The organism is Streptomyces sp. NPDC088354, from assembly GCF_044753585.1.
Taxonomy (GTDB): domain Bacteria; phylum Actinomycetota; class Actinomycetes; order Streptomycetales; family Streptomycetaceae; genus Actinacidiphila.
Map to the genome: position 1 here is coordinate 1 of NZ_JBIVNJ010000016.1, position 56,293 is coordinate 56,293.

General features: G+C 71.6%; 53 protein-coding genes, 5 tRNA genes and 1 pseudogene. 37 read left to right on the forward strand and 22 right to left on the reverse strand.

All coding sequences use genetic code 11. The features are described 5' to 3' along the window. A pseudogene (locus tag ACIP98_RS22905) lies at positions 1-108 on the forward strand (ketol-acid reductoisomerase); the annotation flags it as partial. A 249-nt stretch (positions 109-357) separates the two neighbouring features. Next, positions 358-1,947 (forward strand): phosphoglycerate dehydrogenase, encoded by a 1,590-nt coding sequence (gene serA / locus ACIP98_RS22910; protein WP_319659803.1) that lies wholly within the window; start codon positions 358-360, stop codon positions 1,945-1,947. On the opposite strand, the gene ACIP98_RS22915 is transcribed toward serA, so the two are convergent. Together ACIP98_RS22915 and ACIP98_RS22920 are read right to left on the reverse strand one after the other, a co-directional pair. After that, entirely contained in the window at positions 1,931-3,241 is a 1,311-nt protein-coding gene (locus ACIP98_RS22915; RefSeq protein WP_319659801.1) for a glycosyltransferase 87 family protein, read from the reverse strand. The genes serA and ACIP98_RS22915 overlap by 17 nt on opposite strands. 130 nt (positions 3,242-3,371) lie before the next feature. Next, positions 3,372-4,571 (reverse strand): helix-turn-helix domain-containing protein, encoded by a 1,200-nt coding sequence (locus ACIP98_RS22920; RefSeq protein ID WP_319659800.1) that lies wholly within the window; start codon positions 4,569-4,571, stop codon positions 3,372-3,374. 125 nt (positions 4,572-4,696) lie between these two features. Here ACIP98_RS22920 and ACIP98_RS22925 point away from each other — a divergent pair, with 125 nt between their 5' ends. The 11 genes from ACIP98_RS22925 (at position 4,697) to ACIP98_RS22975 (ending at position 17,907) form a co-directional block, all read left to right on the forward strand. Then, the gene (locus ACIP98_RS22925) at positions 4,697-5,626 is read left to right on the forward strand and encodes a proline dehydrogenase family protein (protein ID WP_319659799.1); all 930 of its coding nucleotides are present in this window, start codon (positions 4,697-4,699) and stop codon (positions 5,624-5,626) included. A gap of 38 nt (positions 5,627-5,664) precedes the next feature. Further along, entirely contained in the window at positions 5,665-7,305 is a 1,641-nt protein-coding gene (gene pruA / locus ACIP98_RS22930; protein ID WP_401977701.1) for an L-glutamate gamma-semialdehyde dehydrogenase, read from the forward strand. Between the two features lie 602 nt (positions 7,306-7,907). Beyond that, positions 7,908-8,945 carry a 3-isopropylmalate dehydrogenase gene (locus ACIP98_RS22935; protein ID WP_401977703.1) on the forward strand — a complete coding sequence of 346 codons (1,038 nt, stop codon included), beginning with the start codon at positions 7,908-7,910 and terminating at the stop codon, positions 8,943-8,945. Positions 8,946-9,151: 206 nt separating this feature from the next. Next, on the forward strand, positions 9,152-10,243 hold the full coding sequence (locus ACIP98_RS22940; protein ID WP_319659796.1) for a branched-chain amino acid aminotransferase: 1,092 nt from the start codon (positions 9,152-9,154) through the stop codon (positions 10,241-10,243). 275 nt (positions 10,244-10,518) lie between these two features. Next, positions 10,519-11,202 (forward strand): urease subunit gamma, encoded by a 684-nt coding sequence (gene ureA / locus ACIP98_RS22945; RefSeq protein ID WP_401977705.1) that lies wholly within the window; start codon positions 10,519-10,521, stop codon positions 11,200-11,202. Beyond that, positions 11,199-12,887: an urease subunit alpha gene (locus ACIP98_RS22950; RefSeq protein WP_401977707.1), complete on the forward strand. Its 1,689-nt coding sequence runs from the start codon at positions 11,199-11,201 to the stop codon at positions 12,885-12,887. Before ureA ends, ACIP98_RS22950 begins: the two co-directional genes overlap by 4 nt. A 14-nt stretch (positions 12,888-12,901) precedes the next feature. Beyond that, the gene (locus ACIP98_RS22955; protein ID WP_319659793.1) at positions 12,902-13,936 is read left to right on the forward strand and encodes an agmatine deiminase family protein; all 1,035 of its coding nucleotides are present in this window, start codon (positions 12,902-12,904) and stop codon (positions 13,934-13,936) included. A gap of 25 nt (positions 13,937-13,961) precedes the next feature. Beyond that, positions 13,962-14,567 (forward strand): TetR/AcrR family transcriptional regulator, encoded by a 606-nt coding sequence (locus ACIP98_RS22960; protein ID WP_319659792.1) that lies wholly within the window; start codon positions 13,962-13,964, stop codon positions 14,565-14,567. A 285-nt stretch (positions 14,568-14,852) separates the two neighbouring features. Beyond that, positions 14,853-16,454: a citramalate synthase gene (gene cimA, locus ACIP98_RS22965; protein ID WP_319659791.1), complete on the forward strand. Its 1,602-nt coding sequence runs from the start codon at positions 14,853-14,855 to the stop codon at positions 16,452-16,454. A gap of 429 nt (positions 16,455-16,883) precedes the next feature. Next, positions 16,884-17,219 carry a hypothetical protein gene (locus tag ACIP98_RS22970; RefSeq protein ID WP_319659790.1) on the forward strand — a complete coding sequence of 112 codons (336 nt, stop codon included), beginning with the start codon at positions 16,884-16,886 and terminating at the stop codon, positions 17,217-17,219. A 181-nt stretch (positions 17,220-17,400) separates the two neighbouring features. Beyond that, positions 17,401-17,907, forward strand: coding sequence for a hypothetical protein (locus ACIP98_RS22975; RefSeq protein WP_319659789.1), 507 nt, complete (start codon positions 17,401-17,403; stop codon positions 17,905-17,907). A 37-nt stretch (positions 17,908-17,944) separates the two neighbouring features. On the opposite strand, the gene ACIP98_RS22980 is transcribed toward ACIP98_RS22975, so the two are convergent. Next, positions 17,945-18,778 carry an MOSC N-terminal beta barrel domain-containing protein gene (locus ACIP98_RS22980; protein WP_319659788.1) on the reverse strand — a complete coding sequence of 278 codons (834 nt, stop codon included), beginning with the start codon at positions 18,776-18,778 and terminating at the stop codon, positions 17,945-17,947. A 261-nt stretch (positions 18,779-19,039) separates the two neighbouring features. On the opposite strand from ACIP98_RS22980, the gene ACIP98_RS22985 reads away from it, so the two are divergent. The 4 genes from ACIP98_RS22985 (at position 19,040) to ACIP98_RS23000 (ending at position 23,002) form a co-directional block, all read left to right on the forward strand. Then, positions 19,040-20,110, forward strand: a complete 1,071-nt coding sequence (locus tag ACIP98_RS22985) for an HpcH/HpaI aldolase/citrate lyase family protein (protein WP_401977709.1) — start codon at positions 19,040-19,042, stop codon at positions 20,108-20,110. Continuing rightward, a complete protein-coding gene (locus ACIP98_RS22990) occupies positions 20,107-20,979 on the forward strand; it encodes a CoA ester lyase (protein WP_319659786.1) in 873 nt (290 codons plus the stop codon). Before ACIP98_RS22985 ends, ACIP98_RS22990 begins: the two co-directional genes overlap by 4 nt. A gap of 167 nt (positions 20,980-21,146) precedes the next feature. Then, a complete protein-coding gene (locus tag ACIP98_RS22995; protein ID WP_319659785.1) occupies positions 21,147-22,769 on the forward strand; it encodes an acyl-CoA carboxylase subunit beta in 1,623 nt (540 codons plus the stop codon). Between the two features lie 14 nt (positions 22,770-22,783). After that, entirely contained in the window at positions 22,784-23,002 is a 219-nt protein-coding gene (locus ACIP98_RS23000; RefSeq protein ID WP_319659784.1) for an acyl-CoA carboxylase epsilon subunit, read from the forward strand. 233 nt (positions 23,003-23,235) lie between these two features. Here the strand turns inward: ACIP98_RS23000 and ACIP98_RS23005 are convergent, their stop codons facing one another. From ACIP98_RS23005 to ACIP98_RS23060, 12 genes are all read right to left on the reverse strand, one after another. Continuing rightward, positions 23,236-24,894 (reverse strand): hypothetical protein, encoded by a 1,659-nt coding sequence (locus ACIP98_RS23005; protein WP_401977712.1) that lies wholly within the window; start codon positions 24,892-24,894, stop codon positions 23,236-23,238. After that, entirely contained in the window at positions 24,891-25,688 is a 798-nt protein-coding gene (locus ACIP98_RS23010) for a nucleic acid/nucleotide deaminase domain-containing protein (RefSeq protein ID WP_319659782.1), read from the reverse strand. The genes ACIP98_RS23005 and ACIP98_RS23010 overlap by 4 nt, the downstream gene beginning before the upstream one ends. Next, positions 25,685-26,263, reverse strand: coding sequence for an SUKH-4 family immunity protein (locus ACIP98_RS23015; protein WP_319659781.1), 579 nt, complete (start codon positions 26,261-26,263; stop codon positions 25,685-25,687). Before ACIP98_RS23015 ends, ACIP98_RS23010 begins: the two co-directional genes overlap by 4 nt. A 48-nt stretch (positions 26,264-26,311) precedes the next feature. After that, positions 26,312-28,036, reverse strand: coding sequence for a nucleic acid/nucleotide deaminase domain-containing protein (locus tag ACIP98_RS23020; protein WP_319659780.1), 1,725 nt, complete (start codon positions 28,034-28,036; stop codon positions 26,312-26,314). Positions 28,037-28,192: 156 nt separating this feature from the next. Next, positions 28,193-28,771, reverse strand: a complete 579-nt coding sequence (locus tag ACIP98_RS23025; protein ID WP_319659779.1) for an ATP/GTP-binding protein — start codon at positions 28,769-28,771, stop codon at positions 28,193-28,195. Beyond that, entirely contained in the window at positions 28,752-29,315 is a 564-nt protein-coding gene (locus ACIP98_RS23030; protein ID WP_319659778.1) for a DUF742 domain-containing protein, read from the reverse strand. Before ACIP98_RS23030 ends, ACIP98_RS23025 begins: the two co-directional genes overlap by 20 nt. A gap of 71 nt (positions 29,316-29,386) precedes the next feature. Continuing rightward, the gene (locus tag ACIP98_RS23035; RefSeq protein WP_018562059.1) at positions 29,387-29,800 is read right to left on the reverse strand and encodes a roadblock/LC7 domain-containing protein; all 414 of its coding nucleotides are present in this window, start codon (positions 29,798-29,800) and stop codon (positions 29,387-29,389) included. 9 nt (positions 29,801-29,809) lie between these two features. Then, positions 29,810-32,911 (reverse strand): nitrate- and nitrite sensing domain-containing protein, encoded by a 3,102-nt coding sequence (locus tag ACIP98_RS23040; protein ID WP_401977812.1) that lies wholly within the window; start codon positions 32,909-32,911, stop codon positions 29,810-29,812. Positions 32,912-33,367: 456 nt separating this feature from the next. Then, positions 33,368-33,976: an ATP/GTP-binding protein gene (locus ACIP98_RS23045; protein WP_319659776.1), complete on the reverse strand. Its 609-nt coding sequence runs from the start codon at positions 33,974-33,976 to the stop codon at positions 33,368-33,370. Then, entirely contained in the window at positions 33,957-34,364 is a 408-nt protein-coding gene (locus ACIP98_RS23050; RefSeq protein WP_319659775.1) for a DUF742 domain-containing protein, read from the reverse strand. Before ACIP98_RS23050 ends, ACIP98_RS23045 begins: the two co-directional genes overlap by 20 nt. A 70-nt stretch (positions 34,365-34,434) precedes the next feature. Next, a complete protein-coding gene (locus tag ACIP98_RS23055; RefSeq protein ID WP_319660047.1) occupies positions 34,435-34,848 on the reverse strand; it encodes a roadblock/LC7 domain-containing protein in 414 nt (137 codons plus the stop codon). A 9-nt stretch (positions 34,849-34,857) separates the two neighbouring features. Beyond that, positions 34,858-38,202, reverse strand: a complete 3,345-nt coding sequence (locus tag ACIP98_RS23060; RefSeq protein ID WP_401977714.1) for a nitrate- and nitrite sensing domain-containing protein — start codon at positions 38,200-38,202, stop codon at positions 34,858-34,860. Positions 38,203-38,944: 742 nt separating this feature from the next. Between ACIP98_RS23060 and ACIP98_RS23065 the strand changes: the two genes are divergently transcribed. From ACIP98_RS23065 to ACIP98_RS23110, 10 genes are all read left to right on the forward strand, one after another. Further along, on the forward strand, positions 38,945-39,145 hold the full coding sequence (locus ACIP98_RS23065) for a hypothetical protein (protein ID WP_319659773.1): 201 nt from the start codon (positions 38,945-38,947) through the stop codon (positions 39,143-39,145). Positions 39,146-39,230: 85 nt separating this feature from the next. Beyond that, positions 39,231-40,022, forward strand: coding sequence for a fumarylacetoacetate hydrolase family protein (locus ACIP98_RS23070; RefSeq protein ID WP_319659772.1), 792 nt, complete (start codon positions 39,231-39,233; stop codon positions 40,020-40,022). Beyond that, positions 40,015-41,499 carry a glutamate--tRNA ligase gene (gene gltX / locus ACIP98_RS23075; protein ID WP_401977716.1) on the forward strand — a complete coding sequence of 495 codons (1,485 nt, stop codon included), beginning with the start codon at positions 40,015-40,017 and terminating at the stop codon, positions 41,497-41,499. Before ACIP98_RS23070 ends, gltX begins: the two co-directional genes overlap by 8 nt. A 65-nt stretch (positions 41,500-41,564) precedes the next feature. Beyond that, positions 41,565-42,494: a pseudouridine synthase gene (locus tag ACIP98_RS23080; protein ID WP_401977718.1), complete on the forward strand. Its 930-nt coding sequence runs from the start codon at positions 41,565-41,567 to the stop codon at positions 42,492-42,494. A 23-nt stretch (positions 42,495-42,517) separates the two neighbouring features. After that, complete coding sequence (locus tag ACIP98_RS23085; protein WP_319659769.1) at positions 42,518-43,240, forward strand: HAD family hydrolase; 723 nt, start codon at positions 42,518-42,520, stop codon at positions 43,238-43,240. A gap of 85 nt (positions 43,241-43,325) precedes the next feature. Next, positions 43,326-43,397 (forward strand) — tRNA-Gln (locus ACIP98_RS23090). A gap of 17 nt (positions 43,398-43,414) precedes the next feature. Continuing rightward, a tRNA-Glu gene (locus ACIP98_RS23095) sits at positions 43,415-43,487 on the forward strand. Between the two features lie 27 nt (positions 43,488-43,514). Beyond that, positions 43,515-43,587 (forward strand) — tRNA-Glu (locus ACIP98_RS23100). 12 nt (positions 43,588-43,599) lie between these two features. After that, positions 43,600-43,671: transfer RNA gene (locus tag ACIP98_RS23105), tRNA-Gln, on the forward strand. Positions 43,672-43,687: 16 nt separating this feature from the next. Then, positions 43,688-43,760: transfer RNA gene (locus ACIP98_RS23110), tRNA-Glu, on the forward strand. A gap of 100 nt (positions 43,761-43,860) precedes the next feature. Here ACIP98_RS23110 and ACIP98_RS23115 read toward each other — a convergent pair. Beyond that, complete coding sequence (locus ACIP98_RS23115) at positions 43,861-44,505, reverse strand: MerR family transcriptional regulator (protein ID WP_319659768.1); 645 nt, start codon at positions 44,503-44,505, stop codon at positions 43,861-43,863. 132 nt (positions 44,506-44,637) lie between these two features. On the opposite strand from ACIP98_RS23115, the gene ACIP98_RS23120 reads away from it, so the two are divergent. After that, complete coding sequence (locus tag ACIP98_RS23120) at positions 44,638-45,129, forward strand: DUF4188 domain-containing protein (RefSeq protein WP_401977720.1); 492 nt, start codon at positions 44,638-44,640, stop codon at positions 45,127-45,129. 24 nt (positions 45,130-45,153) lie between these two features. On the opposite strand, the gene ndgR is transcribed toward ACIP98_RS23120, so the two are convergent. Beyond that, positions 45,154-45,870 carry an IclR family transcriptional regulator NdgR gene (ndgR, locus tag ACIP98_RS23125; protein WP_319659766.1) on the reverse strand — a complete coding sequence of 239 codons (717 nt, stop codon included), beginning with the start codon at positions 45,868-45,870 and terminating at the stop codon, positions 45,154-45,156. A 160-nt stretch (positions 45,871-46,030) separates the two neighbouring features. On the opposite strand from ndgR, the gene leuC reads away from it, so the two are divergent. From leuC to ACIP98_RS23145, 4 genes are all read left to right on the forward strand, one after another. Beyond that, positions 46,031-47,452 carry a 3-isopropylmalate dehydratase large subunit gene (leuC, locus tag ACIP98_RS23130; protein WP_401977722.1) on the forward strand — a complete coding sequence of 474 codons (1,422 nt, stop codon included), beginning with the start codon at positions 46,031-46,033 and terminating at the stop codon, positions 47,450-47,452. Between the two features lie 5 nt (positions 47,453-47,457). Next, positions 47,458-48,051: a 3-isopropylmalate dehydratase small subunit gene (leuD, locus tag ACIP98_RS23135; protein WP_319659764.1), complete on the forward strand. Its 594-nt coding sequence runs from the start codon at positions 47,458-47,460 to the stop codon at positions 48,049-48,051. Positions 48,052-48,161: 110 nt separating this feature from the next. Then, the gene (locus ACIP98_RS23140) at positions 48,162-48,395 is read left to right on the forward strand and encodes a hypothetical protein (RefSeq protein WP_319659763.1); all 234 of its coding nucleotides are present in this window, start codon (positions 48,162-48,164) and stop codon (positions 48,393-48,395) included. 123 nt (positions 48,396-48,518) lie between these two features. Then, the gene (locus ACIP98_RS23145) at positions 48,519-49,124 is read left to right on the forward strand and encodes an HU family DNA-binding protein (RefSeq protein WP_401977724.1); all 606 of its coding nucleotides are present in this window, start codon (positions 48,519-48,521) and stop codon (positions 49,122-49,124) included. A 103-nt stretch (positions 49,125-49,227) separates the two neighbouring features. On the opposite strand, the gene ACIP98_RS23150 is transcribed toward ACIP98_RS23145, so the two are convergent. Beyond that, positions 49,228-49,446, reverse strand: coding sequence for a hypothetical protein (locus tag ACIP98_RS23150; protein ID WP_319659761.1), 219 nt, complete (start codon positions 49,444-49,446; stop codon positions 49,228-49,230). Positions 49,447-49,494: 48 nt separating this feature from the next. Next, entirely contained in the window at positions 49,495-50,157 is a 663-nt protein-coding gene (cofC, locus tag ACIP98_RS23155) for a 2-phospho-L-lactate guanylyltransferase (protein ID WP_401977726.1), read from the reverse strand. Between the two features lie 176 nt (positions 50,158-50,333). Here cofC and ACIP98_RS23160 point away from each other — a divergent pair, with 176 nt between their 5' ends. From ACIP98_RS23160 to ACIP98_RS23170, 3 genes are read left to right on the forward strand one after another with little or no spacing between them, the layout of a single operon-like run. After that, positions 50,334-51,059, forward strand: a complete 726-nt coding sequence (locus tag ACIP98_RS23160; protein ID WP_319659759.1) for a lysophospholipid acyltransferase family protein — start codon at positions 50,334-50,336, stop codon at positions 51,057-51,059. After that, entirely contained in the window at positions 51,056-52,057 is a 1,002-nt protein-coding gene (locus ACIP98_RS23165; RefSeq protein ID WP_401977727.1) for an NAD(P)H-dependent glycerol-3-phosphate dehydrogenase, read from the forward strand. The genes ACIP98_RS23160 and ACIP98_RS23165 overlap by 4 nt, the downstream gene beginning before the upstream one ends. A 27-nt stretch (positions 52,058-52,084) precedes the next feature. Further along, positions 52,085-53,221 (forward strand): D-alanine--D-alanine ligase family protein, encoded by a 1,137-nt coding sequence (locus ACIP98_RS23170; protein WP_389245507.1) that lies wholly within the window; start codon positions 52,085-52,087, stop codon positions 53,219-53,221. Between the two features lie 19 nt (positions 53,222-53,240). Here the strand turns inward: ACIP98_RS23170 and ACIP98_RS23175 are convergent, their stop codons facing one another. Then, positions 53,241-53,705, reverse strand: a complete 465-nt coding sequence (locus ACIP98_RS23175; protein WP_319659756.1) for a DUF3515 domain-containing protein — start codon at positions 53,703-53,705, stop codon at positions 53,241-53,243. A gap of 53 nt (positions 53,706-53,758) precedes the next feature. Continuing rightward, positions 53,759-53,992 (reverse strand): Lrp/AsnC ligand binding domain-containing protein, encoded by a 234-nt coding sequence (locus ACIP98_RS23180; RefSeq protein ID WP_319659755.1) that lies wholly within the window; start codon positions 53,990-53,992, stop codon positions 53,759-53,761. A gap of 161 nt (positions 53,993-54,153) precedes the next feature. Here ACIP98_RS23180 and ACIP98_RS23185 point away from each other — a divergent pair, with 161 nt between their 5' ends. Both ACIP98_RS23185 and thiD read left to right on the forward strand, forming a co-directional pair. Then, a complete protein-coding gene (locus ACIP98_RS23185; protein WP_319659754.1) occupies positions 54,154-55,113 on the forward strand; it encodes a thiamine-phosphate kinase in 960 nt (319 codons plus the stop codon). Between the two features lie 22 nt (positions 55,114-55,135). After that, positions 55,136-55,927: a bifunctional hydroxymethylpyrimidine kinase/phosphomethylpyrimidine kinase gene (gene thiD, locus ACIP98_RS23190; protein ID WP_401977729.1), complete on the forward strand. Its 792-nt coding sequence runs from the start codon at positions 55,136-55,138 to the stop codon at positions 55,925-55,927. 98 nt (positions 55,928-56,025) lie between these two features. On the opposite strand, the gene rpmB is transcribed toward thiD, so the two are convergent. Then, positions 56,026-56,211 (reverse strand): 50S ribosomal protein L28, encoded by a 186-nt coding sequence (gene rpmB, locus ACIP98_RS23195; protein WP_014628431.1) that lies wholly within the window; start codon positions 56,209-56,211, stop codon positions 56,026-56,028. Positions 56,212-56,293: the final 82 nt, after the last annotated feature.

Consider the following 56,293-nt stretch of genomic DNA (forward strand, 5'->3'; position numbering starts at 1 on the left):
GGCCTGCCGAAGTACAACGAGTACAAGAAGGCCGACGAGAACCACCTGCTGGAGACCACCGGCAAGAAGCTGCGCAAGCTGATGAGCTGGGTGGACGAAGAGGCGTAATGCCTTCAGCGGTTTGTACGGTCCCGGAGGCTCCGCGCCCCCGGGACCGTCCGCTTTGGCCACCTCGTACACCCTCGTGCGGGTGATCCTTCCGCGATGGCGCAGGATGCGGCGCCCGCCGCCGATACACTCCCTTAACAAGCGCGTCAGGCTCACAGCGTCGTGCGTCTCCACGCGGCATGCCATCTCCCCTCCACCGCCTTCGGCCGTCGGGACGCGGCCGCCGGCCAGGGACTAGTGAGGACTCACGTGAGCAACCCCGTCGTACTCATCGCCGAAGAGCTCTCTCCCGCCACCGTCGAGGCCCTGGGGCCGGACTTCGAGATCCGGCACTGCAACGGCGCGGACCGAGCCGAGTTGTTGAGCGCGATCGCCGATGCCGACGCCATCCTGATCCGCAGTGCCACGAAGGTCGACGCCGAGGCCGTCGCCGCCGCCCCCAAGCTCAAGGTCGTGGCCCGCGCGGGCGTGGGCCTCGACAACGTCGACGTCTCCGCCGCGACCAAGGCCGGCGTCATGGTCGTCAACGCGCCCACCTCCAACATCGTCACCGCCGCCGAGCTCGCCTGCGGCCTGCTCATCTCCGTCGCGCGCAACATCGCCCCGGCCAACGCCGCGCTCAAGCAGGGCGAGTGGAAGCGCAACAAGTACACCGGCGTCGAGCTGGCCGAGAAGACCCTCGGCGTGGTCGGCCTCGGCCGCATCGGCGCGCTGGTCGCGCAGCGCATGTCGGCCTTCGGCATGAAGATCGTCGCCTACGACCCCTACATCCAGCCCGCGCGCGCCGCCCAGATGGGCGTGAAGATCCTCAGCCTCGACGAGCTGCTGGAGGTCTCCGACTTCATCACCGTGCACCTGCCCAAGACCCCCGAGACGGTCGGCCTGATCGGGGACGAGGCGCTGCGCAAGGTCAAGCCGCACGTCCGCATCGTCAACGCCGCGCGCGGCGGGATCGTGGACGAGGAGGCGCTGTTCGCGGCGCTCAAGGAGGGCCGGGTCGGCGGCGCGGGCCTGGACGTGTACGCCAAGGAGCCGTGCACCGACTCGCCGCTCTTCCAGTTCGACAACGTGGTGGCCACCCCGCACCTGGGCGCCTCGACCGACGAGGCCCAGGAGAAGGCGGGCATCTCCGTCGCCCGCTCGGTGCGCCTCGCGCTGGCCGGCGAGCTCGTGCCGGACGCGGTCAACGTCCAGGGCGGCGTCATCGCCGAGGACGTGCGCCCGGGCCTGCCGCTCGCCGAGAAGCTGGGCCGCATCTTCACCGCCCTGGCCGGGGAGGTCGCGGTGCGACTGGACGTCGAGGTGCGCGGCGAGATCACCCAGCACGACGTGAAGGTGCTGGAGCTGTCCGCGCTCAAGGGCGTCTTCGAGGACGTCGTCGACGAGACGGTGTCCTACGTCAACGCCCCGCTCTTCGCGCAGGAGCGCGGTGTCGAGGTGCGCCTGACCACCAGCAGCGAGTCCCCGGACCACCGCAACCTGGTCACCGTCCGCGGCACCCTGTCGGACGGCACCGAGGTCGCGGTGTCGGGCACGCTGGCCGGCCCCAAGCACATCCAGAAGATCGTGGCCGTCGGCGACGACGACGTGGACCTGGTCCTCGCCGACCACATGGCCTTCCTCCGCTACACCGACCGGCCCGGTGTCGTCGGCACCATCGGCCGCGTCCTGGGCGACGCGGGCGTCAACATCGCCGGCATGCAGGTGGCCCGTCACGAGGCCGGTGGCGAGGCCCTGGTGGCGCTGACGGTCGACACGGCCATCCCGGCGCCGGTGCTGGGCGACATCGCCGCGGAGATCGGCGCCACGTCGGCGCGCGCGGTCAATCTCGAGAACTGATCGCGGCTTCGTTCCGCGAGGGGCGGCCGGCCTGGGAGATCCGGGACGGCCGCCCCTGCCGCGTCGCGGCCGCGACGTCGGGGGAGGAGGGCCGGAAGCGGACGGCCACCGCCACCAGGAACAGCAGCCCCAGCACCGGGTACGGGGACGCGAACGGCTGCAGCCACCAGGCCAGGTGAAGGTCGAGGTCGCCGGCCTTCGGCACGATCCACAGGCTGCGGGCGAGGAACACCACGGCGGTCACCCGCAGCACCCAGCGCGGGGCGTCCGCGGCCAGCAGGATCAGCAGCGGCACGCACCACACCCAGTGGTGCGACCAGCTGATCGGCGTGATCAGCAGGGCCGTCACGGCGCAGCACACGACGCCCCAGTCCTCGCGGCCCAGCCGCCCCAGCCACACCGACAGCGCCGTCCCCGCGCAGGCCACGGCGAACGCCGACGCCGCCCAGACCATCCCCGGGTGCGGGGTGTGCAGGGCACGCGCCACCAGCCCCTGCAGCGACTGGTTGTCGACGATCCAGACCTTGCCGATCCGGCTGGTGTCGAAGATGGCGCGGGTCCAGTAGTCGACGGTCGCGCCGGGCAGGGCCAGCGCGCCCAGCAGCGCTGTACCGGCGAAGCTCGCCCCCGCCACGGCGGCCTCCTTGCGGCGGCCGGTCAGCAGCAGGTAGACGGCGAAGATCGCCGGGGTGAGCTTGATGCCGGCCGCGATGCCGATGGCGACGCCCTTGCCCCGGGCGCCGGCCGGCCGGCTGAGGTCCCACAGCACCAGGACCGCGAGCAGCAGGTTGATCTGGCCGTACAGCATGGTCTGGAACACCGGCTCCAGCCACAGTCCGAGGGCCATCGCCAGCACCACCACGGTCCAGCGCGAGCCGCGCGCCCGCGGCCAGTTGGCGGACCGGCACGACAGGTGGGCGAGCAGGCCGAGCAGCGCCAGGTTGCCGGCCATGAAGGCGAGCTTGAGCAGGAGGACCGGCAGCCAGGTCGTCGGGACGAACAGCATCGCGGCGAAGGGCGGGTAGGTCGCCGGCAGGTTCCACTCGGTGACCGTGAAGCCGTACAGGTCCGTGCCGTTCACGACGGCCGCGCCTTCGGCCCGGTACACCTGCATGTCGGCCATCGGCACGGACATCGACAGGCACAGGGCGGTGAAGGCCGCCAGGGACAGCGCCAGGAGCAGGAGGGAGAGCACCAGCCGGCGGTCCGGTCGTGACCAGGGGGCGGAGTCCTTCGCGGATGTGCCCGGCAGGGCCGTGTGCTCGCGCCCGAACGCCTCCGTGGAATGAGTCACCGGTTCCCGATCCCCTTGTCCCGCTGTCCGCCGCGCCTGGCGCCGGTTCCCCCCGCGTCCGCCGCGCGTTGATCGAACGTCCCTGGCCGCGCCACGTTACTTGTGCCCCCTTCGGTCGGCAACAGTCGGGTCAGTCGCCGAGGCGTGCCGTCTTGAGGGCCATGTGGAGCAGCAGGCGGTCCTCGCCGTCGTCCAGGTCCAGCCCGGTGAGCCGCTCGACGCGCGACAGCCGGTAGTACAGGGTCTGCCGGTGGATCCGCAGCTCAGCGGCGGCGCGCCCGGCCTGCCCCGCGCAGTCGAGGAACACCTCGGCGGTGCGCGCGAGTTCGGCGTGCGAGGGTTCCAGCAGCGGCCGTACGGCCGGGTCGAGGGCGCCGGCCGGCAGCGCGGCGAGCGTGCGGTACGGGCCGATCGCGCCCCATTCGGCGACCGGGCCGAGCCGCGGCTGGGCCCGGGCGGCCCGGGCGGCGGCCACCGCCTCGTGCCAGGCGCCGGGCAGCGCGTCCAGCCCCTGGCGCGGTGCGCTGACCCCGGCCCGGGCGGCCGTCGGCGCCTGTCCGGTGCCGTTTCCCTCCAGGAGCCGGCCGGCGGCGCTCACGGCGGGGGCCGGGACGGACGCCGACCGCAGCCGCACGAGCGCCGCGAGCCCGGGCAGCGGCAGGCCCTCGATGTCGCCCGGAGGCAGTACGCACAAGGCCGCCGCGCCCGGCACCGTCCGCGGTCCCGGCGCCCCGGCCCCGTCCGCGTCGCCGGATCGCCACGGCAGCACGCACACCAGTGCGTGCACCTCCTCCGCGTCGGGGCCGAGAGCCGCCCGCAACTCCTCGCGGGCGCCGTCCCGTCCGCGGCCGGGACGGGCGGTGAGCAGGGCGGCCAGGGCGCGTCCCGCGTCGGCGCCGGCCCGGGACTCGGCGGCCAGCAGCGCGCCGATCCTGGCGGCCACCTCCATGGCCGCGGCGAGTTGCGCGGCGGTGTGCCCGGCACTGTCCAGCAGCCACACGTAGCCGTGCACGACACCGCCGTGCCGGGCCGGCAGGCAGAGCCGGGGCCGGAAGACCCCGGCGTCGGTCTCGGCGGGGATGTGGACGGGGCCGGTGGCGCGCGCGATGCCGAACCGCTCGAACCAGGCGCGGACCTCGGCGGTGGAGCGCCGGGTCAGGATGGAACGGGTGCGGACCGGGTCCATCACCGCGTCGTCCTCGCTGTCGTGCGCGCCGAAGGCGATCAGCCGGAAGTCCCGGTCCTCCAGGGTCGCGGGGGCGCCGAGGAGCGCCGACACCTCGTCGACCAGCTCCTGGTAGTCACCGCGCACGCCGTCATTCTCCCTCATACATCTGTATGAGGGACGCCGTTCCGACGCGTGACAGGTGTCGATGGCCGACGGGGTAGGCGAACCCTAGATTTCACGGACGACGCTGCCTGTCCCCTGGGCAGCCCTTGCTCCAGGAGGAGACCGTGCTGGGTCCCGTACTGCTCGCCGCCTCGCGCAGCGACCGTATGCGCCGCGTCGTCGCGGGCGCGCCGATCACCCGTCCGGTCGTCAACCGCTTCATCGCGGGCGACGAACTGGCGCCCGCCATGGAGACCGTGCGGTCGCTGACCTCGTCCGGCCTGGAGGTCACCCTCGACCACCTGGGCGAGGACGTCACCGACAAGGCGACGGCCGTGGCGACCCGGGACGCGTACCTGCGGCTGCTGGAGGCGCTGCGCGAGGAGGGCGCCGGCACCCGGGCCGAGGTCTCCGTGAAGCTCTCTGCCTTCGGCCAGGCGCTGCCGGTGGGCGGTCACGAGATCGCCCTGGAGAACGTCCGTCCGGTCGCCGAGCTGGCGAGCGAGATCGGCACCACCGTCACGCTCGACATGGAGGACCACACCACGGTCGACTCCACGCTGGCGATCCTCGCCGAGCTGCGCGAGCGCCACCCGGGCACGGGCGCGGTGCTGCAGTCCTACCTCTTCCGCACCGAGGACGACGCCCGCCGCCTCGCCGTCGCCGGCTCCCGGGTCCGCCTGGTCAAGGGAGCGTACAAGGAGCCCGCCTCCGTCGCCCTCCAGGACAAGACCGAGGTCGACCGGGCCTACGTGCGCTGCCTGAAGATCCTCATGGCGGGCGACGGCTACCCGATGGTCGGCTCCCACGACCCGCGGCTGATCGCGATCGCCCAGGAACTGGCCCACCGCAACGGCCGCAAGCAGGGCTCCTACGAGTTCCAGATGCTCTACGGCATCCGCACCGCCGAGCAGCGGCGGCTGGCGGAGGACGGCGAGCGCATGCGCATTTACGTCCCGTACGGCGCAGACTGGTACGGGTACTTCATGCGCCGGCTCGCGGAGCGGCCGGCGAACCTGGCCTTCTTCCTGCGGTCCTTCCTCCCCACCCGCTGACTTCCCGCCACCCCCAAGGACACAAGGAGATGTCTTCCATGGACGCCGTGACCCAGGTCCCCGCCCCGGTGAACGAGCCGGTGCACTCCTACGCCCCGGGGAGCCCGGAGCGGGCCCGCCTGGAGGCGAAGCTGAAGGAGCTGGCCGGGAACCCGGTCGAGCTGCCCATGACGATCGGCGGCGTGAAGCGGATGGGTGGCGGCGAGCGCTTCGACGTCGTGCAGCCGCACAACCACGGTGCCCGCCTGGGCACGTACGCCAACGCCACCCAGGACGACGCCCGCGACGCGGTCGAGGCCGCCCTCGCCGCCGCCCCGGCCTGGCGCGCGATGTCCTTCGACGACCGCGCCGCGATCATCCTGCGCGCGGCCGACCTGCTGGCCGGCCCCTGGCGGGAGACGATCGCCGCCTCGACGATGCTCGGCCAGTCCAAGACCGCGCAGCAGGCCGAGATCGACAGCCCCTGCGAGCTCGTCGACTTCTGGCGCTTCAACGTGCACTTCGCCCGGCAGATCCTGGCCGAGCAGCCGATCGCCAACTCGCCCGGCGTGTGGAACCGCCTCGACCACCGCCCGCTCGAGGGCTTCGTCTACGCGATCACCCCGTTCAACTTCACCGCCATCGCCGGCAACCTGCCGACCGCGCCCGCGCTCATGGGCAACGTCGTGGTGTGGAAGCCCTCCCCGACCCAGACGCACTCCGCCGTGCTGCTGATGGAGCTGCTGGAGGAGGCCGGGCTGCCCAAGGGCGTGATCAACCTGGTCACCGGCGACGGCATCGCCGTCTCCGAGGTGGCCCTCGAGCACCCGGACCTGGCCGGCATCCACTTCACCGGTTCCACCCGGACCTTCCAGCACCTGTGGAGGACGGTCGGCGGCAACATCGAGAAGTACCGCAGCTACCCGCGGATCGTCGGCGAGACCGGCGGCAAGGACTTCGTCGTCGCCCACCCGTCCGCCGACCCGGCCGTGCTGAAGACCGCGCTCACCCGCGGCGCCTTCGAGTACCAGGGCCAGAAGTGCTCGGCCACCTCCCGCGCCTACATCCCGCGCTCGCTGTGGGAGAACGGCTTCAAGGAGGAGTTCGCGGCCGAGGTCGACGGCCTCACCATGGGTGACGTCACCGACCTGTCGAACTTCATCGGCGCGGTGATCGACGACCGGGCCTTCGCCAAGAACAAGGCGGCCATCGACCGCGCCAAGGCCGACCCGTCGGTCGAGGTCGTCGCCGGCGGCAGCTACGACGACAGCGTCGGCTGGTTCGTCCGGCCCACCGTGCTGGTCTCGTCCGACCCCGAGAACGAGATCTTCCGCGAGGAGTACTTCGGCCCCGTCCTCGGCATCCACGTCTACGACGACGCCGAGGAGGGCGCTTTCGAGGCGATGCTCGCCCAGATGGAGTCCGTCGCCGCCTACGCGCTGACCGGCTCGGTCGTCGCCCGCGACCGGGCGGCCGTCGCCCACGTCATGGCCAAGCTGCGCTTCGCGGCCGGCAACTTCTACATCAACGACAAGTCCACCGGTGCCGTCGTCGGCCAGCAGCCCTTCGGCGGCGGCCGCGCGTCCGGCACCAACGACAAGGCGGGCGCCGCGCAGAACCTGATGCGCTGGACGTCGACCCGGTCGATCAAGGAGGCCCTGGTGCCGCCGACCGACTACCGCTACCCGCACATGGGCTGAGCTCCGGCCGTCCGGTAGAGCCCGCAAGGGGCAGGGCCCGGCTTCCCCCGATCGGGGGAAGCCGGGCCTTCGCCGTCTCAGATAGTAGGAAGTCCGAGTAATTGTGGAGACAGAAGAGCCGTGCTGTCCTAGCTTGGTAGAAGCCGAACGTCTCGCTCCACCAGCGACCGGCGGACGAGAGCCGCGCACCCGAAGCAGGTCACCCCCTGCAGCGCCCGCTCCCCGCCCCGTTCTATGGCGACGCAACCCTCCTCTTTCTCCTAGGGAGCTGTTCACCATGGACGAGACCGCCCGCAAGAACGCCGCCGAAGCCCTCCAGCGCGCACTCGACCGCCGCGACAACGGCGGCTCGACGGGACACGAGCAGCGATGACCGCCCTTGTGCCCCGCCCCATCCGGCGCTTGCGCCGCCTCGCCTACCTGGCCGTGTGCGCGATGGTGAAGTGATCCACTCGCGCACCGTCCGCGGTGGCCGCCGAGACCGCCGCGGCGTCGTGTGCCGACGCCCTCCGGGCCGGGGTGGGCGCCCCCCGACCCGGGGGGGGCGTCCGCCATACGGACAGGATGTGTCATCCAGTGGACGGCCGAGTAAGGTGTCCGGCATGTCTCGCAGCATCAGCCTCGCAGTGATCCCCGGTGACGGCATCGGCCAGGAAGTCGTGGCCGAGGGCCTCAAGGTCCTCTCCGCCGTCCTTCCGCAGGACGTGAAGCTGGAGACGAAGGAGTACCTCCTCGGCGCCAAGCGCTGGCACGAGACGGGCGAGACCCTGCCCGACGCGGAGCTGGAGCAGCTGAAGGCGCACGACGCGATCCTGCTGGGCGCGGTCGGCGACCCCTCCGTCCCCTCCGGCGTGCTGGAGCGCGGGCTGCTGCTGAAGCTGCGCTTCGCCTTCGACCACCACGTCAACCTCCGTCCCTCCAAGCTCTACCCGGGCGTCGAGGGACCGCTGGCGGGCGACCCGCTGATCGACTTCGTCGTGGTCCGCGAGGGAACCGAGGGCCCGTACGTCGGGAACGGCGGCTCCCTGCGGACCGGAACGCCGCACGAGGTGGCCACCGAGGTCAGCCTCAACACCGCGTTCGGCATCGAGCGGGTGGTCCGCGACGCCTATGCCCGTGCCCAGGCCCGTCCGCGCAGGAAGCTGACGCTGGTGCACAAGAACAACGTCCTCGTGCACGCCGGCCACCTGTGGAAGAACATCTTCGACAAGGTCGGCGAGGAGTACCCCGAGGTCACCACCGACTACCTGCACGTGGACGCGGCGACGATCTTCTTTGTCACCCAGCCCGAGCGCTTCGACGTGATCGTCACCGACAACCTCTTCGGTGACATCCTCACCGACCTCGCCGCCGCCGTGACCGGTGGCATCGGCCTCGCCGCCAGCGGGAACATCAACCCGTCCGGCGACTTCCCGTCGATGTTCGAGCCGGTGCACGGTTCCGCCCCGGACATCGCCGGCCAGGGCAAGGCCGACCCGACCGCGACGGTGCTCTCCGTCGCCCTGCTGCTGCAGCACCTGGGCTACGAGGCCGAGGCCGAGCGCATCGAGGCCGCGGTCGCCGCGGACCTCGCGGAGCGCTCCGGTACGCGCGGCACCAGTGAGATCGGCGACACGCTCGCCGCACGAGTAGCCGGCTGACCGCCGGGTCAGCCCCCTCAGTCGGCCCGGACGGTCAGCGCGCGATCACGACTGACCCAGACCTCTCGGGCCGCACATGTATGTCCACGGCCCCGGCGCTGCGATAATCGGCGGTGGGGCCGCTGTGCGAGGGGAAACTCGGATGTCCTGGCACCTGGAGGACTGCGGGTGCGGTCCGACATGACCAGACGCGAAGGACATCATTGATGACGACGACGCCCACGATCGAGCTCAAGCCCTCCTCGCATCCGCTGCCGCACGCGCAGCGCGAGGCGATCCTCGCCGACCCCGGATTCGGCCGCCACTTCACCGACCACATGGTGACGATCCGGTGGACCGAGGGCCGGGGCTGGCACGACGCGGAGCTCGTGCCGTACGCGCCCCTGTCCATCGACCCGGCGAACATGACGCTGCACTACGCGCAGACGATCTTCGAGGGGCTGAAGGCCTACCGCCAGCCGGACGGCTCGGTCGCCACCTTCCGGCCCGAGGCCAACGCCGAGCGCTTCCAGGCCTCGGCCCGCCGCCTGGCCATGCCGGAACTCCCGGTCGAGACCTTCCTGGCCGCCTGCGACGCCCTGGTCGCCCAGGACCGGGCGTGGGTGCCCAGCACCGGCGAGCAGTCGCTGTACCTGCGGCCCTTCATGTTCGCGACCGAGGTGGGCCTCGGCGTGCGGCCCGCCAACGAGTACCTGTTCATGGTCATCGCCTCCCCGGCCGGCGCCTACTTCCCCGGCGGCGTCAAGCCGGTCTCGGTCTGGCTCTCCGAGGAGTACGTGCGCGCCGCACCCGGCGGCACCGGCGCGGCCAAGGCCGGCGGCAACTACGCGGCGTCCCTCGTCGCCCAGGCGCAGGCCATCGAGCACGGCTGCGACCAGGTCGTCTGGCTGGACGCGATCGAGCGCCGCTGGATCGAGGAGATGGGCGGCATGAACCTGTACTTCGTCTACGGGGACAGGATCGTCACCCCCGAGCTGACCGGCTCGCTGCTGCCCGGCATCACCCGCGCCTCGCTGCTGCGCATCGCGGAGGACCTCGGCTACGAGGTCTCCGAGGGCCGCGTCTCCGTCGACGACTGGAAGAACGGCAACGCGGACGGCTCCCTGACCGAGGTCTTCGCCTGCGGCACCGCCGCGGTCATCACGCCGGTCGGCTCCGTGAAGTCCACCCGGGCGAACTGGAGCGTCGCCGACGGGAAGTCCGGCGAGGTGACGATGAAGCTGCGCAAGGCCCTGCTGGACATCCAGACCGGGCAGGCCCCCGACCTGCACGGCTGGATGCACCCGCTCGGGGTCTGACCCCCTCGGTCGCGCGACGTCCGACGGCGGCCGCGTCCGGTCACGGAGATCTCTCCGGGGCCTGACGCGGCCGCTTCGCGTTTCCCGGCGCGCATCCACGTACCCGTGCCCCCGTGCCCCCGCGGGCACCCATGCACCGGTCTGTTAGAGCGTCGTTCCATCGTGTCAGCGGTCTTTGTCCACAGGGTGCGGGCCGCCCCTTCCCCTAAGACTCGTTCGGATTTAGAGTGGCGTTCTAAAAGGTGCCCCGGTGATCTCGTGGGAGGTGCGGAAGCGTGCGGCTGACCCCGACCGAACGTGACCGGCTGCTGCTCTTCGGCGCGGCCGAACTGGCGCGGGCGCGCCGCGCCCGCGGGCTGCGGCTCAATGTGCCGGAAGCCACCGCGCTGATCGCCGACGCGGTGTGCGAGGCCGCGCGCGACGGCGCGCGCCTCGCGGAGGCCGTCGAGGCCGGCCGCGCCGTGCTCGGCCCGGACGACGTGCTGCCCGGCGTGGCGGACATCGTGACCGAGGTCCATGTCGAGGCCGTCTTCGACGACGGCTCGCGGCTGGCCGTGGTCGGCGACCCGATCGGCGGGGGCTCTCTGCGCGAACTGGCCCCCGGCGCGGTGCTGCCCGGCCCCGCTGTGCCCGAGCGGCCGTCCGAGGCCTTCGTGACGGTGCGCAACACCGCGTCGGTACCGGTCAGCGTCACCTCGCACTTCCACCTCTTCGAGGCCAACCCCCGGCTGGACTTCGACCGTGCGGCGGCCTACGGCATGCGGCTGAACGTGCCGGCCGGGTCCTCGGTGCGCTTCGGCCCGGGGGAGGAGCGGGAGGTCGGTCTCGTCCCGATCGGCGGCGACCGGATCGCGATCGGCTTCGCGGGGCTCGTCGACGGGCCGCTCGACGCGCCCGGCGCCAAGGAGGAGGCACTGCGGCGCGCCGCCGCGTGCGGGTACCTGGGGGCGCGGCGATGAGCATCGATCCGCAGGAGTACGCCGCCGTGCACGGGCCGCGCGCCGGTGACCGGGTCCGGCTGGGCGACACCGGCCTGGTGGTCCGCGTCGAGTCGGACTCCCAGCGTCCCGGGGACGAGTTCCTCGCCGGCTTCGGCAAGACCGCACGCGACGGGCTCGCGCTCAAGGCCGCCGCCGTACGGGAGACCTGCGACGTGGTGATCAGCAATGTGCTCGTCATCGACGCGGTCCTGGGCATCCGGAAAGTCTCCGTCGGTATCCGTGAGGGCCGCATCCACGCCATCGGACGGGCCGGCAACCCCGACACCCTCGACGGGGTGGACGTCGTGGTCGGCACCGGTACGTCCATCGTCTCCGGCGAGGGGCTGATCGCCACCGCCGGCGCCGTCGACCCCCACGTCCACCTGCTGTCCCCGCGCATCATGGAGGCCTCGCTCGCCTCCGGCGTGACCACGATCATCGGCCAGGAGTTCGGCCCCGTGTGGGGCGTCGGCGTCAACTCGCCCTGGGCGCTGCGGCACGCCTTCAACGCCTTCGACGCCTGGCCGGTCAACATCGGCTTCCTGGGCCGCGGTTCGTCCTCCGACCCGGCACCGCTGGTGGAGGCACTGGCCGAGGGCGGCGCGTGCGGCTTCAAGGTCCACGAGGACATGGGCGCCCACACCCGCGCCCTGGACACCGCGCTGCGGGTCGCCGAGGAATACGACGTCCAGGTGGCGCTGCACAGCGACGGCCTGAACGAGTGCCTGTCGGTGGAGGACACCCTGCGGGTGCTGGAAGGGCGTACGGTCCACGCCTTCCACATCGAGGGCTGCGGCGGCGGCCACGTCCCCAACGTGCTGAAGATGGCCGGAGTGCCGAACGTCATCGGCTCGTCCACCAACCCCACGCTGCCCTTCGGCCGCGACGCGGTCGCCGAGCACTACGGCATGATCGTCTCCGTCCACGACCTCAAACCGGATCTGCCGGGCGACGCCGCGATGGCCCGCGACCGCATCCGGGCGGGGACGATGGGCGCCGAGGACGTGCTGCACGACCTGGGCGCCATCGGCATCACCTCCTCCGACGCCCAGGGCATGGGCCGCGCCGGGGAGACCGTGCGCCGCACCTTCGCCATGGCCGGGAAGATGAAGGCCGAGGCCGGCCCCCTGGAGGGCGACGGCCGGGACGACGACAACGCCCGCGTGCTGCGCTACATCGCCAAGCTGACCGTCAACCCGGCCATCGCCCACGGACTGGCCCACGAGATCGGCTCGATCGAGGTCGGCAAGCTCGCCGACATCGTGCTGTGGCGGCCGGAGTACTTCGGGGCCAAGCCGCAGATGGTGCTCAAGTCCGGTTTCCCCGCCTACGGCGTGACCGGAGACCCGGGCGCCGCCACCGACACCTGCGAACCCCTGGTGCTCGGTCCGCTGTTCGGGGCCCACGGCGCCACCGCCGCCGACCTGTCGGTGGCCTTCGTCGGCCGGCCCGCCCTGGACCTGGACCGCGACCGCATGCCCACCCGGCGCCGACGGGTCGCCGTGCGCGGCACCCGCGGCATAGGCCCGGCCGACCTCGTGCTCAACTCCCGTACGGGACGGGTGGACGTCGACGCGCGCACGGGCCTGGTGACGCTCGACGGCGACCCGCTGCGCTCCGAGCCCGCGGAACAGGTGTCGCTCAGCCGTCTCTACTTCTTCTGACAAGGACCGGTCCGATGCCCAACAGCCCCGCCGCCGACGGCTATGCGATGCCCGCCGAGTGGGAACCGCACGCGCGCACCTGGATGGCGTGGCCGTCCCCCAGCGTGACCTTCGACGGTGCGGAGGACTTGGCGGCGTCGCGTGCCGCATGGGCCGCCGTGGCGAGGGCGATCGCCCGCTTCGAGCCGGTGACCGTCGTGGCCCGGCCCGAGGACGCCGCCGGGGCCAGGGAAGTGCTGGGCGCCGCCGTCACGGTCGCCGAGGCGCCGTTGGACGACGCCTGGATGCGCGACATCGGGCCCACCTTCCTCACCGGCGAACGCGGACTGGCCGCCGCCGACTGGACGTTCAACGGCTGGGGCGCCCAGGACTGGGCGTCCTGGGAGCACGACGCCAGGATCGGCGCCCTCGTCGCCGGCAAGGCCGCCGCCCGCCGCTACCCCACCTCCTTCGTCAATGAGGGCGGCGGGGTCCACGTGGACGGCGAGGGCACCGTGCTGCTCACCGAGACCGTGCAGCTCGACCCGGGCCGCAATCCCGGCTGGACCCGGGAGCGGGCCGAGGCCGAGATCCACGCCTTCCTCGGCACCCGCAAGGCGATCTGGCTGCCCCGCGGGCTCACCGCCGACTACGGCCGCTTCGGTACCCGCGGGCACGTCGACATCGTCGCGGCCTTCGTCCGTCCCGGCGTCGTCGTCGTCCACGACCAGCGCGACCCGTCCCACCCCGACCACGCCGTGTCGCGGGAGGCCGCCGCCCTGCTGCGGGCCGCCACCGACGCCCAAGGGCGGCGGCTGGAGGTCGTGGAACTTCCGGCGCCGCGGGTGCGGGAGGCGGACGGCGAGCCGGTGGACCACAGTTACGTCAACCACTACCTGTGCAACGGCGCGGTGATCCTGTGCGCCTTCGACGATCCGGCCGACGAGGTGAACAAGGCGATCTTCGGGCGCCTCTTCCCGGAGCGGGAGGTCGTGCTCGTCGACGCCCGGACGATCTTCGCCCATGGGGGTGGTATTCATTGCGTCACCCAGCAGCAGCCGCAGGTGTGACCCGACCGCCCCGGGAGGAGACAAGGTGACCGGAACCGCCCGACCCAGGCGGCGGCTCAAGCAACCGCGTGAGGACGTGATGGCCGCCGCCATGGCGACGATCGCCGAACGCGGTCTGGCCGAGCTCACGATGGCCGGCCTCGGCCGCCAGGTGGGCATGAGCAGCGGCCACATCCTCTACTACTTCGGCAGCAAGGACGAGCTGCTGCTGCAGACCCTGGAATGGAGCGAGGAGCAACTCGCGGCCGAACGCCGCCGCGTCCTGGGCCGCCCCGTGCCCACCCGCGAGCGGCTGGACGCGGTGATCGACCTCTATCTCCCCGACGGCCGCCGCGATCCCCGCTGGACCCTGTGGTCGGAGATCTGGAACCGGACCACGGCCGCCGAGGAGGTGCTGCGCCGCCAGCTCGCACTGGAGCTGGTCTGGCACCGTGACCTGGTCGCCCTACTCGCCGAGGGCGTCTCCCGCGGCGACTTCCGGCCGGTGGACCCCGAGCGGACGACCGTGCGGCTGCGCGCGCTGCTCGACGGTTTCGGGGTGCCGCTGGTCATCGGGCTGCCGGGCATGGACCGCGAACAGGCGCTCGGGCACGTCAAGGAGTTCCTGGACGAGGCCCTCGCGCCCGCATAGTGAGACCGTGTCCCACCCGTCGGCGGGGTGTGGCAGACTGCGAGCGTGCCCTCGTTCGCCATGATTATTGGCAGCAGGCGCGCCGGTCCTCAGTGACCGCTCACCGCAGACCTCGGCGGAAGCGATCACCGTGTCCCAGACCCGCGCGCAGACCTCTCGCACCCGCGAGAGGTTTTTTCGTTTCCCGGCCCACCCGTGCCGGGCGCGGACCAGCGCGAGGGAAAATGGGGGCAAGTGGAACCCGGTCTTCCGGAACCACTCACCCGACAGGAGTTGGATCAGACCATGACGGCCGTACTGGACGACAGCTTCCACGTCTTCGACACCACGCTGCGCGACGGCGCGCAGCGCGAGGGCATCAACCTCACCGTCGCCGACAAGCTGACGATCGCCCGGCACCTGGACGACTTCGGGGTGGGATTCATCGAGGGCGGCTGGCCCGGCGCCAACCCGCGCGACACCGAGTTCTTCGCCCGGGCCGCCACCGAGCTCGACCTGCACCACGCGCAACTGGTCGCCTTCGGCGCCACCCGCCGCCCCGGAGGCAGCGCAGCCGAGGACCCGCAGGTCAAGGCGCTGCTGGAGTCCGGTGCGCCGGTCATCACCCTGGTCGCGAAGTCCCACGACCGCCATGTCGAGCTGGCGCTGCGCACCACGCTCGAGGAGAACCTGGAGATGGTCCGCGACACCGTCTCCCACCTGCGCTCCCAGGGCCGCCGGGTCTTCGTCGACTGCGAGCACTTCTTCGACGGCTACAAGGCCAACCCGGTCTACGCCAAGCAGGTCGTCCGTGCGGCGCACGAGGCCGGCGCCGACGTCGTCGTCCTGTGCGACACCAACGGCGGGATGCTCCCCGCCCAGGTGACCGCCGTGGTCCGCACCGTCCTCGCCGACACCGGCGCCCGGCTGGGCATCCACGCCCAGGACGACACGGGGTGCGCGGTCGCCAACAGCCTCGCCGCGGTCGACGCGGGCGCCACGCACGTGCAGTGCACCGCCAACGGCTACGGCGAACGCGTCGGCAACGCCAACCTCTTCCCCGTCGTCGCGGCGCTGGAGCTCAAGTACGGCCGCACCGTGCTGCCCGAGGGCGCGCTCGCCGACATGACCCGGATCTCGCACGCGATCGCCGAGGTCGTCAACCTCACGCCCTCCACGCACCAGCCGTACGTGGGGGTGTCGGCGTTCGCCCACAAGGCGGGACTGCACGCCTCCGCCATCAAGGTCGACCCCGACCTCTACCAGCACATCGACCCCGAACTGGTCGGCAACACCATGCGCATGCTGGTGTCCGACATGGCGGGCCGGGCCTCCGTCGAGCTCAAGGGCAAGGAGCTCGGCGTCGACCTGGGCGGCGACCGCGAGTTGATCGGCCGGGTCGTCGAACGGGTCAAGGAACGCGAACTCGCGGGCTACACCTACGAAGCGGCCGACGCCTCCTTCGAACTCCTGCTGCGCGAGGAGATCGTGGGCCGGCCCATCCGCTACTTCCGCGTCGAGTCCTGGCGCGCGATCGTCGAGGACCGGCCCGACGGCATCCACGCCAACGAGGCGACCGTCAAGGTCTGGGCCGACGGCCAGCGCATCGTCGGCACCGCGGAGGGCAACGGGCCGGTCAACGCCCTGGACCGGGCGCTGCGCGTCGCACTGGAGCGCACGTACCCGCAGCTGGCCAAGCTGGAACTGGTCGACTACAAGGTCCGCATCCTGGAGGGCAAGCACGGCACCGAGTCCACGACCCGGGTGCTCATCGCCACCTCCGACGGCACGTCCGAGTGGTCCACGGTCGGCGTCGGCGAGAACGTCATCGCGGCCTCCTGGCAGGCGCTGGACGACGCCTACGCGTTCGGGCTGCTGCGCGCCGGGGTCGAGCCGCGGCAGGACTGAGGGCCGCGGCGGTGCGTAAGGAAAACCGTGTGGACGCGGGCCCCGGCCCGCGTCCACACGGTTTCCGTGCCTTCCCATGGGCCGTCAGAAATGGCCCTCGCACCACAAGTCGCGCTTTGATTGCCGCAGGCATCCACCTTTTACGGGAGGGCATGTTGGGGCGGTTGACGAATCAATCGGGTGCGTTAGCCCATAGGTGGACAATTCACTCAGGGGTGGCTACGGTCGAAATACGGATGCCGCCGTTGCGGAGAGTGCAAGCCGCAGCCACACGGAGGCGAAAGCCGGAATCCGCCGGCTGGACGGTGCCCAGCGCATCGCAGTGCAGTTTCCGCTCCCTGGCTCATCACGGCACGTCTCGTGCGCCTGGTCAGGTCGAGGCACCGTCTGCGCGTTCCCGGTCTCGAAGGAAGAAGATACGAAATGCGCGTGAAGCGAACCATCGCACTTCTGGCCACCCCGCTCGCCGCGTCCGCGGCTCTCGCGTTCTCGCCGGCCGTGATGTCACAGGCCGCGGCCGCCCCCACGCAACGGGACGCGGCGGCGACCGCCTCGCACGACAGGGTCGTCCCCTCGCTGACCGCCACTCAGCGCGGCTTCCAGCAGGGCAACCGGGACGGGCTCTCGGATGCCCAGCAGGGCGCCCCCGGATCCTGCAACGCGTTCGGGTTCAGTTTCAGCCCGAGGGAGGCCGGACAGGACTACCGGGTGGGCTACCGCAACGGATACAACAACGGATGGACGCAGATCTGCGACCTCCCGTAACGGGCGGATGCCCGGCCGACCGGCCCGCGAAGGCCCCGCCGCACGCTCTGCGGGGCCTTCCGCGTGAGGCCTATGGAGCCCAACTCCCGCGCATACGCGCGTAGAACGCGGGAACACTCCTCCTGCTCCACCTGCACAGCCGCCCCACAGGATGCACGGTCATCAGCAGGAGGGTTCCCCCATGAAGTTCCGCTCCGCCCTGAGCGCGCTCGTCCTCGCGCTCGGCGTCCTCTTCGCACCCGGCGTCGGGCTCACCGCCTCGCACGACGCGTACGCCGTCACGAAGTTGACGCATGCCCAGGCCACGGCCATGTTCCGGTCCGCGGGGATCACATGGTCGTCGTCCGGCGGCTGCTCCGACCGCAACAACTCCACGTGCACGTCGTTCGACCAGCTGAACCAGGCCAGCGCGCAGGGCGCGGTGACGCTCAAGCACGCGAGCGGCTGCGCCCTGAACATCACCGGCGGTACCGAGACCGGGCACGCGAGCGGCACCTACTCGCACTGGAACGGCTACAAGCTCGACTACGGCAAGAACACCTGCATCACCAACTACATCCACGGCTCGTTCGGTTACATCGGTCTGCGCGGTGACGGCGCGCCCCAGTACCAGTCGGGCTCGGGCAACATCTACGCCGACGAGGGCAACCACTGGGACGTCCTCTACTACAACTGCGGAGGCTGCTGACCTCCCCGGGAGCGCGGTCCACGGACCGGGTCGGCGGTCACTCCCAGACCTGGACCTCGACCCGGTCGCCGACCGCCACGACGCCCGGCCGCAGCACGGCCGCCTTCATCGCGAAGCTCACCTTGTTCCCGTACTCCGGCTCCCGCCGGTAGTCCGCCAGCGTGCGCACCGGCTCCGGTCCGGCCGTGCGCCCGGTGGCCTGGTCGACCATCGGGACCGAGCAGCGCACCGCGCGGGCGGAGTAGCCCAGCACCGTGGTGCCGGCGGTCATGCGGCGGACCCGGTCCTCGGTGTGCGGCTCGGTCCAGCCCGCGACCACGATGTTGGCGCGGAAGCGGTCGACGGGCACCGGCTCCGCGCCGCGCTCCCGGATGCGCCGGTTGAGGTCGTCCAGCGAGGCCAGCGAGGCGACCGAGAGGGCGTGCGCGTCGGCGAAGTTGACCTTGCCCGGGTGCTCGCCCCAGCCGTCCCGGTCGAAGCCCGGCCGCACCCGCACCAGCCGCGAGGGCTGCCCCAGCGCCTCGGAGAGCCAGCGGGCGGCCTCCTCGCCCTGATCGACAGCCGCGCCGAGCGGCCGGTCGAACATGCTCACCTGGCGCAGCGCTCCCTCGTGCGCGACCTCGACCCGCACCTCCCCGGCGCCGGGCGCCGACAGGACCAGGTGCTTGCCGTCGTCGGTCAGCCCGGCCCGCACCACGGCCATCCGCGGCAGTCTGCGCTGGCTGCGGAAGGTGCCGTCGGCCGCGTCCACCACCATGAACACCCGGTCGTGGGCCAGGCCGGTCGCGGTCACCTCGGCGCGGCTCACGGGCACGCCCGCGCAGCCCTTCACGGGGTAGTGGGTGAGGCTGTGCACGGTCGCGGTGGCCATCGTTCGCGTTCCCTCCCGGATCGGCGGAGAACCCCATTCGATCACGTCCCCGGCCCCGGCGGGCGGCGTGTGTCATCACCCGGACGGGCCCACGAGGGGTACGGCGCCCCCGGCGACGGGGTCCGGCCGGATCCGACCCGCGGTCCGCCCGCCGTCGACGCTCGGTGACCAACGGCACACGTACCGACCAGTAACGCCGAACGCCCGCGGATCATAAAGTGAACGCCGTACGCTCCCCACCCTCGAACCCTGGGAGACCGCATGCGTTCCGCGAAGGACTTCTTCCGACCGCTGGCCGTGGGGGCTCCGGCCCCCGTACGGGAGGTACCGTTCCGGCCGTCGCGGATGATCCACTTCTTCGATCCGGGCAACGAGAAGATGGCGGCGAAGGTCCCCGCCATCGCGCCCGCGGTGGACGTCCTGCTGGGCAACCTGGAGGACGCTGTCGCGGCCGACCGCAAGGAAGCCGCACGGGCGGGCCTGGTCGCCATCGGGAAGTCCACCGACTTCGGTGACACCCAGCTGTGGACCCGGGTCAACAGCCTCGACTCGCCGTGGGCCCTGGACGACCTGATCACGCTCGTCACCGAGATCGGCGACCGGCTCGACGTCGTCATGGTGCCCAAGGTCGAGGGCGCCGAGGACATCCACTACGTCGACCGGCTGCTCGCCCAGCTGGAGGCCCGGGCCGGTGTGCGGCGCCCGATCCTCGTGCACGCGATCCTGGAGACCGCGACCGGCGTCGCCAATGTCGAGGAGATCGCCGGGGCCAGCCCCCGGATGCAGGGCATCTCCCTCGGCCCGGCCGACCTCGCGGCGAGCCGCCGCATGAAGACCACCCGCGTCGGCGGAGGGCACCCGGGGTACCTCGTGCGGGAGGACCCCAAGGACCCCGATGTCGAGCTGCCGCGGCTGACCTACCAGCAGGACCTGTGGCACTACACGATCGCGCGCATGGTCGACGCCTGCGCCGCGCACGGCATCCTGCCGTACTACGGCCCCTTCGGTGACATCAAGGACACCACGGCCTGCGAGGACCAGTTCCGCAACGCCTTCCTGCTGGGCTGCGTCGGGGCGTGGAGCCTGCACCCGGTGCAGATCGACATCGCCCGGCGGGTCTTCTCCCCGGCCCCGGCCGACGTGGCCTGGGCCCGCAGGGTCATCGAGGCCATGGGCGACGGCACCGGCGCGGTGATGATCGACGGCAAGATGCAGGACGACGCGACCGTGAAGCAGTGCAAGGTCGTCGTCGACCTGGCCGAGGCACTGGCCGCCCGGGACCCCGAACTGGCCGAGGCGTACGAGGCCGCCTGGAAGGAGCAGAACCGATGACCGACGCGACCCTGCGGCCGCGCCGCTCCGTGCTGTACATGCCCGGCGCCAACGAGCGCGCGCTGGAGAAGGCCAAGGACCTGCCCACGGACGCGCTCATCCTCGATCTGGAGGACTCCGTCGCGCCCGACGCCAAGGCCGATGCCCGCAAGCGGGTCGCGGCGGCGGCCGCCTCCGGCGAGTACGGCCGGCGGGAGCTGACCATCCGGGTGAACGCGCCCGGCACCCCCTGGCACGAGGACGATCTGCGCGCCGCCGCCGAGGCGGGACCCGACGCCGTGGTGGTCCCCAAGGTCGACTCCGCGGCCACCGTGCACGCCGTCGAGCGGGCCCTGGAGGCCGCGGGCGCCCCCGACCGCACCGCGATCTGGGCGATGGTCGAGACCCCGCGCGCCATGCTGGACGCCCGTGCCGTCGCGGCCGCCTCCGAGCGGCTCACGGTGCTGGTGATGGGCACCAACGACCTGGCGAAGGAACTGCACGCCGAGCACGTCCCCGGCCGGGCCCCGCTGCTGACCGGGCTGTCGCTGGCCCTGCTCGGCGCCCGCGAGGCGGGCAAGGCGATCCTGGACGGCGTCTACAACGACGTGCAGGACCTGGCGGGCTTCGAGGCGGAGTGCGTCCAGGGCCGGCAGTTCGGCTTCGACGGCAAGACGCTGATCCACCCGAAGCAGGTGGAGATCTGCAACAGGGTCTTCGCCCCCTCCCCGGAGGAAGCCGACAAGGCGCGGCGCATCATCGAGGCCTTCGAGGCCGCCACGGCCGAGGGCCGCGGGGTCGTCACGGTCGACGGGCGGATGATCGAGAACCTCCATGTGGATGACGCCCGGCGTGTCCTCGCCCTGGCCGCGGCGGTGGCCGGACACTAGCCATTCCCCGAAGTCCGGGTGGACGACCGCTACAAAGAAAGCGCCCCGCACGTGCCGTGCGGGGCCTTTCTTGTGTTGGTTCTGTCCAGATGCTCCATGAAGCGGGTCCGGACACTGTACGAAGTCGACGCCGTTTCCGAGGGCCCTGCGCTCGTATGGTCGATGTCATGAGCGTTTTGGACGAGGTGCCGACCCAGCCCGCCGAGGCCGCGGAGGGCGACGAAGCCGCCCAGCCGGCGAACGACGCCCGCGGGCGCGTCGCGGAGCTGCACGCCATCCGCGAGCAGGTCCGGCTCGGCCCCAGCGAGAAGGCCACCCAGGCCCAGAAGGCCAAGGGCAAGCTGACCGCCCGTGAGCGGATCGACCTGCTGCTCGACGAGGGGTCCTTCAGCGAGGTCGAGCCGCTGCGCCGGCACCGCGCCTCCGGCTTCGGCCTGGAGGCCAAGAAGCCGTACACCGACGGCGTCATCACCGGCTGGGGCACCGTCCACGGCCGCACCGTCTTCGTGTACGCGCACGACTTCCGGATCTTCGGCGGCGCGCTGGGCGAGGCCCACGCCTCCAAGATCCACAAGATCATGGACATGGCCATCGCGGCCGGCGCGCCGCTGGTCTCGCTGAACGACGGCGCCGGCGCCCGCATTCAGGAAGGCGTCTCCGCCCTCGCCGGCTATGGCGGCATCTTCCAGCGCAACACCCGCGCCTCCGGTGTCATCCCGCAGATCTCGGTGATGCTCGGCCCGTGCGCCGGCGGCGCCGCGTACTCCCCGGCCCTCACCGACTTCGTCTTCATGGTCCGTGAGACCTCGCAGATGTTCATCACCGGCCCGGACGTCGTCCAGGCCGTCACCGGCGAGAAGATCACGCAGAACGGGCTCGGCGGCGCCGACGTCCACTCCGAGATCTCCGGTGTCTCGCACTTCGCGTACGACGACGAGCAGACCTGCCTGGAGGAGGTCCGCTACCTGCTGTCGCTGCTGCCGCAGAACAACCGCGAGAACCCGCCGTCGGCCCCCACCAGCGACCCGGCCGACCGCCGCGGTGACGTCCTGCTGGACATCGTCCCGGCCGACGGCAACCGCTCGTACGACATGCACCAGGTGATCGAGGAGATCGTCGACGAGGGCGAGTACCTGGAGGTCCACGAGCGCTGGGCGACCAACATCATCGTCGCCCTGGCCCGTCTCGACGGCCAGGTGGTCGGCATCATCGCCAACCAGCCCGCCTCCCTGGCGGGTGTGCTCGACATCGAGGCCAGTGAGAAGTCGGCCCGGTTCGTGCAGATGTGCGACGCCTTCAACATCCCGCTCATCACTCTTCTGGACGTCCCCGGCTTCCTCCCGGGCGTCGACCAGGAGCACGGTGGCATCATCCGGCACGGCGCGAAGCTGCTGTACGCGTACTGCAACGCCACCGTGCCGCGGATCTCGCTGATCCTGCGCAAGGCGTACGGAGGTGCCTACATCGTCATGGACAGCCAGTCGATCGGCGCCGACCTGACCTACGCCTGGCCCACCAACGAGATCGCCGTGATGGGCGCCGAGGGTGCCGCCAACGTCATCTTCCGGCGGCAGATCGCCGACGCCGACGACCCCGAGGCCATGCGTGCCCGCATGGTCAAGGAGTACAAGTCCGAGCTGATGCACCCGTACTACGCGGCCGAACGCGGCCTGGTGGACGACGTGATCGACCCCGCCGAGACCCGCGAGGTCCTCATCCGCTCGCTCGCCATGCTGCGCACCAAGCACGCCGACCTGCCGTCGCGCAAGCACGGCAACCCGCCCCAGTAAGGGAGACCGACCCCGTGAGCACTCCTGCCGACAGCTCCGCCGCGGCGCTCGTTCGCGTCGAGCGCGGCCACGCCAGCGACGAGGAGCTGGCCGCCCTGACGGCCGTCCTCCTCGCCCGCGCCGCGGCCCAGGGCCAGGACACGACCGCCTACGTCAAGCCCCGCTCCACGGCCGGCTGGCGCCGCCTGGAGCGGCAGTCCGGCTTCAGCGCGCCGCACAGCTGGCGCAGCTGACCCTCCGGTCCCGTACGACGACGGTGGCGGGGGCCCCCCCCGCGGGGGGGGGGCCCCCCCCGGGGGGGGCCCGGGGGGGGGACCCCCCCCCCCTGGTTGGGGGGCCCCCCGCCGGCCCCCGCCGGGCCGCCCCCCCCCCCCGCGGGGCGGGCGGCCCCCCCCCCGCCCCCCCGGGGGGGCCCCCCCCCCCGCGGGGGGGGCCCCCGCCACCGTCGTCGTACCCGGGGGAGCCGTCACGGCGCCGCCGGGCGCGTGTCCAGCGCGGCGACGCCTGTCGTGCCGCCCACGAACAGGGTGGCTCCTTCGGTGAGGGCCAGCGCTGTGGCGCGGAACGGGGGCGTGAGGTCGCGCCGGGTCGCCGCGAACAGGTCCCACAGGTGCAGCTCGCCGTCGGACCAGGCGGCGGCCACGAGGGGCCCGGAAGGGGTGTCGGCGGCCGCGAGGGCGGTCACGACGGCCTCCCGCCGGTCGACGGGCTCCGGCATCGGGTCGCCGCCCGTCTCCCACAGGCGCAGCGTGCCGTCCGCCCCACCGCTCAGGCACAGGGCCGGACCGGACGCGGCGGCGTGGACGAGGGTGGTCGCCGTGAGGGGCGCGGGGTGCAGCCTGCGGGTGACCGGGCCGCGGTCATGGGCCGCGGCGTCCCACACGTGCACGCGGCCTTCCGCGTCCCCCACGGCGACGCGGCGACCGTGGGCGGCGACCGCCGTGGGCGGTGTCCCGGTGGTGTTGTGGAGGTCGGCCACGCGGGACAGGGCGTTGGACATGGGGCCCGCGGTGTGCAGGGTCTCGTCCGCGTCGAGGAGCAGCAGGCCGCCGCCCTCGGCCACGGCGACACCCGCGGGCCGCAGGGCCGCGTCGAGCGGGACACGGGAGCGGACGGCGCCGGCCGCGGGGTCCAGTACGGACAGCCGGCCCACCGGGTCGGCCAGGAGCAGCCCTCCCGCCCCCAGGGCCAGGGCGGCGGCCGGCTCGGCGGCGGCCCACAGGGCGGTCCAGGAGTGCCGGCGGGCCAGGGGTTCGAGGTACGCGGCCAGCTTCGGGTCCTCGGCCAGCGCGGCCGTGTGGAGGACGGCGGCGCGCTCGGGCCCGGTGAGGCCGAGCGCGGTCAGCGCGGGGGCCGCACGCCGCCACACCGCCCGCAGCCCGCGGGGCGCGGGCGTCCGGGGGTCGGCCAGCGCGGCGGTGATCGCGGGGGCGGGTCCGTGGACGAGGAACCCGGGGTCACCGGTGAGGCGTGCGGCCGTTCCGCCCGCCAGGGCGTACTCCAGTACGCGGGCCCGGACGGTGCCGGGGGCCCGCTCCCAGTCGGGCGTGCCCGCCGGGCCGAGCGGGACGGCCGCGAGCATGCGCTCCGACTCCGCGGCGGCGTCGACGGGTTCGGGTACGGCCCCGGAGCCCGTCAGCGCGACCTCGCGGCACGGCTGCGACCAGGCCGGCGCACCGCTGTCCGCGACCTCCGCCAGCAGCCGCACATGGGGGAGTGCGAGCAGCGGTTCCAGCAGGCCGCGGACGATCTCCTGTGGCGCCGTTCCGGCCGCCCGGTGCAGATCGGCGGCGGCCAGCAGGACCGGCCGGGGGTCGCGGGCCAGCCTGCGCAGGATCTGCGGGGCACCGAGCGCGCCGTATCCCAGCTGCCGGCCCAGCTCCCAGCAGAAGACCTCCGCCGTCAGGCCCGCCGCGGGGACCAGCGCGTGGACGCGCAGCGCGGGATCCGGGGCGGCCGCGGTGAAGTACCACGCCAGCAGGCGGCTCTTGCCCGACCCGCGGGCACCGGTGACCAGGCAGAGCCTCGGGGCGGTGGGATCGCCCGCCCAGCCGGTCAGTTCCCGACCGGACGGAGCGGAGCCGGCGTCCCGTGGTGGCCGGCCGGCGCCGTCCGGCACGGTCATGCGTCCGCGCTCTCGCGCAGGCGGCGCAGACCCTCCGCGCGTGACGCCGCGGTCTCGCCGTAGGGGAAGGTGTGGGAGAGCCCCGAGTCCGGGAAGACCCGGCCCAGCCACATCGAGCAGTAGTGACCGGGCATGAAGCACGCCTCCAGGTCGGTGTGGATCCGCGTCACCTGCTCCGGCTGGACCCCCGCCGCCTGCAGCGACGACCACAGGCGCTCCTCCGGGTGCAGGCAGATGTCGCTCGCCTGAGTGAAGATCTTCTTCTCGCCGGCCGCGTCCACCACCTCCATCGCGGCGAACCACTGTGCGCTCGCGGTGTCCCGGATGTCGTCCAGCACGAGCGGCCACCAGTTCTCGCGGTCCGCGAACGCCTCGGGGTCCGCCGCGCGCAGCCGCTCCTCCAGCCGCCGGAAGACCGCCGAGGCCTCGGCCGGTTCGTCCGCCCCGGCCATCGCGCCCAGCGCGAGGTCGAGTTCGAGCAGGCCCTCCGCGAAGGTCTCCGGCGAGGAGGAGACGAACCGCGACGGTTCGCCGTACCCGAGCAGCACCGCGCGGACGACGCCCTCGGCGTCGGCGCAGAGCTCGAACCCCCGGTCGTCCCCGAGCCGCGTCCAGCTCCCGTCGGCGGCCCCGGGGACCGTGACGCCCAGGGAGTCCGCGTACGCGCCGAGGGTGGCCTGATCCGTGGGATCGGTCCGGAAGTAGGGCCCCACCTGGAGCGGCAGGAGGAACTCGTCGGCCCGGCGCAGCCCGGCCTCGCCGAACCGCGCGTGGAGCCGTTCGGAGAGCGTCACCACATCCCTCCGGAGACCTCGTCGTGGACGGTCTCCCAGACTCCGTCACCGTCCGCGTAGGGCACCGGGTCGACCTGCGACAGCGCTTCCCTGATCTCCTCCGCCACGGCGATCAGGTCGTCGATCTCCGGAAACTCGTCCGGGGGGTCGTAGTCCGGCCGGCGGCGTTCCAGGAGGTACATGCCGTAGGCCATGCCGGAGACGTCGGTGTGGACCTTCTCGATCCGGCGGGTGTCGGGGTTGATCGCGTGGACCGACCCGGTCGTCCCGTCGAGCACCACGTCGCTGGAGAACGCCCGGCCCAGGTGCGGCCAGCGGTCCATGCCGGGGGTGAAGCCCTCGAAGTCCGCCAGTGCGCCGACGTCCCGGTGCGCGGACAGCGGGGTCAGTCCGTCCGCGAGGTCGTCGCGGAGTTCGAAGAGCACACCCTCGGCCCGGGGCAGGCCCACGTCGGCCAGGAAGCGGGCCGTGTCCTCGTGGACGAGCAGATCCCCCTGCAGGTCGAGGGGGATGCGCACGATCCGCTCCGGAGCGAAGACCTCGGCGAGGAGGGCGGGGGTCACGGGGGCGATCACGGTGATTCCTGTTCGACGGATCCGGGAGGTCGGTGCTGCGGGCTCATGCTAGCGGCCGGCCCTCTGGAGCAGACTCAGATAACGTCTCATCTCCTTGTTGCCCTCCGACTGGGAGGCGCGCAGCGCCGCGTTGCGGGCTTCGTTGTCCTTCGCCTTGTCGCCCGTCGTCTCCCATGTGGCGTGTTCCCCGTACTCGAAGCTGTGCGACATGTCCGTGTCCGGGTAGTACTTGTGCAGCCATTCACCGCAATAGCGGTTCAGCGTCCGGCAGGGGGCGCGTTCGCTGTAGCCGTCCACCACCTGGTGCTGCACCCCGCTGTTGATGAGGGGCACGCCGAGTACGCGCTCGGAGTGGGGACCCCCGCTCCGGCCGACCAGGATGAACTCGTTGTCGCCGTCGCTGTAGCGGAACGCCGCGTAGTTCTTGCCCTTGTAGTCGTTCTGGATGTGCCGGGCCAACTGGGTCGCCCGGGACAGTTCGTCGTTCCCCGAGACGACCGCGGTGGAGTGCTTGCGCGGCCCCTCCTGGTCGGGGACGGCACGGTCGAGCGGTGCGTCCGTGTTCCTGTCCGTGGGAAGGCTGTCGACGTGGATCTTCTTCCCGTCGGGGGATATCTGGTGGATCTTCCCGGCGTCGTCCACCAGGAAGACCGGTGTCTTGTCCCCCGTGTTCCGCAACTGCTCCATGGAGTGGGCCTTGTGCAGGCCCTCGAGCTCGGACGCGGTGCGGTCGTCGTTGTCCTTGTGGTTCCTGTGCATCCGCCGGACGCCGTCCCGCATGTCGCCGGTGATGTGCTTGGTGGCCTTGTCCAGACCGTCCTGCACGCCGTTGACCAGGGTCTCGATGAACTCCTCCGCCGCGCGGGTGAGTTCGCCGCCCTTGCCCTTCACGCGCGCGTGCCGCTCGTGGGCCCGGCGGACGCGTTCGCCGCCACGGGACCTCATGTCCTGGCCGTGGCTGTCGACCTGGGTGTCGAAGTCGGCGTAGGCGCCCTCGTCGTGCCGGATCTGGCCGCCGCCCCCACCGGAGCCGCCGGCGTTCCCGCCACCGCCACCGCCACCGCCACCGCCGCCCGCGCTGGCCAGTACGAAGCTGCCGTCCTTGCCACCGGTGACCTGGTGCTTGGAGTCCTGTACGCCCTGCTGGAAGCCGTCCTTGCCCGCGTCGGCCGCGCGGCCGAGGTCCACACCGTGCTGGATGCCGAGCGCGTTGGCGCCGAGCTGGATGGCCAGGTCGCCGGCCATGTTGCCGAGCGCGGCGTACACCGGGCCCGTCGCGAGACCGATGACCTGGTCGAGGGCCTGCTGGGCGGCCTCCTTGAAGAGGCGTTTGACGATGAGCCGGGTGGCCTGGGTGGCTCCGGCGGCGCCGAGTTCGGACAGGCCCAGGGTGAAGGGCGCCGCGGCCTGGGCGGCGATGACCTCGGCCGCCAGGATGCCGAGCTGGACCACGGCCGCGATCTTGGCGCCCTCGACGACGACGGCGACCCCGTCGAGCGCGGTGGCGCCGAGCCGTCCGGCGTCCGCCAGATTGCCCAGGTGGGAACCGACCTTGTTCCAATGGGCGTTGAAGGCTTCCACGGCGGGACCCTCGGTCGCCCCGAGCAGACCCGCCACCGCCTCGTGCAGACCGTTGCCGCCGTGGTCCACGTCCTCGGCGAACTCCCGCAGGGCCGTGGCCATTTCACGGTAGTCGTCCTCGTCGACGTTCGGCCACATGATGCCGATCAGGTCGAGGAGCCAGGCCAGTTCGTCCGGCAGTACGACACCCATGGGCCACCCCCGTCGGCTCGGGCGCGCAGAAGCGCTTCTTCCGTCCCCCTTCTATCAAACGCCGTACGGGGTTCGGCAGTTGCATGACAGGAGTGATGAAAACGCGAAGGCCCCGCACTCGTCGTGCGGGGCCTTTCGCGTCGTGCGGATCCGCTGTTACCGCAGCCGCGCCATCAGTGCGTGCTCCACCAGCGTGATGAGCGCGCTCTTCGCCTCGCCGCGGTGCCGGGCGTCGGTGGTGATGATGGGTGCCTCGGGGCCGATCTGCAGCGCCTCCCGGACTTCCTCCGGGTTGTACGGCTGGTGTCCGTCGAAGCCGTTGAGGGCGATGACGAAGGGCAGGCCGCTGTTCTCGAAGTAGTCCACGGCCGGGAAGCAGTCGGCCAGCCGGCGGGTGTCCACCAGGACGACCGCGCCGATGGCGCCGCGCACCAGGTCGTCCCACATGAACCAGAAGCGGTCCTGACCCGGCGTACCGAACAGGTACAGGATCAGGTCCTCGTCCAGCGTGATACGGCCGAAGTCCATCGCCACGGTGGTCGTGGTCTTGTCCGGCGCGTGGGTCAGGTCGTCGATGCCCGCCGAGGCGGAGGTCATCACGGCTTCGGTACGCAGCGGGTTGATCTCCGATACGGCACCGACGAACGTGGTCTTGCCCACGCCGAAGCCGCCCGCCACCACGATCTTCGCCGAGGTGGTTGAGCGAGTTGGACCGCTAGAGCTTGCGAAGTCCACTGAGCACCCTTTCGAGCAGTGTCACGTCTGGCTGTCCGCCCGAGGCATCGTCGCCACCGGGCTGGTGAATGGCGACGAGACCGGCCTCCGCCAGGTCGGCGACGAGGATTCGGGCGACGCCGAGGGGGATGGAGAGAAGCGCGGAGATTTCCGCGACCGACTTGATCTCCCGGCAGAGGATGCAGATCCGCTGGTGCTCCGGCAACTGCCCCCGCAGCTGTGACGGGTCCGCGGTCGTGCTGACCAGTGCCTCGAGGGCGAGCTGGTAGCGCGGCCGGGTCCGGCCACCCGTCATCGCGTACGGCCGGACCAGTCCGGACGGGGACCTGCGTCCGGCCGGTGGCGTGCGTGGCGACGGTGCCTGCGGGGGTTCGTACGGCTGGATCCTCGGCTGCCGATGCGACGGCCTGCCGCCCGGGTCCTGGGTCCCACCGCCGAAGGCGGGAGGTGGCTCCGGGGTTGGCGCCGAGGGAAAATCGAACCGCTTGTAGGGCGGCTGCTGTTGGTGATTGCCGTACTGATCTCCGCCTGGGGGCGTTGCCACGGTTCCTCCTCCAGCTGGGTAGCGCGTCCGAGAACCCTACGGGGCCTCAGACGCGCTCGCATGCCTGTCCGTTAGTTGAGCAGGCTGCCCTGCAGTTCCGCGCGCAGATCGGGGGTGAGCACATTGCCCGCCCGGTCCACCAGCAGGGCCATCTCGTAGCCGACGAGGCCGATGTCGCACTCGGGGTGCGCCAGCACGGCCAGCGACGAGCCGTCCGAGACGGACATGATGAAGAGGAAGCCGCGCTCCATCTCCACGACGGTCTGGTTCACGTGCCCGCCCTCGAAGATCCGCGAGGCACCCGCGGTCAGCGAGGTCAGACCCGAGGCCACCGCGGCCAGCTGGTCCGCACGGTCCCGCGGGAATCCCTCGGACATCGCCAGCAGCAGGCCGTCGGCAGAGACCACAACCGTATGGGAGACCCCTGGGGTCTGGTCCACGAAACTGGTGATCAACCAGTTCAGGTTCTGTGCCGCCTGGCTCATCGGACTCAACTAACGCTCCTGGTGCTTGGGGCCGAAGCCCTGGCCGTTCGTGTCAGTTCCCGCAGTACGCCCCTGCTGGACGCCGCGCCGCAGATTGCTCAGTCGGCCGCGGACGTCCTCGGGTGCTCGGGAGACCATGGGGCCGCCCTGCGGAGTCTGCTGTGCGGTGCCCGGGACCAGGTTGGCCTTGGGGACCCGCCGGGGCAGGCCGGAGGGGGTGACCCCGCCGGCCTTGGGCTTGCGGGCCTGCTCGGCCCGCTGCCAGTTGTCGTCGTTCGTGGAACGCCAGTCGGGGGACTCCGCCGACGCATCCGGCGTCCCGGCCGGCGCCGCGGGCGCCGGCTGCGAGAGGAAGCCGTTCGCCGGCTGGGGCTCCGACCGGTCCGGGGCCGACGGTCCGGACTGCTGCCGGCCGCGGTCGCGACGCGGCAGGCCCGCGTCCGTCACGGACGTGTGCAGCGGGCCTGAGGACGGTCCCGGTCCGTCGAAGCCTACGCGCTCCGGGGCTCCGAAGGGGGCGGCAGTGCCGGAATCGGCCGCCGGCGCCTCCGGGTAGACCGCGGCCTGCGGTATCTCCTGCTGCGGCGCGCTCCACCCGTCCTGGGCGTAGCCGTTCTGCTGCTGCCAGCCGTCCTGGGCGTAGCCGCCCTGGGTGCCGTCGTACTCCGGTGCCGGGGACGGGAAGCCGCCGTCGGTGTACGCGGACTCCGGGAAGGCCGCGGGCTGCGTGTCGTAGCCGTGCTGCTCCGGGAAGCCCTGCTGCTCCTGGAGGTTCTGCTCCGGGAACGCCTGGGTGTCGTAACCGGTCGCCGGGAAGGCCTCCTGCTGGAGGGAGTTCGCGGCGGCCGGGGTCTCGAAGCCGTCGAAGGAGTCCTGCTGCTCGCCGACCTCGTCGCGGAACATCGGCCGCTCGCCGCGGTCGTTGGCCGCGGCCTCCAGCTGCGCACGGCGCTCGCCGCGCTTCAGGGAGCGGCCCACCGGGTCCAGCGCACGGGCGTCGTCCGGGACCTCGACGCGGTCGTAGCGGGAGTCGTCGAAGCCGAGCTCGGCGGCGGTCGGCCCGTACGCGGCGAAGGACTCGGTCTCGGTCTCCGGCATCATCCGGGACACCGTGAAGTCGTCCTCCAGCGGGACCTCCTCGCCACCGCCACCGTGGGTGATGGGCTCCGGGAGCATGACCAGCGACGTGGTGCCCGCCTGCTCGCCCGAGGGGCGCAGCTGCACGCGGATGCCGTGCCGGTCGGCGAGGCGGCCGACCACGAACAGGCCCATGCGCTTGGAGATCGACGCGTCGACCGTGGGCGGGTCGGCCAGCTTGTGGTTGATGTCCGCGAAGTCCTCGGCCGTGAGGCCGATGCCCTTGTCGTGGATCTCGACCATCACCCGGCCGTCGGGCAGCCGGGTCGCGGTGACCCGGACCCTGGTCTGCGGCGAGGAGAACGTGGTGGCGTTCTCCAGCAGCTCGGCCAGCAGGTGCACGAGGTCGGTCACGGCGGTGCCGTGGATGTCCGTCTCCGGGATGCCGACCAGCTCGATGCGCTCGTACGCCTCCACCTCGGAGGCCGCGGCGCGCAGCACGTCGACCAGCGGCACCGGCTGGTTCCAGCGGCGGCCGGGCTCCTCGCCTGCGAGGACCAGGAGGTTCTCGCCGTTGCGGCGCATACGGGTCGCGAGGTGGTCCAGCTTGAAGAGGCTCTCCAGCTGCTCCGGCTCCGCCTCGTTGTTCTCCAGGTCCGTGATCAGCGTCAGCTGGCGCTGGATGAGGCCCTGGTTGCGGCGGGAGAGGTTGGTGAAGATCGCGTTGACGTTGCCGCGGAGCAGGGCCTGCTCGGCGGCGAGCCGCACGGCCTCGCGGTGGATCTGGTCGAAGGCGCGGGCGACCTCGCCGATCTCGTCGTTGGAGTTGATCGGGATGGGCTCGACCCGGGTGTCGATCTTGCCCGGGTCGGTCCGGGACAGCTGGTCGACCAGGGCCGGCAGCCGCTGCTCGGCGACCTCGAAGGCCGAGGTGCGCAGGCGGCGCATGCTGTTGCTCATGGAGCGGGCCATCATCGCGGCCACGATGAAGGCGATGATCAGCGCGACCAGCACGATGGCCGAGTTGACGATGGCCTCGATGCGGGCGCTGTCCGCGATGTCGCTGGAGTCCTGGAACGCCTGGTCCGACAGGTGCTTCTCGACGCTCTGGTAGGCGTCGAAGCCGAGCGTCGTGGCGCCGAACCAGCTCTGCGGCGTGATGCCCTGCGCCTTCAGGCTCGTGGGGTCCTGACCGGAGGCGATCTTCTTGATCATCGTGAGCAGGTCCGGCGGGGGGACGAAGGGCTGGCCGGCCTGCTTGGCCGCCTGCGCGGCGGCCGTGACCTGCTCCTTGCCCTTCTGCAGCGCCGCGGCCTGCTCGTCCTGGAGCCGCTGGTAGTCGGCCGCGGTGCCGCCGCCCTTGTACTCCTCCTCGGCGACCTGCTGGAGGTACGCGTACGAGGCGAAGGAGGTGAGCTGCGTCTTCAGCTCGTCGGGGGCCAGCTTGGAGCGGTCCTCTACCAGCAGGTGGGTGCCGATGGAACGGGTCAGCGACTCGGCGGCCTTGGCGAGCTCGATGGCGTACAGCGTGCGCCCGTAGGAGGCGACGCTGCTCGTGCCGAAGCCGAGTTCGTTCGCCAGCTCCATCAGCGGGTGCTGGACCTCGACGTACTTCTCCTCGGTCTGCACGCCGGGCAGCTGCCGGGTGAAGGCGGTCTCGCGCAGCTTCGCCAGGACCTTCTCGCCCTCGCGGATGTTCGCCACACGGCGTTCGAGGCGCTCGTCCGCGGGCAGTTCGCGCACCGTGGCGTCGAAGGCCGCGGCGGCCGCGTCGGTGGCGCCGCGCGCCGCCACCACGGTCTTGTTGTCCTTGTCGCCCTGGAGCAGGGGAACCACGCTGACGTCACGCTCGTTCAGCACGGCGTTGGCGTAGTCCACCGCGGCCCGGACGGCCCGCGCGGTCCGCACCGCGTCGTCCGCGTCCTGCCAGGTCTGTACGGCCGTCTGCACCCGGAAGCCGCCGAAGACCAGGGCGACGAGCACCGGGATGAGGAGGATGACGTTCAGACGGGTGGCCACCCGCCAGTTGCGCATGGCGAAGCGGCTGCCCGGCGCGGCGGCCGGTTCAGCGACCTCGGGGGCGGCCGCGGCCTGCGCCGTGCCGTATCGCGCGGGCGGGGTGAAATTGCCACGCGGGTGGTCCGCGGGACCCGGCTCTGCGCGCCTCGTGTTCCTCACTCGACCAACAACCTCTCGGCGACGACGCCGGCGGCGTCGTTCCTACTCTCGGGTTTCGATGAATTCCAGCACGTCATGGGGGTGCTCCACAAACCTCCGGCGGCGATGCCGAACCCTTCGTCACGCGCTTGTTAAAAGGGGCATAAGCGTAAAGCGGTGGCAATTCAGCAGGGCGATGTATGCGCAGTGAAGCCGGTCGGGCGCAGGCGGTGTTCGAGATGTTCCGATTCGCGGTCGAAACGTTATGAACAGAAGGACCGGCCATGTCAAAAGACACAGCCGGTCCGTACCCGAAGTGGCAAGCTGGAGTGCTTACTTGAGGCGAGCGAGCAATGCGTGTTCGACGAGCGTGATGAGCGCGCTCTTCGCCTCCGCGCGGTGCCGCGCGTCGGTGGTGATGATGGGTGCCTCGGGGCCGATCTGCAGGGCCTCGCGCACCTCGTCGGGCGTGTACGGCTGGTGTCCGTCGAAGCCGTTGAGGGCGATGACGAAGGGCAGGCCGCTGTTCTCGAAGTAGTCCACGGCCGGGAAGCAGTCCGCGAGCCGGCGGGTGTCGACCAGCACGACCGCGCCGATGGCGCCGCGCACCAGGTCGTCCCACATGAACCAGAAACGGTCCTGGCCCGGCGTACCGAACAGGTACAGGATCAGGTCGTCGTCGAGCGTGATACGGCCGAAGTCCATCGCCACGGTCGTGGTGGTCTTGTCGGCCACGTGGGTCAGGTCGTCGACGCCCGCGGACGCGGAGGTCATCACGGCCTCCGTGCGGAGCGGGTTGATCTCCGAGACCGCTCCGACGAACGTGGTCTTGCCCACGCCGAAGCCACCGGCCACCACGATCTTCGCCGAGGTGGTGGCACGGGCCGCGGGCGGCGCACCGTACGCCGCCTGCTGCCCCGGCCTAGAGCTTGCGAAGTCCACTGAGCACCCTTTCGAGCAGTGTCACATCAGGCTGTCCGCCGGCCTCGCCGCTGCTCGGCTGGTGGATGGCGACCATCCCGGCCTCAGCCAGGTCGGCCACCAGGATCCGGGCCACCCCCAGCGGAATCGCCAGCAGTGCGGAGATCTCGGCGACCGACTTGATCTCCAGGCACAGGTGGCAGATGCGCTGGTGTTCGGGGAGCATCCCCTGGTAGGCACCCGGCTCGGCAGTGGTGCTCACCAGCGCCTCGATGGCGAGCTGGTAACGCGGCCGGGTGCGACCACCGGTCATGGCGTACGGCCGCACCAGCGGCTGGTCGCCTTCGCCCCCGTACGGCGCATGGTGGGGCGCGCCGTACGGGCCGGGCGAGGCAGGCGGCGGTGTCATGAAGGTCCTCCGGATAAGAGCGGACGCGGTTCTCTTGTCATGGGGCGGTGTCGGCCGGGCTCACACGAGCTCAGCCCATCAGACTGCCTTGGAGTTCTGCGCGCAGGTCGGGCGTCAGGACGGCGCCGGCTCGGTCGACGAGCAGCGCCATCTCGTAGCCCACGAGGCCGATGTCGCACTCGGGGTGCGCCAGAACGCACAGCGAGGACCCGTCCGAGATCGTCATCAGGAGGAGGAAGCCGCGCTCCATCTCCACCACCGTCTGATTGACGTTGCCGCCCTCGAAGATGCGGGACGCACCCGCGGTCAGCGAGGTCAGACCGGAGGCCACGGCCGCCAGCTGATCGGCGCGGTCACGGGGGAAACCCTCGGACATCGCCAGCAGCAGGCCGTCGGCGGAGACCACCACCGTGTGGGACACCCCGGGGGTGTTGTCCACGAAGTTGGTGATCAACCAGTTCAGATTCTGTGCCGCCTGGCTCATCTGGCTCAACTAACGCTCCTGCTGGTGAGTGGTGCCAAAGCCGCGACCGTCGGTCGTGCCCGTACCGGCCTGGCGGCCTTGCTGAATACCGCGCCGGAGGTTGGTCAGGCGTCCGCGCACGTCGTCAGGGGCCCGGGAAACCTGCGGACCACCTTGGGGGGCTTGCTGGGTCGTGCCGGAACCGGGCACGAGGTTCGCGCGCGGCACCCGGCGGGGGAGGCCGGAGGGGGTGACCCCGCCGGCGGAGGGCTCACGGACCTGGCCGGCCCGCTGCCAGACCTCGTCGTTGGGCGAGCTGCGCCAGGCGGCGGGCTCACGACGGGGCGGCGGCGGGGCCTGCTGGGCCTGGGGCTGCTCGGCGCGGACCCGCTGCGGCGGTTGCTGCGGCTGCTGGGGGTGCTGCTGCGGTGCGGGCTGGTGCGGGCGCTGCGGCGGACGGCTCGGGGCGCCGCCGGAGAGCGGACCGCTGCCGGAGAGCGGACCGTTGCCGTTCTGCTGCGGGGCCACCGGGCCGCGCTCGACGTGCACCTGCTGCATGCGCTCGGCACGGCCGGTACGGAACCAGTCCGACTCGAGGGAGTCGAAGATCGGGCTGGTCTCGTCCGGGCGGGCCGGGGCCGGCGGCAGGGCCATCGGCTCGGACGCGGCCGGCAGCGGATGCCGCTGCTCGCCGGGCCGCTGCTGCTGACCGGCGGCCGGTCCGCGGTGACGCTGGGTCTGCGGGGCCGGAGGCATGGGCGCCTGCGCCATCGGCGCCTGGGGCATCTGGGCCTGCGGTCCCGTCGGACGCTGGAAGACGTCACTGCGGGTGTAGGTGCCGGTCTGCTGCTGGGGCGGCTGCTCCTGCTGGTACTGCGGCTGCTGTTCGTGCTGGTACTGCTGCTGGTGTTGCGGCAGCTGCGGTTCCTGCTGGTACTGGGGCGGCTGCTCCTGCTGGTACTGCTGCTGCGGTTGCTGCGGTTGCTGCTGCCGGCCGAAGGCGGAACCCATGGTGCCGCGCTGCGGCGACGTGTGCGGGATCGTGTTGAAGTCCGGGCGCTCGAACTGCGCCGTGGTCTCCAGGTCCTCGTGGCCGCGCGGCATGTCCGCCGCCGCGCCGACCGGCTGCGGTGCCGCGGGCTGCTGCGGGTACTGCGGAGCCTGCGGCTGCTGCTGCGGACCGGCGTGGCGCTGCGGACGGCTCTGGCCGCCCTGGCCCTGCTGTTCGTTCGCCCAGCTCGGGCCGGAACGCTGCGGGGCCGCGGGAGCACCGGGCCGACCGCCCTGCGGAGCCTGACCCGGGCCCGCCGGGCCCGAGTTGAGGGCCGGACGCGGAGCGGAACCGGGCACCTGGCCGCGCTGCGGCGCGCGACCGACACCACCGGCCGGCGCACCGGCGGGCACCGCCCCGCCCGGACCGCCCGCACCGGGACCACCCGGCTGCTGACCGCGGTTGCCGGCGGCACCGGGCTGCGGCTTGGCGCCGCCCTGGGTGACGTCGACCGGGAGCATGACGAGCGCGGTGGTGCCGCCCGAGTCGGACGGACGCAGCTGGATGCGGATGCCGTGTCGCAGGGACAGGCGGCCGACCACGAACAGACCCATGCGGCGGGAGACGGAGACGTCCACCGTGGGCGGGTTCGCGAGCCGCTCGTTGATGTCGGCCAGGTCCTCCGGGGAGAGGCCGATGCCGGTGTCGTGGATCTCGATCAGCACGCGCCCGTCGGGCAGCGCGTGACCGGTGACCCGGACCTTGGTCTGCGGGGAGGAGAACGAGGTCGCGTTCTCCAGCAGCTCTGCGAGCAGGTGGACGAGGTCGTTGACGACGCGGCCGGTGACCTCCACCGCCGGCACCGAGGTGAGCTCGATGCGCTCGTACTGCTCCACCTCGGAGGCCGCGGCGCGCAGGACGTCGACCAGCGGGACCGGACGGGTCCAGCGGCGGCCGGGCTCCTCGCCCGCGAGGACGAGGAGGTTTTCGCCGTTCCGGCGCATACGGGTCGCGAGGTGGTCGAGCTTGAAGAGGCTGGACAGCTGGTCCGGGTCGGCCTCGCGGGACTCCAGTTCGGAGATCAGGCTCAGCTGACGCTGGATCAGGCCCTGGCTGCGGCGCGAGAGGTTGGTGAACATCGCGTTGACGTTCCCTCGCAGCAGCGCCTGTTCGGCGGCGAGACGGACCGCCTCGCGGTGGACCTCGTCGAACGCGCGGGCCACCTGGCCGATTTCGTCGCGGGTGTGGATGCCGATCGACTCGACCGAGGTGTCCACGTCCTGCGGGTCGGACTCGGAGAGCTGCTTGACCAGCTCGGGCAGCCGCTTCTGGGCGACTTCCTGCGCGGTGTCCTGCAGGCGGCGCAGCGAGCGGACCATGGAGCGGGCGACGACGAAGGCGCCGACGACCGAGATGCCGAGCACGAGGAGGATCAGCGCACCGCTGATGATCGCCTCTTGCTGTGCCTCGTCGCGCAGTGTCAGGGCCTGCTGCTGCATCTCCTCGAGCAGGTGCTGCTCGATGGCCTTCATCGTGTCGAGCTTGGTCTTCGCGGCGTCGTCCCAGTCGAGGTAGGAGCCGTCGAAGTTCTGGATGCCCTCTTCGGAGGCCGCGATACGGGCGGCCTGCTCGTCGTGCTGGGTGATCGCGGCGTTGCCGTGCTCGAGACCGCCGAGCAGGTCCTCTGACTTCTGCCGGCCGTAGATCTGGCGGAACTGCTCCAGCGCGGTGCGCTCCGAACGGAGGGCACCCCCCATGAAGCGGAAGTCGTTGGAGCTCAGCTTCTTGTCGTCGGCGAGCGCGGCACTGACCACGGCGCGCTGGATGGACTCGTACTCCTTGGCCGCGGAGAACGCGGCCAGCGCGCGGGTACTGGCGATCATCTCGGTGTTACCCGTCGCCTCGGCCATCTCCTGGGAGAGGTCGATCAGCGACTGGATGAGCCCGTCGTACTCGCTGACCGTCGAGGAGACGAAACCGCTCTGGTCGTACGCGCGCTCGCGGATCGCCTGCAGGGTGCCGAGCTGACGGTGGATCGCCTGCAGCGAGGCGTTGACACCCGTGAGGTCGGGGTCGATGCCCTCCTCCGCCTGGCTGAACGCCTGGCGGGCCAGCTTGGTGTTCTGCTGCGCGGCGACGATGTCGTCGTCGTTCTCGTCCCGGGGGGTGCTGGACAGCGGACCGGCGGAGACGTCCCGTTCGTTCTGGAGCGCGGCGGCGAGCTTGGTCGCCTGCTCCGTCAGATCGGTCAGGGACGTCATCGCGTCCAGCTGCTTCACGTTCTCCAGCGAGCTCTGGATGCGCAGGGCACCCAGGGTGGTCGCGGCGACCACCGGCAGCGCGAGCAGCGACACCAGACGAGTGCTGATGCGCCAGTTGCGCATGGCTATTCGGGAGCCGTGTTTGGGGCCTGAGCGCACACCGCTCTCCGGCGTGGCGCCGCTCTCCGCGCCCGCGGTTCCGACGTCTGCGGTGTCCTCCCGGCGGATGGGGCCGGTGTCGGCCCCACCACGCTGTTCCGGGTCGCCCGCAGCGCCGCCATCCCTCTTGAAACGTCCCTGCACTAGCGTCGCAACCTCTGGACCAGGCGTCCCCCGCGCGGGCGGATGGACGGTGTCGAGTTTGTGGAGTCCCGCCCCCCGGCAGGTACCCGTTGGCCGCCGCCGCCCGGCGGTCGCACGCTCCCCCTTGCGCGCCGGCATCTGTTGATACGGCGGTCCGGGGAATTCCAGCACAGTGCCGGACCTCCAACAAGGCCCGTCGGGTATCGAGTGGAATACGTGACTCAGCGCACCGGGCGCGTCACACGGTGTCCGGCCGCATTCGGGCGGGGACGGTCAATTCGGGCGCCTTCAGGGGCTCATGGGGCTCTGCCTGCACAAGCCCGCCGCCGGCGGCCGGGTGCAAATGGCGTGGATCATCCGTGATGTCGGGTTCGCAGGCATCGGCGGAGCGCCCGATTCGCCCTTCTTGTCGACCACTTGGTGAGCAAAATCACAGGGGAGTGCCCGTGTCGCTCACCCGGAAAGGGGAATGCCCGCCAGATAGATTGACGTTTGACACCACGGTGTACTACGTCAACCTGCGCCCCAGGGCGCCCGAACTCCACGAGGTTCTGACCGCCCCATGAAGACGACCATGATCATGCGACCCATAGCCAACCCGCGTCGCACCACCCTCGCGCACCTCACGGACGCCGAGGACACGCGGACCACGGAGGTCGCACCGGCCGTCGAGGGCGAGGCCCCCGTCGTCATCCTGCCGCGGCAGACCGCCAACCCGCGCCGCACCGTGCTGAAGAACCTGGAGAACCAGCCCGCCGACTGAGCCCCGGCTCGCCGGACGGGAGCGCGCAGCACCCCCGGGATAACCTGGAGCGTCAGTCTCCGGCCAGTGAGGTGAGCTGCTTCCCGTGCGCATCGCCAGGTTCTCCATCGACGGCAATGTCGCCTTCGGCGTCGTCGAGGGCGACGAGTCCGTCCCGGACGGACTCGTCCTCGACATCATCAAGGGCATCCCGTTCGCCGAGTACGAGCGCTCCGGCACCAAGGTGCCGCTGAGCAAGGTGCGGCTGCTGCCGCCCGTGCTGCCCAGCAAGGTCGTCGGCATCGGCCGCAACTACGCCGAGCACGCCGCGGAACTGGGCAACGAGGTCCCGGAGGTGCCGGTCGCCTTCTTCAAGCCGTCCACCTCGGTGATCGGCCCCGGCGACCCGATCGCCTACCCCTCCTTCTCGCAGGAGGTGCACTACGAGGCCGAGCTCGCCGTCGTGATCGGCCGGCTGTGCCGCGAGGTCCCCCGCGAACGCGTCCAGGACGTGATCCTCGGCTACACCTGCGCCAACGACGTCACCGCCCGCGACGCCCAGAAGGCCGAGAAGCAGTGGGCCCGCGCCAAGGGCTTCGACTCCTCGTGCCCCATCGGCCCCTGGATCGAGACCGGTCTCGACCTCGCGGCCGCCGGCGACCTGGCGGTGACCGCGACCGTCAACGGCGAGCTGCGCCAGGCCGGGCGCACCAGCCAGATGATCCGCTCCATCGAGGACCTGATCGTCCACATCTCCGAGGCGATGACCCTGCTCCCCGGCGACGTCGTCCTGACCGGCACCCCGGCCGGGGTCGGACCGCTCCATGTCGGCGACGAGGTCGCCGTCACCATCGAAGGCATCGGCACTCTCACCAACAAGGTGATCAAGCGTGACTAGCGCAGCACCCGTACGCGTACGTTTCTGCCCGTCGCCGACCGGCAACCCCCACGTGGGCCTGGTCCGCACCGCCCTGTTCAACTGGGCGTTCGCCCGCCACCACCAGGGCACCCTGGTCTTCCGCATCGAGGACACCGACGCCGCCCGCGACTCCGAGGAGTCGTACCAGCAGCTGCTGGAGGCCATGCGCTGGCTCGGCTTCGACTGGGACGAGGGCCCCGAGGTCGGCGGCCCGCACGCGCCGTACCGCCAGTCGCAGCGCATGGACGTGTACAAGGACGTCGCCGCCAGGCTCCTGGAGTCCGGCCACGCCTACAAGTGCTACTGCACCACGGAGGAGCTCGACGAGCGCCGCGACGCCGCCCGCGCCGCCGGCCGCCCCTCCGGCTACGACGGCCACTGCCGCGATCTGTCCGCCGGGCAGATCGACGCGTACGAGCGCGAGGGCCGGGAGCCGATCGTCCGCTTCCGCATGCCCGACGAGCCGATCACCTTCACCGACCTGGTGCGCGGCGAACTCACCTTCACCCCGGAGAACGTGCCCGACTACGGCATCGTCCGGGCCAACGGCGCCCCGCTCTACACCCTGGTCAACCCGGTCGACGACGCGCTGATGGAGATCACCCACGTGCTGCGCGGCGAGGACCTGCTGTCCTCCACCCCGCGGCAGATCGCGCTGTACAAGGCGCTGGCCGAACTCGGCGTCGGCAACGGCACGACCCCGCAGTTCGGTCACCTGCCGTACGTCATGGGCGAGGGCAACAAGAAGCTCTCCAAGCGTGACCCGCAGTCCTCCCTCAACCTCTACCGGGAGCGCGGCTTCCTGCCCGAGGGCCTGCTGAACTACCTGTCGCTGCTCGGCTGGTCGCTCTCCGCCGACCGCGACGTCTTCTCCGTCGAGGAGATGGTGGCCGCCTTCGACATCGACGCCGTCAACGCCAACCCGGCCCGCTTCGACCTGAAGAAGGCCGAGGCGATCAACGCCGACCACATCCGCATGCTGGACGTGAAGGCGTTCGCCGAGGCCTGCGGCCCGTGGCTGAGGGCCCCGCATGCCCCCTGGGCGCCCGAGGCGTTCGACCAGGCGGCCTTCGAGGCGGTCGCGCCGCACGCCCAGACCCGTCTGACCGTGCTCTCCGAGATCACCGAGAACGTCGACTTCCTCTTCCTCGACGCACCGGTGACGGACGAGGCGTCCTGGGACAAGGCGATGAAGGACCCCGCGGCCGCCGCCGCGCTCCTCACCACCGCCCGGGAGAACCTCGCAGCCGCCGACTGGAACGCCGAGGCCCTCAAGGCCGCCGTCCTCGCCGCCGGTGAGACGCACGGCCTCAAGCTCGGCAAGGCCCAGGCGCCGGTCCGGGTCGCCGTCACCGGCCGCACCGTCGGCCTGCCGCTCTTCGAGTCCCTCGAAGTGCTCGGCCGCGAGCGCACCCTGGCCCGCGTCGACGCCGCGCTGGCGAAGCTCGCCGGCTGACGCACGGCACGCGCGACCGCCCCGGTTCCCCGCGGACCCGGGGCGGCGCGCTTCCCGGAGCACCGATGCGACGCAGGCCCAAGCCCCCGCCCTCCCCGCTGCCCCAGCGCCACGGGGTCGACGCGGTGCGCCTGCGGCTGCCGGAGGCCGGGCCGTGGACGTCGGTGCGCGACCACCTGGTGGAGCGGCTGACGGCCGTACCTGCGGCGCGCGTCGAGGCGATGCTGGCGGCCGGGGAGATCCACGCGGCCGACGGGCCGCTGCCCCCCGACGCGCCCTACCGGCCGGGCGCCTTCCTCTGGTTCCACCGTGACTTCGCGCCGGAGGTCCCCGTCCCGTTCGCCGTCGAGGTGCTGCACCGGGACGACGCGCTGCTGGTCGTGGACAAGCCGCACTTCCTCGCCACCACCCCGCGCGGCAGCCATGTCACCGAGACCGCCCTCACCCGCCTGCGCCACGACCTCGGCCTGCCCGCGCTCAGCCCGGCCCACCGCCTCGACCGGCTGACCGCCGGAGTGGTGATGTTCGTGATCCGCCCCGAACTGCGCGGCGCCTACCAGACCGTCTTCCGCGACCGCCGGGTGCGCAAGGAGTACGAGGCCCTGGCCGGGTACGACCCCTCGCTGGAGCTGCCGCGCACCGTGGAGAGCCGGATGGAGAAGGAACGCGGGGTCATCGCCGCGCGGGAGGTCCCCGGCCCGCCCAACGCCCGCACCCGGGTGGAACTCCTGTCCCGCCACGGCGCGCTGGCCCGGTACCGGCTGTACCCGCACACCGGCCGCACCCACCAGCTGCGCGTCCACATGAACAGCCTCGGCCTGCCCATCCTCGGCGACCCCGTCTACCCCGTCGTCCTGCCCGAGCCCGCCCCGGGCGACTTCGGCCGCCCGCTCCGGCTGCTCGCCCGGCTGCTGGAATTCGACGACCCGGTGACCGGCGAGCACCGCCGCTTCGTCAGCCGCCGGACGCTGCGCCTCCCCCCGGAACCCGGGTAGACCCGCACGGATAGAGTCCGGGCATGCCGATCCGCGCCGTGCTGTGGGACATCGACGACACGATCTTCGACTACTCGGCGGCCGAACGCGCCGGCGTGATCGGCCGGCTGCGCAGCGAGGGCCTGCTCCCCGCCTCCGACGACGACCGGGACCGGGCCGCCGCCCGCTGGCGCGAGGTGATGGACCTGCACTACGGGCGCTTCCTCGCCGGTGAGATCACCTGGGCGGAGCAGCGCCGGGAGCGGGTCCGCGCCTTCGTGGGCCAGGCCGTGACGGACGAGGCGGCCGACGCGTGGTTCGAGGCGTACTACGTCCACTTCGAGGCCGCCTGGAGCGCCTTCCCCGACGTCGTCCCCGCCCTCGACGCGCTCACGCCCGGCTACCGGCACGCGCTGCTCTCCAACTCCGCCGCCGCCCATCAGGAACGCAAGCTCGCCCGGCTGGGCCTGCGGGACCGCTTCGAGTTCCTGCTCTGTTCGCAGGAACTGGGGTACGCCAAGCCGGCGCCGCAGGCTTTCCTGGCCGCGTGCGAGGAGCTGGGGCTGCCACCGTCCGAGGTGGCCTACGTGGGGGACAAGGCGGACACCGACGCGCGCGGGGCGAACGCCGCAGGTCTTCACGGTGTGTGGCTGGACCGAACGGGTACTGTCACCGCCTCCGACCTGCGGCGGATCACCGGACTCGACCAGCTGCCGGCCCTCCTGGCGGCGGATACCCGTTTTGGAGCCCCGTCTTCGATCGGGTAATGTTCTTCCTGCGCCGCCGGGCGGGCCGAAAAGCCGGTCCGGAGCGCACGCCAGACAACACCCCCTGCGGGGGGTTGTGTTTTGGTGGGGTATGGTGTAATTGGCAGCACGACTGATTCTGGTTCAGTTAGTCTAGGTTCGAGTCCTGGTACCCCAGCGCAGTATTTCTGCAGAGCCCCCGTTGTGTAGCGGCCTAGCACGCTGCCCTCTCAAGGCAGTAGCGCCGGTTCGAATCCGGTCGGGGGTACTGATCTCTCTCGCAGGGATCGCTAGGGCCCCCGTTGTGTAGCGGCCTAGCACGCCGCCCTCTCAAGGCGGTAGCGCCGGTTCGAATCCGGTCGGGGGTACTTGACACACCATGGGGTATGGTGTAATTGGCAGCACGAGTGATTCTGGTTCATTTAGTCTAGGTTCGAGTCCTGGTACCCCAGCGTAGTTCTCTGACTTGCCCCCGTTGTGTAGCGGCCTAGCACGCCGCCCTCTCAAGGCGGTAGCGCCGGTTCGAATCCGGTCGGGGGTACATCGGGAAGAGGCCCCCCGCTTCGGCGGGGGGCCTCTTTCGTTCCTCCCCGCCGTTGCTCCGCGTCGCCCTCCGCCCGGGCGCTTCGCGGCCTGTCGCGTCACTCAACTCCGAAGCGCCGCAAGGACTCCTCGGCCTCGGCGAGCCGGCGCAGGCTCAGCAGCACCGGCTCGTAGAGCACGGTCAGCGTCACGGCGGCGGCGGCCTGTTCGAGCGGGGTGTCGTAGAGCTCGACCAGATCCAGGTCGTGGACGGCCTGTTGGGCGGCGAGGCGGGCGTAGGGCTCCAAGTGCCGTGCCCCGCTGGGGTATCCGAGGCGGGTGAGGGTGGCGACCGCGGCGACGAGCATCCGGTACGCGGGGGAGGGGCCGCGCCTCTCGCTTCCGTGACTCCACCCGAGCCCGGACATCAACAGGTCCACTTCGCGACGGGCGGTGGCGGTCGCCGGGTCGTCCTCGTCGGGCTCCGGGCCGTGCGGCAGCGCGAACGTGGCGGCGCCCAGACGCATGTGCTGGTTGAGCGACTCGTCCTCGACCGCGGCGAGCACCTCGCGGGCGGTGGCGACGGGGACCCTGCCGACCTGGATCAGGGCCCGCACGAAGCGGAGCCGGCGCAGATGCTCCTCGCCGTACTCGGCCTGGGTGGCCGTGACGCGACGGCCGGGTGGCAGCAGGTTCTCGCGCAGGTAGTACTTGATCGTTGCCGTCGGCACGCCGCTGCGCTCGCTCAGTTCCGCCAGTCGCATTCCTCTTGCGCCCTCCACTGGATAGTGGCACTATCCAATCATGGATAGCGGCACTATCCAATGCTGTCCATGTCGAGCAGGGAGCCCGGCCGGCGCGTGCCGGGTGTCCGTCATGGGTGATGGGGGAGCGTCATGTCCGTACAGCTGATTCCGGGCCGCAACACCGCGGCCGCCGAGGGTGAGATCGTCGTCTTCCACATCGGGATGCGGATCAACCGCCTGCGGGCGCTGCGCGAGTGGCTGCCGGCCTTCATGGCGATGCCGCGCATGCTGCGCGAGCTGTCGCAGGACAAGGGCAGCGGATTCCTCGGCTACCGCCTGCTGCTCGGCTCGCCCCGGTTGTTCTACGTCGTGCAGTACTGGTCGACCAAGGAGCAGCTCATCGCCTACGCCTCGCAGCAGGACAAGCAGCACCGGCCCGCGTGGGCGGAGTTCAACCGCCGCGCGCGGGCCGGCAAGGGGCGAGTGGGCATATGGCACGAGACGTACGCCGTACCCGCGGGTTCCTACGAGTCGGTGTACGTCGACATGCCCGCCTTCGGGCTCGGCGCCGCGACCGGTGTCGTCCCGGTGGGCCGCCGTGGCGAGTCGGCGGCCGAGCGGCTGGCGGCCGCCGAGGGGTAGCGGTCGCTCGGGGCGCCCCGCGCTTCAGCTGCTGCGGCGCAGCGCCTCGGACAGCCGGCCCGCGGCGTCCACGACGGCCTGCGCGTGCATGCGGCCGGGGTGCCGGGTCAGCCGCTCGATGGGGCCGGAGACGGAGACCGCCGCCACGACGCGGTTCGACGGACCGCGCACCGGGGCGGAGACGGAGGCCACACCCGGTTCGCGTTCGCCGATCGACTGCGCCCAGCCCCTGCGGCGCACGCCGGAGAGCGCGGTGGCGGTGAATCGGGCTCCCTGCAGGCCCCGGTGCAGCCGTTCCGGCTCCTCCCAGGCCATGAGGATCTGGGCGGCGGAGCCCGCCTTCATCGGCAGCGTCGAGCCGACGGGCACGGTGTCCCGCAGTCCGGACAGCCGCTCCGCGGCGGCGACGCAGATGCGCATGTCGCCCTGGCGCCGGTAGAGCTGCGCGCTCTCGCCGGTCACGTCCCGCAGGTGCGTGAGCACCGGGCCGGCGGTGGCCAGCAGGCGGTCCTCGCCCGCCGCGGCGGCGAGTTCGGAGAGACGGGGGCCCAGGATGAAGCGTCCCTGCATGTCGCGGGCGACCATGCGGTGGTGCTCCAGTGCGACGGCGAGACGGTGCGCGGTGGGGCGGGCGAGACCCGTGGCGCCCACGAGTCCGGCCAGGGTGGCCGGGCCGGACTCCAGCGCGCTGAGCACCAGAGCCGCCTTGTCGAGAACGCCGACGCCACTACTGTTGTCCATGCAACGATACTCCCGTCTCACTCTGTGAAACGCAAGTTCAATTTTCCCGTGAACGCGGCACGCTGGATGGACAGGCCGGAGCGCCGCATCCCTCACCTGGGGACGGAGGCGCACGGCAACGACGAACAGGCCGGCAGCGCGGCCGGTCGGAGGGAATGCGATGGCCAGGACACTCGCGGAAAAGGTCTGGGAGGATCACGTCGTACGGCGCGCCGAAGGCGAGCCCGACCTCCTCTTCATCGACCTGCATCTGCTCCACGAGGTCACCAGCCCGCAGGCATTCGACGGGCTGCGGATGAACGGGCGCCCGGTGCGCCGGCTGGACCTCACCATCGCCACCGAGGACCACAACACCCCGACCCTCGACATCGACAGGCCGATCGCCGATCCGGTCTCGCGCACGCAGCTGGAGACGCTGCGCAAGAACTGCGCGGAGTTCGGGGTGCGGCTGCACCCGCTGGGCGACGTCGAGCAGGGCGTGGTGCACGTGGTCGGCCCGCAGCTGGGCCTGACCCAGCCGGGCATGACCGTGGTCTGCGGCGACAGCCACACCTCCACCCACGGCGCTTTCGGCGCGCTGGCGTTCGGCATCGGCACCAGCCAGGTCGAACACGTACTGGCCACCCAGACGCTGCCGCTGGCCCCGTTCAAGACCATGGCGATCACCGTCGACGGCGAACTGCCCGAGGGCGTCACGGCCAAGGACCTGATCCTGGCGATCATCGCCAAGATCGGTACCGGCGGCGGCCAGGGCTATGTCATCGAGTACCGCGGCTCGGCCATCGAGAGGCTCTCGATGGAGGCCCGGATGACCATCTGCAACATGTCGATCGAGGCGGGCGCCCGGGCCGGCATGATCGCCCCGGACCGCACCACCTTCGACTACCTGCAGGGCCGTGCGCACGCGCCGCAGGGCGAGGACTGGGACGCCGCGGTCGCCTACTGGGAGACGCTGAGGACCGACGAGGACGCCGTCTTCGACCACGAGGTCGTCATCGACGCCGCCGCACTGTCCCCGTTCGTCACCTGGGGGACCAACCCCGGCCAGGGTGTCCCGCTGAGCGCCTCCGTGCCGGACCCGGCGTCCTTCGCCGATCCCAGCGACCGCCTGGCGGCCGAGAAGGCACTGGAGTACATGGGCCTGGAGGCCGGTACGCCGCTGCGCCAGGTCGAGGTCGACACCGTCTTCGTCGGCTCCTGCACCAACGGCCGCATCGAGGACCTGCGCTCGGCGGCATCGGTCGTCAAGGGCCGCAAGGTGGCCGACGGCGTGCGGATGCTGGTCGTCCCCGGCTCGGTCCGGGTCGCGCTGCAGGCCGTCGAGGAGGGCCTGGACAAGGTCTTCAAGGAGGCCGGCGCCGAATGGCGGCACGCGGGTTGCTCGATGTGCCTGGGTATGAACCCCGACCAACTCGCGCCCGGTGAGCGCTCCGCGTCCACCTCCAACCGCAACTTCGAGGGACGGCAGGGCAAGGGCGGCCGCACCCACCTGGTGTCCCCCCAGGTCGCCGCGGCCACCGCGGTCAACGGCCACCTCTCGTCCCCCGCCGACCTGCCCGGCGTCGCCGTCCTGGAGGCCTGAGAACCATGGAAGCTTTCACCACGCACACCGGCCGGGCGGTCCCGCTGCGCCGCAGCAACACCGACACCGACCAGATCATCCCGGCCCACTGGCTGAAGAAGGTTACCCGCAACGGCTTCGAGGACGGCCTGTTCGAGGCATGGCGCAAGGACCCCGAGTTCGTCCTCAACCGGCCCGAGCGCCGGGGCGCCAGCGTCCTGGTCGCCGGCCCCGACTTCGGCACCGGCTCCTCCCGTGAGCACGCCGTGTGGGCGCTGCAGAACTACGGCTTCAAGGCCGTGATCTCCTCCCGCTTCGCCGACATCTTCCGCGGCAACTCGCTGAAGAACGGCCTGCTCACCGTGATCCTGCCGCAGGAGACGGTCGAGCGCCTGTGGGAGCTCACCGAGGCCGACCCGACCGCCGAGATCACCGTGGACCTCGAGACCCGGGAGGTCCGCGCCGAGGGGATCACCGCGCCCTTCGAGTTGGACGACAACGCCCGCTGGCGGCTGCTGAACGGCCTGGACGACATCAGCCTCACCCTGCAGAACGAGGCCGACATCGCCGCCTACGAGGCCAGGCGTCCGTCCTTCAAGCCGCAGACCCTGCAGGTCTGAGCCCTCTCCGCCCGTCCCGCAGCGCCCCCCGCCCCCACCGGGCGGGGGGCGCTGCGGCGTGTTCGGCTCCACACCTCGTGACAACTCACCGCAGATGACACAATCGGCACATGGAACACGATGGCCAACTCGAGCTGTACGCGTTCCTCGCTGCCAGGTTGAAGCAGGCCCACACCCGTGTGGCGGGTCTGCAAGTGCCGGAGGAAGTCCGGGTGCAGTTGACCCGGAAACTCCTCGTCATCACCGCCGCCTCGAAGCACGATCTCGCAGGTGCGGCAAGGCGTCTGGAGGATCTGATGAAGGACCTCGACGAAGGCCGATTCCCCGATCAAGAGCCTTCCTGAGCCCGGAGTTCGTTGCGGCACAAGGGTGATTCGCCCGTTTCGTATTTGATTTGCGGTATATATCCGCCTAGCGTGCGAAAAAGGCCCGAACTCATCGCCGGGCAAGTTTCCGAAGGGGAAGACGTGAACAAGGCGCAGCTCGTTGAAGCGATTGCCGACAAGCTCGGCGGCCGTCAGCAGGCCGCTGAGGCGGTCGACGCGGTCCTGGACGCCATCGTCCGCGCGACCGTCAACGGCGACCGGGTATCGGTGACCGGCTTCGGTTCGTTCGAGAGGGTGGAGCGTCCCGCCCGCTACGCCCGCAACCCGCAGACCGGGGAGCGGGTCCGGGTCAAGAAGACCTCCGTGCCGCGCTTCCGCGCCGGCCAGGGCTTCAAGGACCTGGTGAGCGGGACGAAGAAGCTCCCCAAGGCCGGCGAGGTCTCCGTCAAGAAGGCGCCCAAGGGCAGCCTGACCGGCGGCGTCACCGCGAAGGCCACCACGAAGAAGGCCGCCGCCAAGAAGACCACGGCCAAGAAGGCGGCCACCACCAAGGCGGCCGCCAAGAAGACCACGGCGGCCAAGACCACCGCGAAGAAGACCACGGCCGCCAAGACGACGGCCAAGAAGACGGCGGCCAAGAAGACCACCGCCAAGAAGGCCACCGCCAAGAAGACGGCGCCGGCGAAGAAGGCCCCCGCCAAGTCGGCGGCCCGCAAGACGGCCACCAAGCGCACCGCGAAGCGGTAGCCGTCACCGACCCGACACAGCGACGGGCCGGGCACCCCCTCGGGGGCGCCCGGCCCGCTGCGTTGTCCCGGGGCGCTCCGGTCCCTCCCCGTCGCCCGGTGCCTCAGGCCCCGGGGTCGGCGAAGGTCTGCAGCGTCACGAAGACCACCCGGCGCGCCTCGCCGCTGCCCTCCGTGCGGATGCGCACCCGCTGACCGGGCCGCAGCAGCCGCAACCCCCCGGCGTCGAACGCCGCCGCGTCGAAGGGCAGCGGCGTCCCGTCGTCCAGCAGCACGCTGCCGGCGCGGGTCTCGGGGTCGTAGGTGTACGCGGTCGCCTGCATGGGTCGCAGCCTATCCGGCCGCTCGCCGCCGGCCCGTCCGCCGCCGGTTCAGCCCGGTGCGGCCACCGGTTGGGCCCGCAGCAGTTCACGGGTGCGCGGTCCGACGCCCAGGACCAGGGCGGCCCTCAGGTCCTCGCCCGTATCCACGTCCTGGCGCACGGAGTCCACGCCCGGCAGCCTGATCTCGCGCGCGCCGGACGCCCGGTGACGAGCCCTGGAGGCGCCGCCGAAGGCCGGATCGAGCGGCGTCCCGGCCGTGGCCGCGAGCAGCGTGGTGCCGATTCCGGCCGCGTCGGCCAGAAATGCCCGTCCAGGGCGCCGAGCGGCCGTGCCGAGCACCAGCGCCAGCTCCCGGGGCCGCAAGGCCGGGAGATCGGCGTTGAGGGCCGCCACGGCGGCTTCCGGGCGCAGCCGGCGGACCTGTTCCGCGCCGTACGCCAGCGCGGCGTTGAGTCCCGCCGCGGGGGAGTCCGGTACCACCCGGGCACCGAGCGCCGTCAGCGCGGTCCCGGCGAGGGGATCGTCCGTGACGACCGTCACGTCCAGCACCACGGGGCAGGCCAGCACCGCGGCCACGGTGTCCTGGGCGAAAGCCAGTGCCAGCCCGGGCCGCACGGGCCCGGCGGCCGTCGCGAGCCGGCTCTTGGCCTCGGCCAGGGGCTTCAGCGGAACGACGAGCGACCATTTCGACGAGTTCACTGCTACCGACACCGAACTATTGTGCTCGGGGTTTCCCGAGGCCACCGCCACCGCTGCTCCACCCTGGCGTTACGGTGGCTTACCGGCGACACTTGTGCGGCTGCACCGGCCGTACGACGGTGCGCCGTCCCACAGCACGGCCGCGATCCGGTGATCCCGGGTCGGCGGCGGAACGAGGAGGAGTTCTGGTGTCCCGCCGCAGAATCGGCTTCTGGTACCGGCTCGCAGCAGTCATCGCGAAACCGCCGCTCGTCGTCCTCTTCAAGCGGGACTGGCAGGGAATGGAGCACATTCCGGCCGACGGCGGATTCATCACCGCGGTCAACCACAACTCGTACCTCGACCCGCTGTCGTACGCGCATTTCCAGTACAACACCGGGCGGGTCCCACGCTTCCTGGCGAAGGCGCCGCTGTTCAAGCCGGCGTTCGTCGGGGCGATACTGCGCGGCACCGGCCAGATCCCCGTGTACCGGGAGAGCACCGACGCCGCCAACGCCTTCCGGTCCGCGGTGGACGCCATCAACTCCGGCGAGTGCGTCGCCTTCTACCCCGAGGGCACGCTGACCCGCGACCCCGAGATGTGGCCGATGGTCGGCAAGACCGGCGTCGCCCGCGTCGCGCTGATGACCAAGGCGCCCGTCATCCCGGTCGCGCAGTGGGGCGCCAACGAGGCCGTTCCCCCCTACGCCAAGGAGAACAAGGTCCGCCTGTTCCCGCGCAAGACGCTCAAGGTGCTTGCCGGCCCGCCGGTGGACCTGTCCGCGTACTACGGGCAGGAGCTGACCGCCGAGGTGCTCAAGGAGGCCACGGACGTCATCATGGCCTCGATCAGCGAGCTGCTCGGAGAACTGCGCGGCGCGACCCCGCCGTCCGAGCGCTTCGACCCGCGCAAGCAGAGGGGAACCAGCAAGTGACGACGCGCTGCGCGGTCTACGGCACCGGCTCCTGGGGCACCGCCTTCGCGATGGTGCTCGCCGACGCCGGTGCCCGGGTGACCATGTGGGGGCGCAGCCCCGAGGTGGTCAAGGCCGTCAACAGCACCCACGCCAACCCGGGCTATCTGCCCGGGGTCGAGCTGCCGGCGTCGATCACGGCGACCACGGACCCCGCGGAGGCCGCCCAGGACGCCGAGTTCGTCGTCCTCGCCGTACCGTCGCAGACGCTGCGCGGCAACCTGGCCGCGTGGCAGTCGCTGCTGCCCTCCGACTCGGTGCTGGTCAGCCTGATGAAGGGCGTCGAACTCGGCACCGCCAAGCGGATGAGCGAGGTCATCTCGGAGGTCGCCGAGGCCGGCCCGGAACGCGTCGCCGTGCTGTCCGGCCCCAACCTGGCCAAGGAGATCGCCGCCCGGCAGCCCGCCGCCTCGGTGGTCGCCTGCCGCGACGAGGCCGTCGCCAGGCGGCTGCAGGCCGCCAGCCACACCACGTACTTCCGCCCGTACACCAACACCGACGTGGTCGGCTGCGAACTGGGCGGCGCCGTCAAGAACGTCATCGGCCTCGCGGTCGGCATCGCCGACGGCATGGGGCTGGGGGACAACACCAAGGGTTCGCTGATCACCCGCGGCCTGGCCGAGACGACCCGGCTCGGCATCGCGCTCGGCGCCGACCCGCTGACCTTCTCGGGCCTGGCGGGCCTCGGAGACCTGGTCGCCACCTGCTCCTCCCCGCTGTCCCGCAACCACACCTTCGGCTTCAACCTCGGCAGGGGCATGACGCTGGAGGAGACGATCGCGGTCACCCGGCAGACCGCCGAGGGCGTCAAGTCCTGCGAGTCGGTGCTCGACCTGGCACGCCGGCACGGTGTGGACATGCCCATCACCGAGACCGTGGTCGACATCGTCCACAACGGCAAGCAGCCGGTCGTCGCGGTCAAGGAGCTGATGTCGCGTTCTGCCAAGTCGGAACGCTGACGTCCGGAACGGTAAGGTCAACGCGACATGAGCATTCAGCCTTCTTCACGCAAGCCGCGCGTCGCGGTCGTCTTCGGTGGACGCAGTTCCGAGCACGCCATCTCGGTCCTCACCGCGGGCGCCGTGCTGAGCGCCGTCGACCGCGACAAGTACGACGTGCTGCCGATCGGCATCACCAGCGACGGACGTTGGGCGCTGACCGCCGACGACCCCTCCCGGATGGCGATCTCCGACCGCACGCTGCCGAGCGTGGCGCAGCTCGCCGAGTCCGAGGAGGGCTCGGTGGTCCTGCCGGTCGACCCGGCCAGCCGCGAGGTCGTCTACAGCGAACCCGGCTCGGTGCCCAAGGCGCTCGGCGACGTCGACGTCGTCTTCCCCGTGCTGCACGGCCCGTACGGCGAGGACGGCACCCTCCAGGGGCTGCTGGAACTGTCGGGTGTGCCCTACGTCGGCTCGGGTGTGCTGGCCTCGGCCGTCGGCATGGACAAGGAGTACATGAAGCGCGTCTTCACCTCCTTCGGCCTGCCGGTCGGTCCGTACGTCGTGATCCGGCCGCGCGAGTGGGAGAACGACCCCGCGGCCGCCCGCCGCAAGGTCGTGGAGTTCGCCGCCGACCACGGGTGGCCGGTCTTCGTGAAGCCGGCCCGTGCCGGCTCCTCCATGGGCATCAGCAAGGTCGACGACCTCGCGGGCCTGGACGAGGCGATCGAGGAGGCCCGCCGCCACGACCCCAAGGTGCTCGTGGAGTCGCTGCTGCGGGGCCGTGAGATCGAATGCGGGGTCCTGGAGTTCGAGGACGGCCCGCGCGCCTCGGTGCCGGCCGAGATCCCGCCGGTCACCGCGCACGACTTCTACGACTTCGAGGCGAAGTACATCGACTCCGCCGAGGGTCTGGTGCCCGCGCCGCTCACCGCCGAGCAGACCGCCGAGGTCCAGCGGCTCGCCGTGGCCGCGTTCGAGGCGGCGTCGTGCGAGGGCCTGGTCCGCGCGGACTTCTTCCTGCTGGACAGCGGCGAGTTCGTGATCAACGAGATCAACACCATGCCGGGCTTCACGCCGATCTCCATGTACCCGCGTATGTGGCGGGAGAGCGGGGTCGACTACCCGGAGCTCGTGGACCGGCTCATCCAGGCGGCCCTGCGCCGTCCTACCGGACTGCGCTGACCCGGAAAGCCCCGGGACCTCAGAGTTCGGAGGGGATGGACGTCTCGACGGCGTTCCCGAGGTCGGCCAGCGGGTTGACCTCGGGTGCGTACTTCGCCGGGACGCTCACCTCGACGAACGCCGCGCGCCCGGTGGTCGTGAAGCGGTAGCCGTCGCCGGTCTGCTCCATGAGCCAGCTGACGCCGTTGACGTCCACCGCGTCCGCGGTCGGGTTGTATGTCGTGCTGCCCGGCGTGAGTGTCGCGGGCCGGGGCACACCGCAGCGCAGTACCACCGTAGGATCCCCCCAACCGGCGGTGAGGGTGGAGACGGGGGACAGGGACCGCTCGGACAGCCCGTCCACCCGGTCCGGCAACGCGTCGTGGAGGCGGCCGCACAGCGTGGCGGCCTCGGCGGAGGGTGACGGGACCGCGATCCCGCTCGCCGGCCCCCCGTCGGCGGACACGTAGACCGCCGCCGCGGAAAAGCACGCGACGGCGGACACGGAGACAAGCGCGACTCGGCGGCGAATCATCACCCGCCGAGCCTACAGGGGGGTCAGAGGTGGACGACCGGGCAGGTCAGTGTGCGGGTGATGCCCTCCACCTGCTGCACTCTCGCCACCACGAGACGACCGAGGTCGTCGACCGTCTCCGCCTGGGCGCGCACGATCACGTCGTACGGCCCGGTGACGTCCTCGGCCTGGATCACCCCGGAAATCTTGGAGATCACCTCCGCTACTGCCGAGGCCTTCCCGACCTCGGTCTGGATCAGAATGTACGCCTGTACCACGGAACCTCCAGGGCGGCTACGAGGATCATGTGGGAGGGAACGTCACGGTACCGCGTCGCCGCACACCGCGGGGAGACCCGCGCGGTACCGGACGCCCGAAAGCCGCCACGGAAGCGATGACGGAACAGAGACAGGACCGGCCAGGTGAAGGGGACAGTGGGATGAAGGGCACCGTGGGCGAGCTGGGGGAGTTCGGGCTCATCAGGGAGTTGACCTCGCGGCTCACCTCCAGTCCCGCCGTACGACTCGGACCGGGTGACGACGCCGCCGTCGTCACCGCGCCGGACCGGCGCGTCGTGGCCACCACCGACGCGCTCGTGGAGGGGCGGCACTTCCGCCGTGACTGGTCCACCGCCTACGACGTCGGCCGCAAGGCCGCCGCGCAGAACCTCGCCGACATCGCCGCCATGGGCGCCGTGCCGACCGCCGTGCTGCTCGCCCTCGTCGTCCCGGCGGACCTCGCGGTCACCTGGCCGCTGGAGCTGATGGACGGCATCCGCGACGAGTGCCAGGTGGCGGGCGCCGCCGTGGTCGGCGGCGACGTCGTGCGCGGCGACACGATCATGGTCTCCATCACCGCGCTCGGCGACCTTCGCAACCGCGAACCGGTCACCCGGTCCGGCGCCCGGCCCGGCGACATCGTGGCCGTCACCGGCTGGCTCGGCTGGTCCGCGGCCGGACTCGCCGTGCTCGCCCGCGGCTTCCGCTCCCCGCGCGCCTTCGTCGAGGCCCACCGCCGGCCCGAACCGCCGTACCACGCCGGGCCGGCCGCCTCCGAACTCGGCGCGACCGCGATGACCGACGTCAGCGACGGACTGGTCGCCGACCTCGGGCACATCGCCGCGGCCAGCGGCGTCACCATCGACCTGACCTCCGCCGATGTCGACGTCCCGGCCCAGATGGCCGACATCGGGCAGGCCGTCGGCATCGACCCGCTGCACTGGGTGCTCACCGGCGGCGAGGACCACGCCCTCGTCGCCGCCTTCCCGCCGGACGCCAAGCTGCCCGCCCGCTGGCGGGTGATCGGACGCGTGGTGAAGGCCACCACCTCCCCGCAGGTCACCGTCGACGGCGCGCCCTGGGAGTCGGCGGGCGGATGGGACCACTTCGGCGACGAGTGAGGGCGGCGACTAGATTCGCCGTATGACGATCCCACCGCGTGTGCTCACCGTCGCCGGCTCCGACTCCGGCGGTGGCGCGGGCATCCAGGCCGACCTCAAGACGATGCTGGCCCTCGGGACGCACGGCATGAGCGTGATCACGGCCGTCACGGCACAGAACTCGCTCGGTGTGCAGGGCGCCTGGGAACTGCCGGTGGACGCGGTGCGCGCCCAGTTCCGCAGCGTCGTCGACGACATCGGCGTGCAGGCCGTCAAGACCGGCATGCTCTCCTCGCCCGCGCTGGTCGCGACCGTCGCCGAACTGCTGGCCCCGCTCGGGGTTCCCGTGGTCGTCGACCCGGTCGGCGTCTCCAAGCACGGTGATCCGCTGCTGGCCGCCGACGCCGTCGACGTCGTCCGCACCCGGCTGCTGCCCCTGGCCACCGTCGCCACCCCGAACCTGGACGAGGTGCGGCAACTCACCGGCGTCGTGGTGGACGGCGAGTCCGCGCTGCGCGAGGCCGCCGCCGCGGTCCTCGCCCTCGGTCCGAGCTGGGCGCTGATCAAGGGCGGCCACCTGGACGGCGATGCCGTGGACCTGCTGACCGACGGCACCGATGAGCACTGGCTGCGCGCCCCCCGCCATGACAACCGTCACACCCACGGCACCGGATGCACGCTGGCCGCCGCGGTGGCCTCCTACCTCGCCCGCGGCCTCGACGTCCCGGACGCGGTCGGCGCCGCCAAGGAGTACGTCACCGGCGCCATCGCCGCCGGCTTCCCCCTGGGCGCGGGCATCGGGCCGGTCGACCACGCGTGGCGGCAGCGCGGCTGAACCGCCCCGCGGGGTACCGGGACACAGCAGAAAGCCGGTCCACCCTGAGGTGGACCGGCTTCGAGTAGCCGCAAGGCTGCGCTACGACGTCGAATGCGTCAGCGCGCGACCTTGCCGGCCTTGATGCACGAGGTGCAGACGTTGAGGCGCTTCGGCGTCCGCCCGACCACAGCACGCACCGTCTGGATGTTGGGGTTCCAACGACGGCGAGTACGGCGGTGCGAGTGCGAAATGTTGTTGCCGAAGCCCGGCCCCTTGCCGCAGACGTCGCAGTTGGCAGCCACGGGTCACTCCAAAGACTTCAGATGCACTAACGGATAGATCCCACCGGTGTCGGACGTCCGTTCAAAAGCATTTGAAGGAAAA

Bases quoted from the DNA above. Each gene is read 5' to 3' on its own strand.
- ACIP98_RS23140 (WP_319659763.1), top strand. From the start codon at position 48,162: ATGGAACACGATGGCCAACTCGAGCTGTACGCGTTCCTCGCTGCCAGG.
- ACIP98_RS23005 (WP_401977712.1), bottom strand. From the start codon at position 24,894: ATGACCGTGCCGGACGGCGCCGGCCGGCCACCACGGGACGCCGGCTCC.
- ACIP98_RS23055 (WP_319660047.1), bottom strand. From the start codon at position 34,848: ATGAGCCAGGCGGCACAGAATCTGAACTGGTTGATCACCAACTTCGTG.
- ACIP98_RS22935 (WP_401977703.1), top strand. From the start codon at position 7,908: ATGTCTCGCAGCATCAGCCTCGCAGTGATCCCCGGTGACGGCATCGGC.
- ACIP98_RS22980 (WP_319659788.1), bottom strand. From the start codon at position 18,778: ATGGCCACCGCGACCGTGCACAGCCTCACCCACTACCCCGTGAAGGGC.
- ACIP98_RS22920 (WP_319659800.1), bottom strand. From the start codon at position 4,571: ATGAGGGAGAATGACGGCGTGCGCGGTGACTACCAGGAGCTGGTCGAC.
- ndgR (WP_319659766.1), bottom strand. From the start codon at position 45,870: ATGGACAACAGTAGTGGCGTCGGCGTTCTCGACAAGGCGGCTCTGGTG.
- ACIP98_RS23060 (WP_401977714.1), bottom strand. From the start codon at position 38,202: ATGCGCAACTGGCGCATCAGCACTCGTCTGGTGTCGCTGCTCGCGCTG.
- ACIP98_RS23065 (WP_319659773.1), top strand. From the start codon at position 38,945: ATGAAGACGACCATGATCATGCGACCCATAGCCAACCCGCGTCGCACC.
- ACIP98_RS23085 (WP_319659769.1), top strand. From the start codon at position 42,518: ATGCCGATCCGCGCCGTGCTGTGGGACATCGACGACACGATCTTCGAC.
- ACIP98_RS22975 (WP_319659789.1), top strand. From the start codon at position 17,401: ATGAAGTTCCGCTCCGCCCTGAGCGCGCTCGTCCTCGCGCTCGGCGTC.
- ACIP98_RS22985 (WP_401977709.1), top strand. From the start codon at position 19,040: ATGCGTTCCGCGAAGGACTTCTTCCGACCGCTGGCCGTGGGGGCTCCG.
- ACIP98_RS22990 (WP_319659786.1), top strand. From the start codon at position 20,107: ATGACCGACGCGACCCTGCGGCCGCGCCGCTCCGTGCTGTACATGCCC.
- ACIP98_RS23035 (WP_018562059.1), bottom strand. From the start codon at position 29,800: ATGAGCCAGGCGGCACAGAACCTGAACTGGTTGATCACCAGTTTCGTG.
- leuD (WP_319659764.1), top strand. From the start codon at position 47,458: ATGGAAGCTTTCACCACGCACACCGGCCGGGCGGTCCCGCTGCGCCGC.
- ACIP98_RS23050 (WP_319659775.1), bottom strand. From the start codon at position 34,364: ATGACACCGCCGCCTGCCTCGCCCGGCCCGTACGGCGCGCCCCACCAT.
- ACIP98_RS23150 (WP_319659761.1), bottom strand. From the start codon at position 49,446: ATGCAGGCGACCGCGTACACCTACGACCCCGAGACCCGCGCCGGCAGC.
- ACIP98_RS23040 (WP_401977812.1), bottom strand. From the start codon at position 32,911: ATGCGCAACTGGCGGGTGGCCACCCGTCTGAACGTCATCCTCCTCATC.
- ACIP98_RS22950 (WP_401977707.1), top strand. From the start codon at position 11,199: ATGAGCATCGATCCGCAGGAGTACGCCGCCGTGCACGGGCCGCGCGCC.
- ACIP98_RS23120 (WP_401977720.1), top strand. From the start codon at position 44,638: ATGTCCGTACAGCTGATTCCGGGCCGCAACACCGCGGCCGCCGAGGGT.
- ACIP98_RS23185 (WP_319659754.1), top strand. From the start codon at position 54,154: ATGAAGGGCACCGTGGGCGAGCTGGGGGAGTTCGGGCTCATCAGGGAG.
- ACIP98_RS22995 (WP_319659785.1), top strand. From the start codon at position 21,147: ATGAGCGTTTTGGACGAGGTGCCGACCCAGCCCGCCGAGGCCGCGGAG.
- pruA (WP_401977701.1), top strand. From the start codon at position 5,665: ATGGACGCCGTGACCCAGGTCCCCGCCCCGGTGAACGAGCCGGTGCAC.
- ACIP98_RS22940 (WP_319659796.1), top strand. From the start codon at position 9,152: ATGACGACGACGCCCACGATCGAGCTCAAGCCCTCCTCGCATCCGCTG.
- ACIP98_RS23020 (WP_319659780.1), bottom strand. From the start codon at position 28,036: ATGGGTGTCGTACTGCCGGACGAACTGGCCTGGCTCCTCGACCTGATC.
- thiD (WP_401977729.1), top strand. From the start codon at position 55,136: ATGACGATCCCACCGCGTGTGCTCACCGTCGCCGGCTCCGACTCCGGC.
- ACIP98_RS22955 (WP_319659793.1), top strand. From the start codon at position 12,902: ATGCCCAACAGCCCCGCCGCCGACGGCTATGCGATGCCCGCCGAGTGG.
- ACIP98_RS23115 (WP_319659768.1), bottom strand. From the start codon at position 44,505: ATGCGACTGGCGGAACTGAGCGAGCGCAGCGGCGTGCCGACGGCAACG.
- ACIP98_RS23170 (WP_389245507.1), top strand. From the start codon at position 52,085: ATGAGCATTCAGCCTTCTTCACGCAAGCCGCGCGTCGCGGTCGTCTTC.
- leuC (WP_401977722.1), top strand. From the start codon at position 46,031: ATGGCCAGGACACTCGCGGAAAAGGTCTGGGAGGATCACGTCGTACGG.
- cimA (WP_319659791.1), top strand. From the start codon at position 14,853: ATGACGGCCGTACTGGACGACAGCTTCCACGTCTTCGACACCACGCTG.
- ACIP98_RS23080 (WP_401977718.1), top strand. From the start codon at position 41,565: ATGCGACGCAGGCCCAAGCCCCCGCCCTCCCCGCTGCCCCAGCGCCAC.